Annotated in this window: 55 protein-coding genes and 1 pseudogene (2 of these 56 only partly in view); 30 read left to right on the forward strand and 26 right to left on the reverse strand. The window is 64.4% G+C overall.

Features of this window, described 5'->3' with window-relative positions; genetic code table 11:
• Positions 1-1,027 carry the 5' portion of an ABC transporter permease gene (locus tag FNB15_RS18670; protein ID WP_144258168.1) on the reverse strand. The gene continues 131 nt to the left of window position 1, outside the view, so only the first 1,027 of its 1,158 coding nucleotides appear in the window; its start codon is at positions 1,025-1,027; its stop codon lies off the left edge, out of view.
• A gap of 128 nt (positions 1,028-1,155) precedes the next feature.
• Between FNB15_RS18670 and otnI the strand changes: the two genes are divergently transcribed.
• Positions 1,156-1,962 (forward strand): 2-oxo-tetronate isomerase, encoded by an 807-nt coding sequence (gene otnI / locus FNB15_RS18675; protein ID WP_144258169.1) that lies wholly within the window; start codon positions 1,156-1,158, stop codon positions 1,960-1,962.
• Between the two features lie 5 nt (positions 1,963-1,967).
• Here the strand turns inward: otnI and FNB15_RS18680 are convergent, their stop codons facing one another.
• The 3 genes from FNB15_RS18680 to FNB15_RS18690 form a co-directional block, all read right to left on the reverse strand.
• Positions 1,968-3,266, reverse strand: a complete 1,299-nt coding sequence (locus FNB15_RS18680; RefSeq protein WP_144258170.1) for a TRAP transporter large permease — start codon at positions 3,264-3,266, stop codon at positions 1,968-1,970.
• Positions 3,266-3,796, reverse strand: coding sequence for a TRAP transporter small permease (locus FNB15_RS18685; protein ID WP_144258171.1), 531 nt, complete (start codon positions 3,794-3,796; stop codon positions 3,266-3,268). Before FNB15_RS18685 ends, FNB15_RS18680 begins: the two co-directional genes overlap by 1 nt.
• A gap of 72 nt (positions 3,797-3,868) precedes the next feature.
• Entirely contained in the window at positions 3,869-4,924 is a 1,056-nt protein-coding gene (locus FNB15_RS18690; RefSeq protein ID WP_144258172.1) for a TRAP transporter substrate-binding protein, read from the reverse strand.
• Positions 4,925-5,136: 212 nt separating this feature from the next.
• Here FNB15_RS18690 and FNB15_RS18695 point away from each other — a divergent pair, with 212 nt between their 5' ends.
• Entirely contained in the window at positions 5,137-6,267 is a 1,131-nt protein-coding gene (locus FNB15_RS18695; RefSeq protein ID WP_144258173.1) for a TRAP transporter substrate-binding protein, read from the forward strand.
• An 11-nt stretch (positions 6,268-6,278) separates the two neighbouring features.
• Here the strand turns inward: FNB15_RS18695 and FNB15_RS18700 are convergent, their stop codons facing one another.
• Positions 6,279-7,016: a DUF6969 family protein gene (locus FNB15_RS18700; protein ID WP_144258174.1), complete on the reverse strand. Its 738-nt coding sequence runs from the start codon at positions 7,014-7,016 to the stop codon at positions 6,279-6,281.
• 195 nt (positions 7,017-7,211) lie between these two features.
• Between FNB15_RS18700 and FNB15_RS18705 the strand changes: the two genes are divergently transcribed.
• The 9 genes from FNB15_RS18705 (at position 7,212) to FNB15_RS18745 (ending at position 13,622) form a co-directional block, all read left to right on the forward strand.
• Positions 7,212-7,589 carry a c-type cytochrome gene (locus FNB15_RS18705; RefSeq protein ID WP_144258175.1) on the forward strand — a complete coding sequence of 126 codons (378 nt, stop codon included), beginning with the start codon at positions 7,212-7,214 and terminating at the stop codon, positions 7,587-7,589.
• A gap of 82 nt (positions 7,590-7,671) precedes the next feature.
• Entirely contained in the window at positions 7,672-8,268 is a 597-nt protein-coding gene (locus FNB15_RS18710) for a gamma carbonic anhydrase family protein (protein ID WP_144258176.1), read from the forward strand.
• A 121-nt stretch (positions 8,269-8,389) separates the two neighbouring features.
• The gene (locus tag FNB15_RS18715; RefSeq protein WP_144258177.1) at positions 8,390-8,998 is read left to right on the forward strand and encodes a sigma-70 family RNA polymerase sigma factor; all 609 of its coding nucleotides are present in this window, start codon (positions 8,390-8,392) and stop codon (positions 8,996-8,998) included.
• 4 nt (positions 8,999-9,002) lie between these two features.
• Complete coding sequence (locus FNB15_RS18720; RefSeq protein ID WP_144258178.1) at positions 9,003-9,464, forward strand: hypothetical protein; 462 nt, start codon at positions 9,003-9,005, stop codon at positions 9,462-9,464.
• Between the two features lie 5 nt (positions 9,465-9,469).
• Positions 9,470-9,973 (forward strand): periplasmic heavy metal sensor, encoded by a 504-nt coding sequence (locus tag FNB15_RS18725; protein ID WP_144258179.1) that lies wholly within the window; start codon positions 9,470-9,472, stop codon positions 9,971-9,973.
• A 109-nt stretch (positions 9,974-10,082) separates the two neighbouring features.
• Positions 10,083-11,105 carry a D-erythronate dehydrogenase gene (gene denD, locus FNB15_RS18730; RefSeq protein ID WP_144258180.1) on the forward strand — a complete coding sequence of 341 codons (1,023 nt, stop codon included), beginning with the start codon at positions 10,083-10,085 and terminating at the stop codon, positions 11,103-11,105.
• Positions 11,106-11,228: 123 nt separating this feature from the next.
• Entirely contained in the window at positions 11,229-12,410 is a 1,182-nt protein-coding gene (gene argE, locus FNB15_RS18735) for an acetylornithine deacetylase (RefSeq protein ID WP_144258181.1), read from the forward strand.
• A gap of 142 nt (positions 12,411-12,552) precedes the next feature.
• A complete protein-coding gene (locus FNB15_RS18740) occupies positions 12,553-13,104 on the forward strand; it encodes a PAS domain-containing protein (protein ID WP_144258182.1) in 552 nt (183 codons plus the stop codon).
• 5 nt (positions 13,105-13,109) lie between these two features.
• Positions 13,110-13,622, forward strand: a complete 513-nt coding sequence (locus tag FNB15_RS18745; RefSeq protein WP_144258183.1) for a PAS domain-containing protein — start codon at positions 13,110-13,112, stop codon at positions 13,620-13,622.
• A 1-nt stretch (position 13,623) separates the two neighbouring features.
• On the opposite strand, the gene FNB15_RS18750 is transcribed toward FNB15_RS18745, so the two are convergent.
• Positions 13,624-14,892: a zinc-binding metallopeptidase family protein gene (locus FNB15_RS18750; RefSeq protein ID WP_144258184.1), complete on the reverse strand. Its 1,269-nt coding sequence runs from the start codon at positions 14,890-14,892 to the stop codon at positions 13,624-13,626.
• A 132-nt stretch (positions 14,893-15,024) separates the two neighbouring features.
• Here FNB15_RS18750 and FNB15_RS21180 point away from each other — a divergent pair, with 132 nt between their 5' ends.
• Positions 15,025-15,414: a DUF3606 domain-containing protein gene (locus FNB15_RS21180; protein ID WP_221932681.1), complete on the forward strand. Its 390-nt coding sequence runs from the start codon at positions 15,025-15,027 to the stop codon at positions 15,412-15,414.
• 12 nt (positions 15,415-15,426) lie between these two features.
• Here FNB15_RS21180 and FNB15_RS18760 read toward each other — a convergent pair whose 3' ends face one another.
• Together FNB15_RS18760 and FNB15_RS18765 are read right to left on the reverse strand one after the other, a co-directional pair.
• Positions 15,427-16,746 carry an MATE family efflux transporter gene (locus FNB15_RS18760; protein ID WP_221932682.1) on the reverse strand — a complete coding sequence of 440 codons (1,320 nt, stop codon included), beginning with the start codon at positions 16,744-16,746 and terminating at the stop codon, positions 15,427-15,429.
• A gap of 62 nt (positions 16,747-16,808) precedes the next feature.
• The gene (locus tag FNB15_RS18765; protein ID WP_185973615.1) at positions 16,809-17,426 is read right to left on the reverse strand and encodes a TetR/AcrR family transcriptional regulator; all 618 of its coding nucleotides are present in this window, start codon (positions 17,424-17,426) and stop codon (positions 16,809-16,811) included.
• Positions 17,427-17,565: 139 nt separating this feature from the next.
• Between FNB15_RS18765 and FNB15_RS18770 the strand changes: the two genes are divergently transcribed.
• From FNB15_RS18770 to FNB15_RS18790, 5 genes are all read left to right on the forward strand, one after another.
• Positions 17,566-19,395, forward strand: coding sequence for a monovalent cation:proton antiporter-2 (CPA2) family protein (locus tag FNB15_RS18770; protein WP_144258187.1), 1,830 nt, complete (start codon positions 17,566-17,568; stop codon positions 19,393-19,395).
• Positions 19,396-19,397: 2 nt separating this feature from the next.
• A complete protein-coding gene (locus FNB15_RS18775) occupies positions 19,398-19,676 on the forward strand; it encodes an Rdx family protein (RefSeq protein WP_144258188.1) in 279 nt (92 codons plus the stop codon).
• 20 nt (positions 19,677-19,696) lie between these two features.
• Positions 19,697-20,275 (forward strand): PAS domain-containing protein, encoded by a 579-nt coding sequence (locus FNB15_RS18780; protein WP_144258189.1) that lies wholly within the window; start codon positions 19,697-19,699, stop codon positions 20,273-20,275.
• Positions 20,276-20,468: 193 nt separating this feature from the next.
• The gene (locus FNB15_RS18785) at positions 20,469-20,831 is read left to right on the forward strand and encodes a hypothetical protein (RefSeq protein WP_144258190.1); all 363 of its coding nucleotides are present in this window, start codon (positions 20,469-20,471) and stop codon (positions 20,829-20,831) included.
• Positions 20,832-20,839: 8 nt separating this feature from the next.
• Positions 20,840-21,217 (forward strand): hypothetical protein, encoded by a 378-nt coding sequence (locus FNB15_RS18790; protein WP_144258191.1) that lies wholly within the window; start codon positions 20,840-20,842, stop codon positions 21,215-21,217.
• Between the two features lie 138 nt (positions 21,218-21,355).
• Here the strand turns inward: FNB15_RS18790 and FNB15_RS18795 are convergent, their stop codons facing one another.
• Positions 21,356-21,940 (reverse strand): carboxymuconolactone decarboxylase family protein, encoded by a 585-nt coding sequence (locus FNB15_RS18795; protein WP_144258192.1) that lies wholly within the window; start codon positions 21,938-21,940, stop codon positions 21,356-21,358.
• Between the two features lie 14 nt (positions 21,941-21,954).
• Entirely contained in the window at positions 21,955-23,316 is a 1,362-nt protein-coding gene (locus tag FNB15_RS18800; protein ID WP_144258193.1) for an MFS transporter, read from the reverse strand.
• An 80-nt stretch (positions 23,317-23,396) separates the two neighbouring features.
• Between FNB15_RS18800 and FNB15_RS18805 the strand changes: the two genes are divergently transcribed.
• Complete coding sequence (locus tag FNB15_RS18805; protein WP_144258194.1) at positions 23,397-24,377, forward strand: LysR substrate-binding domain-containing protein; 981 nt, start codon at positions 23,397-23,399, stop codon at positions 24,375-24,377.
• Between the two features lie 94 nt (positions 24,378-24,471).
• Here the strand turns inward: FNB15_RS18805 and FNB15_RS18810 are convergent, their stop codons facing one another.
• Positions 24,472-25,554, reverse strand: coding sequence for an autotransporter outer membrane beta-barrel domain-containing protein (locus tag FNB15_RS18810; RefSeq protein ID WP_144258195.1), 1,083 nt, complete (start codon positions 25,552-25,554; stop codon positions 24,472-24,474).
• A 399-nt stretch (positions 25,555-25,953) separates the two neighbouring features.
• Between FNB15_RS18810 and typA the strand changes: the two genes are divergently transcribed.
• The 3 genes from typA to FNB15_RS18825 all read left to right on the forward strand — a co-directional run bounded on the left by typA (position 25,954) and on the right by FNB15_RS18825 (position 29,178).
• Positions 25,954-27,774, forward strand: coding sequence for a translational GTPase TypA (typA, locus tag FNB15_RS18815; protein WP_144258196.1), 1,821 nt, complete (start codon positions 25,954-25,956; stop codon positions 27,772-27,774).
• A 256-nt stretch (positions 27,775-28,030) separates the two neighbouring features.
• Complete coding sequence (locus FNB15_RS18820) at positions 28,031-28,594, forward strand: response regulator (protein WP_144258197.1); 564 nt, start codon at positions 28,031-28,033, stop codon at positions 28,592-28,594.
• A gap of 8 nt (positions 28,595-28,602) precedes the next feature.
• A complete protein-coding gene (locus tag FNB15_RS18825) occupies positions 28,603-29,178 on the forward strand; it encodes a hypothetical protein (protein ID WP_144258198.1) in 576 nt (191 codons plus the stop codon).
• A gap of 18 nt (positions 29,179-29,196) precedes the next feature.
• Here the strand turns inward: FNB15_RS18825 and FNB15_RS18830 are convergent, their stop codons facing one another.
• The gene (locus FNB15_RS18830) at positions 29,197-29,940 is read right to left on the reverse strand and encodes an SPOR domain-containing protein (protein WP_144258199.1); all 744 of its coding nucleotides are present in this window, start codon (positions 29,938-29,940) and stop codon (positions 29,197-29,199) included.
• Positions 29,941-30,033: 93 nt separating this feature from the next.
• Between FNB15_RS18830 and FNB15_RS18835 the strand changes: the two genes are divergently transcribed.
• On the forward strand, positions 30,034-30,255 hold the full coding sequence (locus tag FNB15_RS18835; RefSeq protein WP_144258200.1) for a biotin/lipoyl-binding carrier protein: 222 nt from the start codon (positions 30,034-30,036) through the stop codon (positions 30,253-30,255).
• Between the two features lie 5 nt (positions 30,256-30,260).
• Here the strand turns inward: FNB15_RS18835 and FNB15_RS18840 are convergent, their stop codons facing one another.
• The 3 genes from FNB15_RS18840 to mtnA all read right to left on the reverse strand — a co-directional run bounded on the left by FNB15_RS18840 (position 30,261) and on the right by mtnA (position 34,079).
• On the reverse strand, positions 30,261-30,824 hold the full coding sequence (locus tag FNB15_RS18840) for a septation protein A (RefSeq protein WP_144258201.1): 564 nt from the start codon (positions 30,822-30,824) through the stop codon (positions 30,261-30,263).
• On the reverse strand, positions 30,821-32,875 hold the full coding sequence (locus tag FNB15_RS18845) for a bifunctional aldolase/short-chain dehydrogenase (protein WP_144258202.1): 2,055 nt from the start codon (positions 32,873-32,875) through the stop codon (positions 30,821-30,823). The genes FNB15_RS18840 and FNB15_RS18845 overlap by 4 nt, the downstream gene beginning before the upstream one ends.
• A 109-nt stretch (positions 32,876-32,984) precedes the next feature.
• Positions 32,985-34,079 carry an S-methyl-5-thioribose-1-phosphate isomerase gene (gene mtnA / locus FNB15_RS18850; protein WP_144258203.1) on the reverse strand — a complete coding sequence of 365 codons (1,095 nt, stop codon included), beginning with the start codon at positions 34,077-34,079 and terminating at the stop codon, positions 32,985-32,987.
• A gap of 109 nt (positions 34,080-34,188) precedes the next feature.
• Between mtnA and FNB15_RS18855 the strand changes: the two genes are divergently transcribed.
• Positions 34,189-35,361, forward strand: coding sequence for an MFS transporter (locus tag FNB15_RS18855; protein WP_144258204.1), 1,173 nt, complete (start codon positions 34,189-34,191; stop codon positions 35,359-35,361).
• Positions 35,358-36,341, forward strand: coding sequence for an NADPH:quinone oxidoreductase family protein (locus tag FNB15_RS18860; protein ID WP_144258205.1), 984 nt, complete (start codon positions 35,358-35,360; stop codon positions 36,339-36,341). Before FNB15_RS18855 ends, FNB15_RS18860 begins: the two co-directional genes overlap by 4 nt.
• 78 nt (positions 36,342-36,419) lie before the next feature.
• Here FNB15_RS18860 and FNB15_RS21415 read toward each other — a convergent pair.
• The 3 genes and pseudogenes from FNB15_RS21415 to FNB15_RS18875 form a co-directional block, all read right to left on the reverse strand.
• A pseudogene (locus FNB15_RS21415) lies at positions 36,420-37,913 on the reverse strand (PAS domain-containing sensor histidine kinase); the annotation flags it as partial.
• Between the two features lie 368 nt (positions 37,914-38,281).
• Positions 38,282-39,412 (reverse strand): type III PLP-dependent enzyme, encoded by a 1,131-nt coding sequence (locus FNB15_RS18870; RefSeq protein WP_144258827.1) that lies wholly within the window; start codon positions 39,410-39,412, stop codon positions 38,282-38,284.
• Positions 39,413-39,928: 516 nt separating this feature from the next.
• On the reverse strand, positions 39,929-40,603 hold the full coding sequence (locus tag FNB15_RS18875) for a FecR domain-containing protein (RefSeq protein ID WP_144258207.1): 675 nt from the start codon (positions 40,601-40,603) through the stop codon (positions 39,929-39,931).
• 413 nt (positions 40,604-41,016) lie between these two features.
• Between FNB15_RS18875 and FNB15_RS18880 the strand changes: the two genes are divergently transcribed.
• The 5 genes from FNB15_RS18880 (at position 41,017) to FNB15_RS18900 (ending at position 46,920) form a co-directional block, all read left to right on the forward strand.
• The gene (locus tag FNB15_RS18880) at positions 41,017-43,074 is read left to right on the forward strand and encodes a TonB-dependent hemoglobin/transferrin/lactoferrin family receptor (protein WP_144258208.1); all 2,058 of its coding nucleotides are present in this window, start codon (positions 41,017-41,019) and stop codon (positions 43,072-43,074) included.
• A 69-nt stretch (positions 43,075-43,143) separates the two neighbouring features.
• Complete coding sequence (locus tag FNB15_RS18885; RefSeq protein WP_144258209.1) at positions 43,144-44,199, forward strand: hemin-degrading factor; 1,056 nt, start codon at positions 43,144-43,146, stop codon at positions 44,197-44,199.
• Positions 44,196-45,089 (forward strand): heme/hemin ABC transporter substrate-binding protein, encoded by an 894-nt coding sequence (locus tag FNB15_RS18890; protein ID WP_144258210.1) that lies wholly within the window; start codon positions 44,196-44,198, stop codon positions 45,087-45,089. The genes FNB15_RS18885 and FNB15_RS18890 overlap by 4 nt, the downstream gene beginning before the upstream one ends.
• On the forward strand, positions 45,086-46,135 hold the full coding sequence (locus FNB15_RS18895) for a FecCD family ABC transporter permease (protein WP_144258211.1): 1,050 nt from the start codon (positions 45,086-45,088) through the stop codon (positions 46,133-46,135). Before FNB15_RS18890 ends, FNB15_RS18895 begins: the two co-directional genes overlap by 4 nt.
• The gene (locus FNB15_RS18900; RefSeq protein ID WP_144258212.1) at positions 46,132-46,920 is read left to right on the forward strand and encodes a heme ABC transporter ATP-binding protein; all 789 of its coding nucleotides are present in this window, start codon (positions 46,132-46,134) and stop codon (positions 46,918-46,920) included. Before FNB15_RS18895 ends, FNB15_RS18900 begins: the two co-directional genes overlap by 4 nt.
• Before the next feature lie 2 nt (positions 46,921-46,922).
• On the opposite strand, the gene upp is transcribed toward FNB15_RS18900, so the two are convergent.
• The 4 genes from upp to FNB15_RS18920 are packed head-to-tail and all read right to left on the reverse strand — an operon-like array spanning position 46,923 to position 51,652.
• Positions 46,923-47,561 carry a uracil phosphoribosyltransferase gene (gene upp, locus FNB15_RS18905; protein ID WP_144258213.1) on the reverse strand — a complete coding sequence of 213 codons (639 nt, stop codon included), beginning with the start codon at positions 47,559-47,561 and terminating at the stop codon, positions 46,923-46,925.
• A gap of 25 nt (positions 47,562-47,586) precedes the next feature.
• On the reverse strand, positions 47,587-48,822 hold the full coding sequence (locus tag FNB15_RS18910) for a URC4/urg3 family protein (protein ID WP_246068729.1): 1,236 nt from the start codon (positions 48,820-48,822) through the stop codon (positions 47,587-47,589).
• A 5-nt stretch (positions 48,823-48,827) separates the two neighbouring features.
• Positions 48,828-50,108, reverse strand: coding sequence for a GTP cyclohydrolase II (locus FNB15_RS18915; RefSeq protein WP_144258214.1), 1,281 nt, complete (start codon positions 50,106-50,108; stop codon positions 48,828-48,830).
• Positions 50,105-51,652: an acyl-CoA carboxylase subunit beta gene (locus FNB15_RS18920; RefSeq protein ID WP_144258215.1), complete on the reverse strand. Its 1,548-nt coding sequence runs from the start codon at positions 51,650-51,652 to the stop codon at positions 50,105-50,107. The genes FNB15_RS18915 and FNB15_RS18920 overlap by 4 nt, the downstream gene beginning before the upstream one ends.
• 207 nt (positions 51,653-51,859) lie before the next feature.
• On the opposite strand from FNB15_RS18920, the gene FNB15_RS18925 reads away from it, so the two are divergent.
• Positions 51,860-52,327, forward strand: a complete 468-nt coding sequence (locus FNB15_RS18925) for a carboxymuconolactone decarboxylase family protein (protein WP_144258216.1) — start codon at positions 51,860-51,862, stop codon at positions 52,325-52,327.
• Between the two features lie 7 nt (positions 52,328-52,334).
• On the opposite strand, the gene FNB15_RS18930 is transcribed toward FNB15_RS18925, so the two are convergent.
• The 4 genes from FNB15_RS18930 to FNB15_RS18945 form a co-directional block, all read right to left on the reverse strand.
• Positions 52,335-52,757 (reverse strand): PaaI family thioesterase, encoded by a 423-nt coding sequence (locus tag FNB15_RS18930; protein WP_221932683.1) that lies wholly within the window; start codon positions 52,755-52,757, stop codon positions 52,335-52,337.
• A complete protein-coding gene (locus tag FNB15_RS18935) occupies positions 52,754-53,347 on the reverse strand; it encodes a TetR/AcrR family transcriptional regulator (RefSeq protein ID WP_144258217.1) in 594 nt (197 codons plus the stop codon). The genes FNB15_RS18930 and FNB15_RS18935 overlap by 4 nt, the downstream gene beginning before the upstream one ends.
• 77 nt (positions 53,348-53,424) lie before the next feature.
• Positions 53,425-54,207, reverse strand: a complete 783-nt coding sequence (locus FNB15_RS18940; protein ID WP_144258218.1) for an SDR family oxidoreductase — start codon at positions 54,205-54,207, stop codon at positions 53,425-53,427.
• A gap of 59 nt (positions 54,208-54,266) precedes the next feature.
• Positions 54,267-55,243, reverse strand: the 3' portion of a protein-coding gene (locus FNB15_RS18945) for a CaiB/BaiF CoA transferase family protein (protein WP_144258219.1). The gene runs 160 nt beyond the window's last position; only the last 977 of its 1,137 coding nucleotides appear in the window; its start codon lies off the right edge, out of view; its stop codon occupies positions 54,267-54,269.

Below are 55,243 nucleotides of genomic sequence, written 5' to 3' on the forward strand. Positions count from 1 at the left end.
CGTAGCAGCCGACCATCGCGATCAGCGCGGCAAAGACCGGCGCCTTGACGAGGCCGACGAAGAAAGTGCGCAACCCCACGGCATCATGCAGGCGATTGAAGAACAGGTCCGGGTTGATGCCGAGCGTGCTCCAGGCCATCAGCGCGCCGCCGACCAGTCCCATGACATCGGCGAAGAAGGTCAGCACCGGCAGGGTCAGCATCAGTGCGAACAGGCGCGGCAGCACCAGCACAACGACGGGATCTAGCCCCAGCGTGCGCATGGCGGCGACCTCCTCGTTCACCTTCATGGTGCCGATCTGGGCGGTGAAGGCGCTGCCTGAGCGGCCGGCAATCAGGATGGCGGTGAGCAGCACCCCAAGTTCACGCAGCACCGAGATCCCGATCAGGTCGACCACGAACAGCTCGGCCCCGAATTTCTGCAGCTGGCTGGCACCCTGATAGGCCATCACCATGCCGATCAGGAAAGACAGCAGCCCGACGATCGGCAGCGCCTTGAGCCCGGTCTCCTCCATATGATGCACCATGGAGGTAAAGCGCATCTGGCCGGGGCGGAAGGCTGTGAGCACCGCTGTCTCGGTCACTTCGCCGATGAATGAGGTAAAACGTCGCGCTTCGCGTGCGAAGAACAGGGTGAGCCAGCCGAGATGTCGCACAAAACCGGCAAAGCCGCCATCGATCCTGGGCCAGACCGTCACCGCCTCGCCGCAACCACGCGCATAGTCGAACAGCGCGCGATGCTCGTGCCGTGGCGCGGGCCATTCGACCGAGAAACCCTGATCCTCAAGCTGGCGATACAGACGGGCGAGCAGCAACGCACCGGCGGTATCAAGCCGCTGCAGACCGCCGGTGTCGAGCCGGGCCAATTGCTGGCCGCCATCGCGCAGATGCTCGTGCAACAGCCCGGCCGTGGCCAGCCCGCCCAGCCGCATGAGCAAGGCGCTGGCATGCGCCAGCGTCCAGTCGCCCGTCAGGCTGAACCGCAGCGTCCGTCCGTCCCGTCCTGCCTGCAGCTTTCCGTCGGCCATATGCCCCGAAAACCCCAAATGAAGAAGCCTTGCCGAACAGTTAGCAGAAATGACAGTCTTGGAAAACCGATGCCCGGTGACAGGTCGGCTATACCGTCCCGCCAGGGACATCATGCGAGGGGGACATCATGCCGCGCTTTGCCGCCAACCTGAGCTTCCTGTTCCAGGACGAGCCCTTCCTCGACCGTTTCGCCGCCGCCGCCGACCAGGGCTTCCAGGCCGTCGAATTCATGTTCCCCTACGACCATTCGGCTGCTGCCGTGGCCTCGGCCGTACGGGCGGCCGGGGTGCAGGTGGTGCTGTTCAACACCCCCGCCGGCGACTGGGCCAAGGGTGAGCGCGGGCTGGCCGCGCTGCCCAGCCGGCGGCAGGATTTCCGCGCCGCCATGGCGCGGACCTTCGAATATGCCGAGGCTTTCAACTGCCCACGCATCCATGTGGTGGCCGGCATGCAGCCTTCAGGTGCGGATCGCCGTGCCATGGAAGCCTGTTTCATGGACAACCTGGCCTGGGCGGCGCAGCAGGCTGCGGGGATGGGTCGCATGCTGATGCTGGAGCCGCTCAACCAGCGCGACAATCCGGGTTTCTTCCTCAGCGATTTCGATTTCGCCGAGAAAGTGATCACCGATATCGGCGCCCCCAACCTGCGCCTGCAGTTCGACGTCTATCATGCGCAGATTACCCATGGTGACATCACCAAACGGATCGAACGGCAGATGCCGTGGATCGGCCATGTGCAGATCGCCAACCCGCCCGACCGCCGCGAACCGGGCAACGGCGAGATCGACTACCGCTATATCCTCGAGACCTTTGACCGGCTGGGCTATGACGGCTGGATCGGCTGCGAATACCGCCCAACCGGCAGCACGGTGGAGAGCCTCGGCTGGATCAGGGACTACGGCGTGGTGCCGCCGAAGAAGCCGACTAATCCATAAGCCAGTTAATCCATAAGACCGGGCAGCCAGAGCGCAATCGCCGGGAAGCCGATCAGCAGGGCGACGCGCACCAGATCCGCCACCACGAAAGGCAGGATGCCGCGGATGACGGTTTCCAGCCTCACATTGCCGACCCCCTGAATGACGAACAGGTTCATGCCGACTGGCGGCACGATCATGCCAATCTCGATAATCGTGACCATGTAAATGCCGAACCAGATCGGATCGATGCCTAACGCCTGCACCAGCGGGAACACGAATGGCAGGGTCAGCAGCATCATCGCCAGGTCATCCATCAGCGCGCCGAGGATGACGTAGAATCCGGTCAGCAGGATCAGGAACAGCACCGGGCTCAGATTGAGGGCCTGAATCTGCTGCACCACGAATTGCGGTGCATTGGTGACTTCGAGGAAGAAATTGAACAGGCCCGCGCCGATCAGGATCAGGAAGATCATCGCACTGGTGGCTGCGGTTTCGCGCAAAGAGTCGCGGAAGCGACCCAGGGTCATCGAGCGGCTGAGCACTGCGAACAGCAAAGCACCGACGGCGCCCACCGAGGCGGCTTCATTCGGCGAGAATACCCCGATGAACATGCCGCCGATCACGATGGCGAACAGCAGGAAGACCGGCCAGACCGTTTTCAGCGTACGGCGGCGCTGCGGCCAGGACATCCGCTCGCCGGCCGGCCCTATGGCGGGATTGAGCCGCGTGGCGACGGCAATCGCCAGCATATAGAGCACGGTGCCCAGTACGCCCGGCAGCAGTGCCGCGACATAGAGCTTGCCGAGCGACTGTTCCGTGAGCAGCGCATAGATCAGCAGGATGATCGACGGCGGAATCAGAATCCCGAGCGTGCCACCGGCCGCTATCGTGGCCGAGGCCAGGCTGTCGGCATAGCCGCGCCGGCGCATTTCGGGCAATGCCACGCGGCACATGGTGGCAGCCGTGGCAATCGCCGAACCGCAGATCGAGCCGAACGCCGCGCAGGCGCCAATAGTGGCGAGCGCCAGTCCACCGCGATAATGGCCGAGGAAAGCATAGGCTGCGTCGTAGAGCTGACGCGAGAGCCCGGCATAGGTGGCGAACACTCCCATCATCACGAACAGCGGCACGGTCGACAGGCTGTAGGGGATCACTGATTCAAACGGCGACGAGCCCATTACATAGGCAAGGCCATCCCAGCCCTGCAGCCACAGAAATCCCACGGCACCAACCACGCCCATCGCCACGGCAACGGGCACCTGCACGAACATCAGCACCAGCACCGCGCCGAAGCCGATCACGCCAAGCCAGGCCGCTGTCATCACAGTACCTCGGCTTTCGGTTCCATCGGCGCAATCACCTCGCGCCCGGTGATGGCGACGGCGAGATGGCGCAGCACGATCAGCAGGATCAGTGCGGTCGTGAAGAACGCGCCGGCCAGCAGCGGGTACCAGAACCAGATCATCGGCAGCCCGATGGTCTGCGATTTATCGCCCATCATGGCCACGGTCTGCGCCTGACCGATGCCGAACCAGCCGATGGCCAGCATCAGCACGCCGCCCAGCAGCGCCGAAAATGCACGGCAGAGCGCGCGGCCGCGCAGCGGCAGCCGCGTGGTAACGATATCGACCGAGACATGGCTGTCGGTCATAAAGCCGTAGGGGATGGTGAGGAAGGCGCAGCCGACGATCATCAGCTGTGTGATATCGACCGTACCCAGAATACCCCGCCCACCGAAATTTCGGATCACTATGTCGAGGCAGGTGAACAGGCCAGCCAACAGCGCACAGAAGGCACCGATCTTGCCGGCCCAGGAGGCGGCCCGTTCCGCGAGGCGATAGAAAACGATCATCGACCGGTCCGCTGCAATAAAAATATCCCGCCGCCCGTCAGGCGGCGGGATCGTTCAGATCAGCACCAGAACTTACTTCTTGGCGCCTTCATACTTGGCGATGCGCTGCTGCATCTCGGCAAAGATGGCACGGGCATCCTTCACGCCCTGGCCTTCCAGATCGGTCAGCAGCTTTTCAGTGGTCGGCTTCAGTGCGTCGCGCCAACGCACGCGTTCCTCGGCGCTCAGCGAACTCATCGCGTTGCCCTTCTTCGAGGCGGCTTCAAGACCCGGTGCATCCCACTGGTTCCACCAGTCGCCGAAACGCTCGGTCAACGCCGCGCCGGTGGTGTCGTCGATCGCCTTCTTCACATCGGCCGGCAGGCTGTCGTACTTCCGCTTGTTCATCACGAAATAGAAGCTGGCGGTGTAGGAGCGTGCATCAAGATGGAATTTCGTCACCTCGAACAGGCGGAACGAGTTGATCGGGTCCCACGGGAAGACCGCGCCATCGATCACGCCGCGCTGCAGATTTTCATAGACCTCGCCCGGCGGCAGGCCGACCGGCGTGGCGCCCAGCTGCTGCAGCATCGCGTTGATCTGCGGGCTGGGCGAGCGGATGCGCAGGCCCTTCAGGTCGTCCATCGTCTTGACCTGCTTGGCGCCGGTATGGATCAGGCCGGCGTTATGCGCATGCAGGCCCAGCACTTTCACCGTGTCGGGAAATTCGCCGGCGAAATGCTTGGGATACATCTCCCACAGCGTGCGGCTGGCGGCATTCGCCGTCTCGACCAGGAACGGGAATTCGATGATGCCCATGCGGTTGAAGCGACCGGCCGGCACACCGCGCAGGCCATGCGCGATATCGACCACGCCGCTGGTCGCCTGCTCGAGCTGGCGCGCCGGATTGCCGAAGGCGCTGCCGGCCGGGAAGACAGTCAGCTTGACCTTGCCATTGGTGCGCTTGGCCAGTTCCTCGCCCCAGGGCACGAACCAGTCGCGATGCATGCCGTGGCCGGCAGGCAGGAAATGGCTCAGCTTCAGCTCGATTTCCTGCGCCGCAACCGGCAATGCTGCGGTTGCGAAGAGCGCGGCGACCAGCGCCGCCGGCGCCGATTTGCCAATCAGGCGGATCAGTTTGGATGACACGATGCGTCCTCCCAGACGATGTTTGTTATGGCATTTTGCCTTGCGGCGCAGGATAGTTGCAGATGTAACTAAGGTCAAGACGACCCGTCCACGGCGAGTTTCCGGGAGCCAAGGTTACCGCCTGAATACATAGACGGCCCATAGGCTTGTGCCTATTGTGACCCGGCAGAAACCGGTGGGTGGGTCCGCCGAGACTATAAAGGATTTTGCAGTTGGCGCGTCTGGTCACAGTGGCCGGCCTGGCTCTGGTATTGGGCATCCTGATCGGCATCGGTGCAGTCTCGCTTGACCGCGCGACGCAGAGCCCGGAAGCGCGCGCCATCAAGGAACCCGACAACGCGCAGAATCAGAATGCTGTGGTCGAGGCGCCGGGTGGCCGCATCACCATCCGCATGGCGAGCGCTGCGCCCACCTCGGCGCCACAGATCGGCACCATGGCTGTCGTCACCGTCGAGAAGCTGCAGGTCGCGTCCGACGGCAATGTCGAGATCAAGCTGTTCGAGCCCAACATGCTGGCGCCGAATGCCGAGCTGTTCGACAAGGTGTCGAACGGCGAGATCGACGCCGTGTGGTCTTCGCCCAACTTCTTCGCGCAGCGTGATTCCGTGCTGTGGCTGTTTTCCACCGTGCCCTTCGGGCCGTCGGCGAGCGAATATCTCGCCTGGCTGGCCTATGGCGGCGGCCAGGAACTGATGGACGCCACCTTCTCGCGCTTCAACATCAAGCCGATCGTCTGCACCGTGCTGCCGCCGGAATCCGGCGGCTGGTTCCGCCGTGAGATCAACACAGTCGAAGACCTCAAGGGCCTGCGCATGCGCTTCATGGGCATCGGTGCCAAGGTGATCAGCCGACTGGGTGTCGAGACCGTGGCGCTGAATGGCGGCGACACCTTCCATGCGCTGCAAAGCGGCAGCATCGATGCGGCCGAATTCTCGCTGCCCTTCGTCGATGTGCGCTACGGCTTCGAGAAAGCCGCCAACCACTATTATTTCCCCGGCTGGCACCAGCAGAGTTCGCTGATCACCATGCTGGTCAACATGAAGGTGTGGGACGGCATGAGCGATGCCCAGCGCGCCATGATCAACAATGTCTGTGGCGACAATATCCGCGACAGCCTGGCCGAAGGCGAAGTGCAGCAGGTGCAGGCACTGCAGGAAATCCGCCAGCGCGGGGTCAAGGTACACACGCTGCCCAAGCCGATCATGGACGCGCTGAAGGCCTCGTGGATCCAGGTAGTGAAGGAAGAAAGCGCCGCTAATCCGGAATTCAAGAAAGTGTGGGAATCCTTCCACACCTTCCGCAAGTCCTACGCCGAATGGCGCGGGCTGGGATACCTGCCTTAAGCAGTCGGCGCCTAAGCCGCCAGTGACCGACGCAGCTGGCGCAGCTGCCGTTCCACCGAAATATCGATCGACGCGGTCACTTCCAGGCTGCGGTCTTCCAGAGCATCGCCGCGCGGATTGGCGCGACCGCGCGCCTCCACCGCATCGTCGCGGCGACGGATCAGATCGATGATCTCGGGCTGGAACAGGCGCAGCAGGCCGTTGAGCCAGCGGTTCACCGGCGAGGACGGCCAGGCATGACGCAGCTCGAAGCGCTCCAGCATGGCGATCACGTCGCGTGCGGCGAACCAGGTTTCATCAGTAACCCAGCGGTTGACGGTGAACAGCCGGATCGGCTGGCCGTAATGATCCATCGCCACACCGATGATATGGGCCAGGGCGTTTTCGCCGCGCGGCCAGTGTTCGCCGATCTTCTGCTTGGGCGAGCAGCGGCCGACACCGGTCTTCACATATTTGGCCGGCTCGAACTGTTCACCCAGGAATTGCGGGCGCTGAAAGACATGAAAGTGACCATGCTCACGGCCGTCGTTGCGATGGGCGTGGTAGTAATATTGCGCACCGGTCTGCGGATCGAACACATCGCCGGCGGGATAATGCTGCTGCTCGAAGAAATCCTCCTCGCCACGCAGCAGTTCAGCCACCAGGTTGCTGCGCCGCGCCGCCAGATCCTGCTGGATCTTCAGCACCTCGCCGCCCGCCGCCGCCATCGCCTGCAGCCGCATCGTCCCCGCATTGGCCATCATATTCATCGGTACTGCTCTCCCGCACTCAACGCGGGGCAGTTAACCAGCCGCTCTGTTAAGCGGTGGTAAATGCGACAAGGCGCCACGCTTCCCAATGCGAGTCGCCGTGCTATTTTTTTCATCGGTGGGATACTAGTCCTGCCCCGAATCGGTGTTTGACACGCCATATACAGAAAACGCCCACTGCCCCAGGAGCCCCAGATGTCGCGAGTCGCTTTATCCGTTTTTGCCCTGCTCGCCCTCAGCTTCACTCTCGGCAGCGCCCAGGCTGCCGGCAACCCGGAGGAAGGCCGCAAGGCTTTCGCCAAATGCCGGGCCTGCCACCAGCTGGATGCCGGCAAGCATGCCGTCGGCCCCTCGCTGAAGGGCGTGTTCGGTCGCAAGGCCGGCACCACCGAAGGTTTCAAATATTCCGATGCGATGAAAAATTCCGGCATCACCTGGAGCGATGACACCATCGCGCAGTATCTCGCCGACCCTAAGAGCTTCATCAAGGGCAACAAGATGGTCTTCCCGGGCATCAAGCGGGAAACCGAGATCGCCGACCTGATCGCCTACCTCAAGGACGCGACCAAGTAACTGTCCAGTCAGGCTGTCACAGCCCCCTCTTCCTCCGTCTCGCCCGGTTGGCTAAGGTCAACGGGCAGAGATGGAGGAAACGATGCCCGTATACGGCCCCGACGTGGTGCTGAACAATCCCGCCTATATCCACGATACGGCGCAGATTTACGGCAAGGTGCGGCTGGAGGAAGGCAGCTCGGTCTGGATCAACGTGGCCGCGCGCGCCGAAAATTACGAGATCGTCATCGGCGCCTACACCAACGTGCAGGATTTCTCGATGCTGCATGTCGGCAGCCAGACCGGCACCTACGTGGGCGCGCACTGCTCGGTCACCCATCACTGCACGATCCACGGCTGCACGATCGGCGACAACTGCCTGATCGGCATCGGCTCGACCATCATGGACGGCTGCGTGATCGGCAACAACTGCATCATCGGCGGCCATACCTTCCTGAAGGAAGGCACCGTAATCCCCGACAATTCTGTGGTGGTCGGCAGTCCCGGCAAGGTGATCAAGACGCAGAACAACTACGTGCGCTGCCGGCTGAATGCCTATCTCTATTACCGCAACGCGCTGGCCTACAAACAGGGCCAGTATCGCGACTGGGATGCTCCGGACATGGCCAAGGCCGTCGGTGCCGAAATCGCGCGCCTGACCGAGGAACTCAAGGCGCTCGAAGCCGCCGGCAAGGCCTGATCCGGCCTCAAGTCCTGCCTCTACCGTTTTTCGGCCTGAATTCCGCCGCTTTTACAGCGCAGGAATCCTGCCATGGTGCCGTGTAGGGTATTGAGATCAACGATGAGCAGGACATCGCCGCATGTTCGCCTCTCTCGCCTTACCCCGGCTGGAAACCATCCCGGCTGACCGCAGCATGAGCGAAATCGACACCGCCCTGATGCACCGGGTCGCCCGCGGCGACCATGCGGCCTATCGCCTGCTGGTCGACAAATACCTGCGTCATGCCGTCACCGTGGCCTATCGCGTGCTGTACAGCCGCGGCGATGCTGAAGAGGTCGCACAGGAGGCCTTCCTGCGCGTCTGGCAACATGCCGCACGCTGGCGCGCCGATGGCGGTGCCAGCTTCAAGACCTGGCTGAACCGCGTGGTCGTCAACCTGTGCATCGACCGCAAACGCAAGCCTGGCATGGCGGCGCTGGACGACCAGGTCGAGATTGCCGACGAGGATCACGCGACACCCTATGACACGCGGCTGGCTGTCGAGACCAGCGACCATGTCGCACTGGCGCTGCAGAAGCTGCCCGAGCGGCAGCGCGCCGCCATCCTGCTCTGCTTCTGGGAAGGTGAGAGCAATATCGATGCCGCCAGGGCGCTGGATATCAGTATCGGCGCGCTGGAATCCCTGCTGATCCGCGCCAAGCGTGCGCTGCGCGACGACCTGCGCACCACGTTCGGGCCAAAGGAGTAAAGCGATGAATCTCGAACGCTTCCTCGACCTGCTCGATGCCTATGGCGCCGATCTCGACCGCTGGCCGCAGAGTGAACAGGCTGCCGCCACCGCGATGCTCACCACCCGCTCCGATGCCCGCGAAGCGCAGCGCCGCGCCGCTGCCGTGGATGCGCATCTGCTGCGCGCTCCTCTGCCCCGGATCGAACCGAGCGATGCGCTGCGCCAGCGCGTGCTGGCCCAGGTGGCCAATCTGCCGCCGGCACTTGCCGCAGCCCCCGCTCCCGACTGGCGCGCCCAGGTGGCCGAAGCGCTCGGGCTGCTGTTCCCGACCGGCCGCCGTGCACCGCAGTTTGCCGCACTGGCGCTCGCACTGGCTATCGGCGTCAGCGCCGGCTTCGCCAATTTCGGTCTGATCGATGCGCAGGAGACCGATCTCGTCACCGTGCAGATTGCATCTGCCACGCCGTTCCTGAGTGAGGACTAAACCCCATGTCCGATACCATTACGCCCGCCCCCGCCAGATCGAAAGTCAACCGCTGGCTCGCCATTGCGCTGATCGTCTCCGTGGCGATCAACCTCGGCTTCGCCGGGTTCGGCGCCGTGCGCTATTTCAAATACCGTGAATTCGCCGAGCGGCGTGGCTGGCAGATTGAGGATCAGGTGGCACGCCGCCTGCCCGACAATGCCCGGCAGGCCTTCCGCCAGGCTTTCGAGGAAGGCCGCAAGGGCGGCAATGTCTCGCATCACCAGATGCGGCGCGACCTGTCGAGCGCGCTGGGTGCCGAGCCATATGACCATAACCGCCTGGCCGCCGTGCTGGACGAACACCGCCGGCGGCTCGACCAGCTGCAGGCCGGCATGCAGGCGGGCATGCTTGCCGCCGCCGATGCCATGACGCCGGAACAGCGCCGGGAATTCGCCGAACGCATGCTGCGCCGCGGTCCCAAGCATATGCGCGGCGAGATGCCGCCGCCTCCGCCGCCCCGGAACTGAATGCCGGCCTAAGATCACCCGAACCATTCACGACCAGCCTGCACCGCTTGTTTCAGCAGTGCAGGCTGTTTAGCGTGGGCGCTCCCGAAAGCTCTTTCTGGGGTCATCCATGCTCAATGTCGTCATTACCGGCGGTGCCGGCTTTATCGGTCAGAAACTGGCTGCGGAATTGCTGCGCCGCGGCAAGCTGACCGGCCCAAGCGGCCAGCCGGAAGAGATCAACCAGATCATCCTGTTCGACGTCGTGAAGGCTGCCGGTCCGCAGGATCCGCGCGTCACCACGCTGGCTGGCGATATCGGCGACCATGCCGAAATATTGAAGCTGATCGGGCACAACACCCATTCCGTATTTCATCTCGCCGCGATTGTATCCTCCGGCGCCGAGGCCGATTTCGAAGGCGGCTATCGCGTTAACCTGGAAGGTACGCGCAATGTGCTGGAAGCCTGCCGCGCCATCACCACGCACACGCCGCGCCTGGTGTTTGCCTCATCGGTGGCGGTTTATGGCGGCGACGACCTGCCCAAGACCGTGACCGACCAGACCGCGCAGCGCCCGACCACCTCCTACGGCGTGCAGAAGCTGAGCGGCGAGTTGCTGATCAACGACTACAGCCGCAAGGGCTTCGTCGATGGCCGCAGCATCCGCCTGCCCACCATCATGGTGCGGCCGGGCAAGCCGAACAAAGCGGCCTCCACCTGGGCCAGCTCGATGATCCGCGAGCCGCTGTCGGGCGTGGATGCCATTTGCCCCGTGCGCCCTGACAGCCCTATGGCCTGCCTGTCGCCGCGTCATACCATCGATGCCTTCATCCGCGCGCATGACCTGCCGGCAGAAAAATTCGGCAAGGATCGTGCGCTGCTGCTCTCTGGCATCCGCGTCACTGCTGGCGAGATGGCCGCCGCTGTGGAGCGCGCCACGCCCGCGCTGCGCGGCGCAAACCGCAAGGTCGGCACCATTCACTGGACGCCTGATACGGCGATCCAGAAGATTGTCGATGGCTGGCCGGGCGCTACATCATCGGAACGCGCCAGGACGATGGGCTTCACTGTCGATGCCAGCATCGACGAGATCGTGCAGTCCTTCATCGCCGACGACCTCGATAACCAGATCAAGAGTTTGCAGTCCAGCTAACCCATGCTGTGTCATGGCCGGACTTGTTCCGGCCATCCACGCCTTACAACCCGATCAAGCAAAGACGTGGATGCCCGGCACAAGGCCGGGCATGACACCGTTTAAAAACGCAAGGTAATCCCCATGACGAAGCCCTCCCCCGAAGCCCTCGCAATGGTCAAGCAGCTGATCGAAATGCCGACGGTCAGCCGCGATTCCAATCTCGACCTGATCCACTGGGTCCGCGATCACCTGAAATCGCTTGGCGTCGATGCCACGCTGGTGCATGACGCTACCGGCAAGAAAGCCAACCTCTACGCCACGCTCGGACCGCAGGACAAACCGGGCATCGTGCTGTCGGGTCATACCGACGTCGTGCCGATCGACGGTCAGGACTGGGATACCGATCCGTTCAAGGTCATCGAGAAGGACGGTAAGCTGTACGGCCGCGGCACGTCGGACATGAAGAGCTTCGTCGCCGTCGCGCTCTCCTACGCGCCGAAATTCCTGGCGCAGAAACTCGAAACTCCGATCCACTATGCCTTCACCTATGATGAGGAAGTTGGCTGCCTCGGCGCCAAGCGGCTGATCGAGGTGCTGCGGGACCTGCCAGTAAAACCCAAAGCCTGCATCGTCGGCGAACCGACCGAGATGCAGGTGATCGCCCAGCACAAGGGCAAGAAAAGCTGGCGCGTCGATGTGCGCGGCTTTGAATGCCATTCCTCGCTGACCCATCAGGGCGCCAATGCGGTGGAAGCCGCCGCCGAACTGATCGCCTTCATCAAGGGGCTCGCGCGCAAGAAGCGCGACAACGGTCCTTTCGACGCTGAATTCGCCCCGCCTTACACCTCGCTGCATACTGGCACGGTGAATGGCGGCACGGCGCTGAACATCGTGCCGAAGGATTGCAGCTTCCTGTGGGAAATCCGCTACCTGCCGCAGGATGACGTGGATGCGCTGTATGCCGAGGTGGTCGCCTACGCCAAGAACAAGCTGGAGCCGGAGTTGAAAGCCGTCGATCCGGCCTGCGGCTTCACCTTCACGCAGATCTCGGAATTCCCCGGCCTCTCCACCGATGATCGTGCTGGCGTGGTCGAACTGGCCAAGGCACTGACCGGTGCGAACCGTGTGCAGAAGGTGGCCTTCGGCACTGAAGCCGGTCTGTTCTCTGAACTCGGCATCCCCACCATCGTCTGCGGCCCGGGTAATATCGAACAGGCGCACAAACCGAACGAGTTCATCGAACTCAGCCAGATTGGTCTGTGCGAGGCCTTCATGGAGCGCCTGCTCCAGCGGGTCAAAACCGGGGGCGCCCTTCCGGCATAATTGCTTGCGATTACAACTATGGCCCTGCCCAATGTCTGGGCAGGGCCATTCGCAATTGCATAGCTGCGTTGTGACGGCGGCTATGGTGCGGCGCAACATTCCCTGTTAGACAGCGCGCCTTCGCTGGAGCAAAGGCGCCGTCATGACCTTCAGTCCCGCACGTCATCTTGTCCCCCTGCTGCGTCCGCCCCAGGCCAACCTGGATGCGGCCCAGGCGGCGCGACACCAGGCGCACTACGGGCTGGTGCGGGATTTCCTCGACTACTACATCAGCATCCACCCCGGCGATGCGCTGCCGACCCGCACGGTCTTTGATCCGACTGCAATTCCGCGCCTGCTGCCGAATCTGGTGCTGGCCGAGGTGGTACACCAGCCCGACATCGCCCGGCCCCGCTTCCGCATCAAGGTGGCTGGCGATGAAGTCGTGCAGGCGATGCGCATGCCGCTGAACGGCCGCTTCCTGGACGAAATCGCCAATACCAACGAGCCAACAGCGCGCTTTCCCATCGAAACCCGGCACAGCGTGGTTGAGAACGGCTGCCTGATCTATCGCCGCGGCCAGCCGCGCATGCGTTTCTCGCTCGATTATGCCGAGGTCGAATACGTTCACTGCCCATTGGCCGAGGACGGCGTTACCGTCGACCACATTGTCTCGATCATCTACTATAAGGCTCTCGAGACCGTCACCGGTTGACCCGCTTGGCTTTGCATCCGAACCTTGCTGCGATTGAAGCCGCGCTGGCCGTCGCCGACAGCCGGGTACTCCGCGACTTCCTGACCTACATGCACGAGATCCATCCGGCTGACCGGCTGCCGGCGCGCGCGGCTTTCGACCCCATGAGGGTGCCGCATCTGCTCAGCCATCTGGTGCTGGTGCAGGTCGAGCGAGAGACGCACGGCATGCGCTTCCTAGTGCGCGTTGCCGGCGAAATGGTGCTGCGTGCGGCGCCAGTGCCGCTGATGAATCGCTATATCGAGACGAGTGTCAACCTGACCCAAAATCCCGGCGACGAAAGCCAGGCGCGCATCGTGAATGTGCGGCAGAAAGTGGCGGAGACCGGCTGCGCGATTTACTTCCACGGCCATGTGAATGTGCCGTTCCGCTTCAACTTCGCGGCCATGGAATATGTGCATTGCCCGTTGGCGGAAGATGGCGTGACGGTGGATCGCGTGCTGTCCGCCTTTTACTATCACGGCGCCCCGGACAACTAGATCAGGACACCGGGTCAAGCGCCAGCTGTGATGCCACGGTCAGCAAGGCCGCGGTCTGTTCCGTCACCTCCTCATCCGGGCCAGCTTGCGGCATTATCTGAGGCTGGTTTGCCAGCAGCATCGGCACGGCTTCAGGCTGTGTGCCCTGCGACAGTACTGGCAAGCCTTCACGCGCCTGACGACAGAGCTGGTGGACGAAACCGAGCTTGCTTATGGCGGCCGGGCTCAGCACGAACGGGTAGAAATCCTGCTGGCCCATGGCACGGTTGAGGCTATTCACCGCAAAGGTCACCGGCAGGAAAGCCTCGATCAACTGCTCGATCGTTTCGCCATGATAAGGATCGAAATCGACGCGCACGCCGAGTTCCTCGCCACGGCTGATGCGCGGCTTGACGCGTAGGCCAAAGGCATTGGCGGTCTCCAGCGTGTCCACGATGTGCATGTAATGCGCCCAGGTCTCGGCGAAATCCTCCCAGGGATGCACGGCGGCATAGGCGCTGACATAGCCATCCTGCCAGCCGGCAGGCGGACCGTTCTCGTAATGCGTCTTCAGGGATTCCCCGTAATCCTGCCGCTCGTCACCGAACAGGTTGCGGAAGGTTGCCATTGTCTCGCTGTTGTCGCCGGCGCGCCGGACCAGCCGTTCCCAATAATAGTGCCCGACCTCATGGCGGAAATGTCCGAGCAGCGTGCGATAGGGTTCATGCATCTGCACACGGATGCGTTCGCGCTCGGCATCGTCGGCCTCCACCAGGTTGATGGTGATCAAGCCGTTGTCATGCCCGGTGATGATGCGGGGCGCTTTCGGGTCGGGCGGATCGGCGAGGAAGTCGAAGGCCAGACCCTCCTCGGGATCCTCGTCGCGGTTTTCATGCGGCAGGTCGAGACGCAGCAGGCCATGGAACAGACGATGTTTGGCGCTCTCGATGCGGCGCCAGTTGGCGACATGATCCGGAACCGAAAGATCCGGCACCGTGCGGTTATGCGCGCAGGCGACGCAATAAGGCTCCGGATCGACCTGTGCGCCGTCGGCTTCCGCCGGCAGCAGCCAGTTGCAGGCATCATGCGCGACGTTGCTGCAGAAGCGGTACTGCTGCTCCGGCGCCGCCAGGGCCTGCCACGCATCGATGCCATCGTTGCGCTGTACCGGTTCCAGGGCGCTGAGCACACCCGATTCCGGCAGAAAACCAAGTCGCCGCCCGCAGCTTTCGCAGGTGGTGTTCTCGAAATACAGTGGCTGGCCGCAGGCCAAGCATTCAAAGAGTTTCATATAAATTGCCTGCCGAGTCTGAATTTTACCCCGTATTCCAGACGATCCGGGCCCTCATTAGTTCCGCATTAATTCCGGAACTTGGCCGCGTGCCAGCTGTTTTCTTAAGGAGCCAGCAAGGAGGCCATTGCCATGACTGCCAGGAAGAGCCCCGAAAAGATCGATCGTCCTCCAAATAAGGAACAGATGACCGAAGCCCGTCGCGACGACCGCGACGATCAGGACAAAGACGACGAACTGGACGAGGCGTTGCGTGACAGCTTCCCCGCCAGCGATCCGGTGGCGATGTCCCAACCCACCGCATCGACGCCGTCGCTGCGCAGCGAGGCTGGCGCGGCATCCGCCAACAAGGCGCGCGAAAAAATCCTGAAGAAGCACAGCCGCGTCAATCTGAGTGACGATGGCGAAGTGGAATACTGGACCGAGCGCCTTGGCGTGTCGGAAAAGGAACTGCGCAAGGCCGTGCGCGAAGCCGGCTTCATCCCCGCCGATGTCGCCGACAAGCTGGGCAAGACGCTTTAGTCCCAGCGGCCTCTAATCCCAGCGGGTTGCCTTCACCAACAGGCCGGTGGCGATGCCATAGACGATCATGGCGCCACCGGCCAAAGCGAACAGGGTCCAGACCGGGGCGGCATTCGTCGCCAGCCACCAGCCGCCGACCGCCACGATCACAAGGCGGATGGTGCCGCCCAGGACGGGGCCAAGCACTTTGCCCGCACCCTGCGAGGCGAAATACAGACACAGCCCGAAGCCGAAGAACGGGAAGCCGAAACCGGCAGCGGTGAGATATTGCCGCGCTGCGGCGATCACCGCGTCATCGCTGGTGAACAGCCTGGACCACAGGTCCGGCGCCACCACCACCACAAGACCAACGATGCCGAGCCCGGCCGCCGCCACGCTGCCTGCGGTCCAGGCCACCTTGCGCGCACGCAGTATATTTTTCGCGCCGACTGCCATGCCGACCATCGGCACGCTGGCGACACCGACCGAGAAGGCAATCGGCACCAGCAGGAATTCGAGCCGCGCGCCGATGCCGTAGCCGGCCAGCGCAATGGTGCCGAACCGCGCCACCAGGCCAGTGAAGATCAGCACGGTCAGCACGGTCTGCAGCGAGGAGAGGCTGGCCAGCCCGCCGACGCGCAGGATGTCGGCAAACATCGTGCGGTCCATATGGAAGCCGGCAAGTCTCAGCCGCAGCCGCGCATCGGGCCGGCACAGATGGATAAAGAGGTAGATGCTGCCGAGTCCGAATGCGATCACCTGACCAAGACCGATACCTACCACGCCAAACGAAGGCACCGGGCCAAAACCAAGCCCCAGCACGCCGCCGATCACGATCTGCAACGCGGCAGCGACCAGCGCCACGACGGACGGCGCGTTCATGTTACCGGTGCCGCGCAGCACCGACGACAGCGTGTTGAACAGCCAGATGCAGAGCGCGCCGCTGAACACCGTATGGGAATAGAGGATGGCGAGATCGAGCGCCCTGCCCTGCCCGCCCAGCAGCCGGTAAATCGCCGGGCCGAGCAGCCAGAAGAAGGCGGAAAAGATCGCCGCCGCGACCACCGCGATGATGATGGCATGCAGCGCCAGCGTATTGGCGCGCGCCAGATCGCCGGCGCCGACCGCACGTGCAATCGCCGACGACACGCCGCCGCCCATCGCACCAGCCGACACCATCTGCATCAGCATGATCATCGGGAAGGTCAACGCCATGGCGGCCAGCGCCTCGACGCCCAGCACGCCGACATAGGCGGTCTCGGCGATCGCCACCAGTGCGATGGCCAGCATCGCCACCGTGGTCGGTGCGCTGAGTTTCAGCAGCGTCGGCAGGATCGGCGCAGTCAGCAGCATTTCCCGCCCAGCCGGTTGCTTTTGCTTCTGGGCCAGGAGCTTCGGGATCGTCGCCTGCCTGTTCATGCCTGCACCATGGTGTCGATGCGGGCCTTGAGTGCCGCGCGCGAGGTTTTCAGGATGCGGTCGGACAGCGGCGGATCGCTGACCGCCCGCGCCAGCGCAACGGCGCCGGCCATCTCCGCCATCAGCGAACTGACGGCATGTTCTTCGGTCCCGGCCGGCAGATGCGCCGACAGCCGGCCGGCAATGCCGCGGATGCCGTCATCGAAGGCCGCGCGCGCCACCGGCTCCAGCCGGGCTATATCCGAAATCAGCGCCGCCATGGCGCAGCCACCGCCGGGATTGTCGCGGTGCTCGCGCGACACATAGCTGTCGATCCAGGTCTTCAGCGCTTCCGGACCGGTCCTGCCACCAACACGCGCGACGAATTTCTGTCGCCCGCCTTCGAACATGCTGCGGATCGCCTCGGCCACCAGTGCATCGCGCGAGGTGAAATGGGCGTAGAAACCGCCATGCGTCAGCCCGGCCTCGCGCATCACTTCGGCGACGCCGATCCGGTCGGGCCCGCGCTCGCGTATGATGCGCGCGGCGGCGGTCAAAATGGCGCGGCGCGTCGCCTCGCCTTTGGTTTCGGATCTGGGGGTTTCTGACCGGATGGCAGTCTTCTGGGTTTTCATCACCGGATCACACCATAAAATATGATGATAGTCATCATATTTTATGGTCGGCCAACCTCCACCTTTCGGGGGTTGCGGCCTCGGCCGGCCCAAGCCAAGGTGCGCGCAGAGCGTGATCCAGATTCGGGTGGAGTAAGACATGGCGGAAAACCACGGAATTGACCTGGTACAGCTGGTCGCCCTGCTCGGTGCCGGCGTGCTGGCCGTTCCCCTGTTCCGCCGGCTCGGCCTCGGTTCGGTGCTGGCCTACTTTGCGGCCGGAATCGCCATCGGGCCTTTCGGTTTGCGCCTGATTTCCGATCCCCAGACCATCCTGCACACCGCCGAGCTCGGCGTGATCATGCTGCTCTTTGTCATCGGCTTGGAGATGCAGCCATCGCGGCTGTGGAACCTGCGCCGCGAAATCTTCGGCCTCGGCGTTGCCCAGGTCGTCACCTGCGGCCTGCTGCTGACCGGCGCGGGCATGCTGGCCGGACTCAGCGCGCCGGTGGCCTTCATCGCCGGCATGGGTTTCGTGCTCTCGTCGACTGCTGTCGTTATGCAGATGCTGGATGAACGCGGCGACACCTCGACGCAGCAGGGTCAGAAGGCCGTCTCGATCCTGCTGCTGGAAGACCTCGCCATCGTGCCGCTGCTCGCCATTGTCGCGGTGATCGCGCCGACCGCCGCGGATGACGGTGAACCGCGCTGGGTCGCCATCGCCATCGCACTGGCCGCCATCGCCGGACTGGTCGCGGCCGGACGCTGGCTGCTCAATCCGATGTTCCGCATCCTGGCGCAGTCACATGCCCGCGAGGTAATGACCGCTGCCGCCTTGCTGGTCGTGCTGGGCGCCGCGCTGCTGATGCAGGTCGGCGGTCTGTCGATGGCGATGGGTGCCTTCCTGGCCGGCGTCCTGCTGTCGGAATCCAGCTTCCGCCACCAGCTCGAAGCTGATATCGAGCCGTTCCGCGGCATCCTGCTCGGCATCTTTTTCATCGCCATCGGCATGTCGCTCGACCTCGCCGTGGTGGCGCAGGACTGGCTGCTGATCGCCGCTGCCGTGGTCGCCTTCACGCTGGTGAAGTCCTTCGGCATATTCGCGATCGCCTGGCTGTCCGGCTCCAGCTGGCGCGAGGCGCTGGATCGCGTCACGCTGTTTGCCCAGGGTGGCGAATTCGCCTTCGTGCTCTATGCGGCGGCACTGGCCGGCGGCATCTTCTCGGCGCATGTCAATGCGATCTTCACTGCCACCGTGATCGTCTCCATGGCGCTGACGCCCATCATCGCCATCCTGGTCCGCCGCGCCATGCCGTCGCCGGCGGCAACCCAGTCGATGGATGGCGTAGAGCCCGCCAGCGCGTTAAGCGGCGATATTCTGATGATCGGCTTCGGCCGTTTCTCGCATATCGCCTGTCAGGGCCTGCTGGCGCGCGGCTTCAACCTGACGATCATCGAGAACGATGTCGAGATGATCCAGGCCGCCAGCACCTTCGGCTTCAAGATCTATTATGGCGAAGGCAGCCGGCTCGACATCCTGCATGCCTCGGGCGCGGCAACCGCCCGCGCCATCATTGTCTGCGTTGACAACACCAATGGCTCCGCCACGCGGATCGCACGCATGGTGCGCCGGGAGTTTCCGCTGGCCCGGCTTTACGTCCGCGCCTATGACCGCGGCCATGCGCTCGACCTGATCCAGGCCGGCGTCGATTACCAGATCCGCGAAACCTTTGAATCAGCCCTGGCGCTCAGCGGCGCCGTGCTGCGCGACCTGGACGTGCCGGACGACGAGGTCACCGAGCTGATGGCCGACGTGCGCCGGCGCGACGAAGAGCGCTTCGAACTCCAGCTCGCCGCCAGCGACGTGACGGCAGGCAACAACCTGATCCTCGGCAACGCGCCGAAGCCGACGCCGCTCACCACGCCGAAGCGGCCGAGCCAGGTGATCGGCGAGGTGCCCGCCACGGCCACTGTTTCTGGTGAGAGCTGACGATGGCGGGCAAGCCGCGCATCGTCATCACCTACTGCACGCAATGCCAGTGGCTGCTGCGCGCGGCCTGGATGGCGCAGGAGCTGCTGTCGACCTTCACCGAGGATTTGGCCGAGGTCGCGCTGGCGCCCGCCACCGGCGGCGTCTTCACCATCGCCTGTGACGGCGAGACGATCTGGGACCGCAAGCAGGCCGGCGGCTTTCCCGACGTGAAGACGCTGAAGCAGCTGGTGCGCGACCGCCTCGATCCCGGCCGCGATCTCGGGCATATTGATCGCTAGACTGAACCGGGCTAGGCCGTATGCAGATTTTCGCCCAACTGCCGCACAGCACTCTCGAGATTACGACCGGGACAATCGCCGGATTGCCCGACGAACGGCTGCGGCATCTGGCGACCTACTGGGTCACGCGCCACAGCGCTGACAGCGTCCCCGCCCGCAGCGCCATCGACCCGCTCGATTTCCCGGCCCTGCTGCCGAATATCATGCTGATCGAGCGCGTGATGGAGAACGGCAGCGACCGCTACCGTTTCCGCCTCGCCGGCACCGATATCGCGCGCTATACCGGCCGCGAGCTGACCGGGTGCTTCCTCGATGACGTGGTGCCGGCCGACTACCATGAGTATGTGCGGCAGATGAACCGCGTGGCGCTGACCCGTCGCCGCCCGGTCTATTCCTCCAGCCTTTATCACGACAAGGGCGATTTCGTGAATGCGATCACCTATCGCCTGATCATGCCGCTGGTGAGCGGCAGCGCGAGGCCTGCCGAACCCGACTTGCTGTTCGTCTGCCAGTTCTGGCAACGCCGCGCGGAGCCCGGCGCGTGGAACGGCGACTGGCGCAGCGTGATGCCGGAGATCAGGGTGATCGAAGACGCGTGAGGCCGGTACCGCCCCGGCAACTCTCGCCGCCCGTCTGTCCCTGCCCGGCAAAAAATACCGGTTAACGCGCATTCACCATATTTCGTCGTAATGTGATTTCGCCGTAATCCGCCGTATTCACGTCTGTCTGGGCCACGGCCACGCATGGCATGTCGATTGCTTCTCCTGTCTGCAAAGGACGAGGAGAGATTCCATGTTAGGTGCGATCAGCGGTTTTAATCCGCTTGCAATGCTGGGCGGTATGGCGGCCAGCAAAGCCATCGATGCCATCGGCGGCATTTTTGCGCCCGATGCACCGCCGGCGCAGACCGGCAAGTTGCAGCAGCTGACTCTCGACAAGGATCAGCAGCAGCAGTTCCTCGACACCACCAAGATTGAAGACGCCAGCAAAATGCGGCTGGCCTGGTTCGACGAGCAGCCAGTGGCCCAGAATGCGGCCGATATGGATGCGCAGCAGCGCAGCCAGCTCGAAGAAACCCTCCGCAAGAAAACGGAAGATCATGTGCGGGCCATGACCGGCAAAACGTCGGGTGGCCTGGTCAACCTTGTTGCCTGAGGAGCGACATGACCTCCGCAATCTCGAGCTATTTCAACAATCCCTATTACGGCATCAACCAGGCCAGCGGCGTAAAGCCGACTGACCACGCCAAGAGCCAGGAAGACGCCGCCAAGCAGGGCGCATCCGGCCTGGGCGCTGCGCCGGAGCTGGGCAAAAACGCGCGCGAGGAATTCCTCGATTACGCCAAACTGTCGGTGCCCGAGCGCATCCGCAAGCAGTTCCTGGAGAGCAAGGGTCTCGACGAGAAGTCGTTGGCCGCGATGTCCGAGGAAGACCGCAAGGCGATCGAAGACGAGTTCCGCGAACTGCTGGAACAGAAATTCAAGGACGAGATCAACAAGAAGGGCGAGCAGACCGGTCTGGTCGCCAACATCCTGGTCTGATCGTCAGTTTCACTGATCGATGGCAGTCCGCCGTCCGGTGCCAGTTCCGACCGCCGCCACATCCCGGTCAGAAGACCCATGTGGCAGCGGTCGAGACTGTGCCTGTGAGATTTTTGTACGCCGTGACAATCCCTGCCCTCAGGCCGGCTTTCCCACCGTCAGTGTCTTTCGCCAGGCCTGATCGTCGTCGAGGAAGGCCGCTTCCGGCCCCGCGCCCACCGCGTCGAAGAACCGCCCGATGAAGCAGCGGAACGCAGCGCAGAGCGCGATGTCAGAGATATTGGCATCCGTGAAGCCCGCCTTGCGCAGGGCATCGATATCGGCCAGCGTCACCTGCGAGGCGTCGCGCGCCACCTTCTCGGCATAAGTCAGCATCGCCACATCGCGCGGCGGCAGACCGGCATTGCGGAAATCGCGCTGCACCGCCAGCACCATCTCCTTACCGCCAAGATCGGCGATCAGCTGCTTGCCATAGACCATGGAGCAGTAGGTCGATTTCACTTCGCGCGCCGCGATCAGTGTGATGATGCGCCAGTCGCGCGGACTGAGCGTGAAGCCGCCACGCATCGTGTTGACGAACTCGGTATAGGACGGCAACAGGTCGTCGCGCGAGGTCAGACATTGCGCTGCCGACATCACGAACCCCAGCTGCGCCTTCTGGGCGGCGTAGATGTCAGCCACCTTGCCGGTGGCCTCGGTCTCATCGATCGTTTTCAGATACATTTGCACCCCTGTTCTCATATCTGGCGCGGCAGGCAGAAAGCCGCCGCCATGGCCCCCAGCAGCGCCGCAAGGGCGGCCGCTGCGAAACCAGGGCCATAGCCCACGCCTGCCGAGATCGCGCCCAGCAATGCAATCCCGATGGCGAAGCCGCTCTGCCGCAACACGGTGGCCAGCGCAGATGCCATGCCTGCACGTTCCGCCGCCGCCTGCGCCACCAGCGCGCCCGAAATCTGCGAATTGCTGAGCCCGGCGCCACTGGCCGCCACCATCATCGCAGCCAGCGCCCAGAACAAGTCTGTTTTCAGAACCGCCGCCGCAGCCAGCGCCGCCATGCCGACGGCCAGCAGCAGCATCCCGCCGGTGAAATTGGCGCGCCAGCCGTAAACCCGGGTCAGGCGCACGCCGAGTGGCGGCAGCGCCAGCATCGGCAGCGTTGCCGCCAGCATCGCGAAGCCAGTCGACCGGATATCCAGATCATGCGTGGCCTGCAGCCAGAGCGGCAGATAGACCAGCATTGCCCAGTAGCCGGCCGAGATGCTGAACAGCAACGCGATAATCCCGAGCGGCGCGCGGCGGGTGAACAGCGCCACGTCCAGCATCGGCTGGCTGCGGCCTCTCTGCTGGAAGGCCAGCAGGACAGCCATCACCGCGCCGAGCGCCACACCGCTCCAGCGCCAGATCGCGCTGCCCTCATGCAGCAGTGCCTGCACCGGCAAGGCGATGGCGAGCGTGAGCAGCGCGACGCCGGTCAGATCAAGCGGCCGGCCGGCGTCATCGCGCGTCTCCGCGATCACGCGACGCACTGCCCATTCGTTGACGGCGCAGATCGGCAGGTTGAGCAGGAATATCCAGCGCCAGCCGAATTCACCCGCAATCAGCCCGCCGAGTGTCGGCCCCAGCGCCATCGCTGCGCCGCCGGTGACGCCGACAATCCCGAAGGCGCGCGCACGCAGGTCAGGCGCGGCCATCGGGTAGCTCAGCGAGGTCGTCGCCAGTGCGCCAGTGATAAAGAGCGCTGACATGGCGCCCTGCGCGGCCCGCGCCAGCCAGAGGCTCGGTCCGTCCCACGCCAGGCCGCAGGCCAGCGAGGCCAATGCGAAGCCGGCATTGCCGAGCAGCAGGATGCGGCGGCGACCGAAACGGTCGGCCAGCGCACCGGCGGCAAACAGCGTACCGGCGAAGGCCAGGCTGTAGGCATCCATCACCCAGGCGGTGGCAGCCAGCGTGAAGCCGAGTTCGCCCCGGATCGCCGGCAGCGCGACGGCCGCGGCCGTGACATCGAACTGGGTGAGACAAACGGCGAGCGCCAGCACCCAGGCCGGCGTCATGGGATGAGCGAGCAGGCCCGTGCGGGCGGCAGAAGCTGTATCGGACATGACCGATGCATAACCGATGCACCGTCCGCGCGCGCGCGACGTCTCTTCACAGCATCATGAATCTAATTCATATTACCCGCATGCGCCCCCTGCCCCCTTTCGATGCCCTGGTCGCCTTCGATGCCGTGCTGCGGCTGGGCAGCATGACGGCGGCGGCGGCGGAGCTGGGCGTGACGCAGAGCGCGGTGAGCCATCGCCTGCGCCGGCTGGAAGCATTCATGGGCACAGATCTGCTGTTGCGCCGCCGCGCCGGTCTGGCGCCGACGCCTGCGGGGACTGCCCTGGCTGAAGGCCTTGGCGATATTTTCGACGGCATGGCGGCGTTGCGCGAGCGCAGCCGCATGGCCGCACATCCGGCGCGACTGCGCGTCGGACTGGGCGCGGCGCTGGCGCAGCACTGGCTGGTGCGCCGCTTGCCCGACTTCAGCCGTCGCCATCCCGGTATCGAGATCGAACTGGTGATCTTCACCACGCGCGCGCAGGCCGAAGCACGCGGCGGCGATCTCGACCTGCGCATCCACTGGGTGAAGCCCGAAGAGGCGCGCAACAGCAGCACGCAGACACTGCTGTTCCGCGAACAGGTCTTCCCGGTCTGCGCACCATCGATCAGCAAAAAACCGTTGCGCGATCCAGCCGGGCTGGCGGAACTGCCGCTGCTCTACAAATCCGCAGAGTCCAGCCAGGGAGAGTCGAAACAGGGCGAAGAATGGGAATGGAGCACGTGGTTCCAGCGGCTAGGCATCAAAGGCCGGCCCAGGCCGCGCCTGCGCTTCGAGGAGATCGGCCTGGCCATCGCGGCCGCGATGGAAGGCGGCGGTGTCGCGCTGGGCCGTTCGCTGCTGGTGCATGATGCGCTGCGCGACGGCCGGCTGGTGCGCCCGCTCGGCGATGGCTGGGCGCTGCCGTCGGCCAAGGTGCATCTGGCGCGCTGGCCGGCGGCGCTGTCGCGGGACCTGCGCTTACGCGCCTTCGTCGACTGGCTGGCGACAGAAACCGCCCGCACCGTCGCCGGCATGTCGGCCGCGGAGCCTACGCGCGAAGCACGGCGCAAGCGCGCCTAGCTCCGCCTGGCATTCTGCTGTGCCCGTAAAAAGCAGAAGGCCGGACCTCTCGGTCCGGCCTTCGCCTGTTTTAGACTTGAAGTCTGCGTTACGCTTAGAAGCGCATGCGCACGCGGCCCGAGATGGTCCAGACGTCGAGGTCGGTGCGACCCAGCGAGTCATAGGTGCCTTCGAGATTGCCGCTGAACGGGCCGGCCGAGAAGAAGTCCACGCCCAGACCGACCTTGCCGCCGGTATCGTCGTCGTTGGTGAAGGTGCCGTTGCCGATGGCGAGCGCATCCGGATGCTCGAAGTCGTATTCGCCGATCAGCTTGAAGTACGGCATCATCGTGCCCATCGCGTAGCCGACCTTACCACCGGCATAGAGGCGACCCAGCTTGATGGTGTTGCTGGCATTCACCTGGCCATTCGACTCGGTGAAGGCATCAGCCTCTTCCTCGAGATACATCACGCCGACCTGCGGCATCATGACGATCTTGCCCGAGGTATAGGTACCGTTCAGCGAGCCATTCAGCATCCAGCGGGTGGCATCATAGCTGCCCGAGACGGTGTTGTTGGTGCGCTTCGCGTCGTAGCTCAGCCAGCTATAGGCGCCGCTCAGGCTGGCGCTCCAACGATTGGTCAGCTGGAAGCCCAGGTAGGGTGCGATACCGAAACCTTCGCTCTGCACATTGCCGCGACCGGTCAGCGTATTGGTATCGACATCGACATTCTCGTAGATGCCACCCACGCCGATGACCAGGCGGTCGCTCAGCTTGTAGTCCAGGCCGAGCACGGTGTTGATCGCAGTGCCATCCGCGGCAGCGCCGACCTGGCCGTTGTCGATCGTGCTGTAGGCGCCCTGCAGCCAGACGCCGAACGGCTTGTCCGCCGCGCCGGCGTTGCGGCCGGTATCGCGCGAATTCAGGTAGGTAGTCTGGTTCGGCGCGCGATTGCCGCTGTCAGTCAGACTGAAAGTGCTGCCGCTCGGAGAGAAACCACCAATGCCACCGCTCAGGGCGCCGCCGATGGCGCCGCTGATCAGGCTGGCGGTCTGCGCCGAGGCGATCGGCGCGGCGATCGCGGTCACGACCTGGGCCGAGCCCGAACCCGAATTGCTGACGTCGCTGGCTGCAAAGGCAGAGCCCGACACCATCATCCCAAGGCCCATCAGGCCTAGTGCAACCTTGCGCAGCATGAATATCCCCCAATGACGCCTCCCCCTTGGGGAGTACGAATCACAATATCGCCTTGTTTATAGGGGGAAACCTGCGCCCTGAGCAAGAACAGACGGTTTACATTTCAGGTTATGCACAACCCTGATGATGCTTTCGGGATGCCTTGTGGCAAGCCCGCAACAGTTACCGTTACGGCACTACTGCCCGGCAAGACCGACAATCTCGGATTATACTATTGATAATACTGAAATAACTGAAAATTTCGCCTGCCTGGACACGCAGTCATCGCAGCGCAATAAATCTGTCCTTGTAACAATCCATCCCGGGCCGTATATACCCGCCCAACCCTAGCCGAAACCTAAAGGAATCGCGCCCGGCCGCCTGACCCCAGGATGGACCGGGCCTTTTGTGTAAGCCGCATGGACATCCGCAATATCGCCATCATCGCCCACGTCGATCATGGCAAGACCACCCTCGTCGACGCCCTGCTGCGCCAGTCCGGCTCGTTCCGCGAGAACCAGCAGGTCGCCGAGCGCGTCATGGACAGCAACGACCTGGAGCGCGAGCGCGGCATCACCATTCTCGCCAAATGCACCTCGGTCGAGTGGCACGGCACCCGCGTCAATATCGTCGACACCCCCGGCCACGCCGATTTCGGCGGTGAAGTCGAACGCATCCTGAGCATGGTGGATGGCGTGGTGCTTCTGGTGGATGCCGCCGAAGGCCCGCTGCCGCAGACCAAGTTCGTGCTGGGCAAGGCGCTCGGCCTCGGCATGCGACCCATCGTCGTGATCAACAAGGTCGATCGTCAGGACGCCCGTCCGGTGGAAGTCCATTCCGAAGTCTTCGACCTGTTCGCCGCGTTGGATGCCAGCGAAGACCAGCTCGACTTCCCCTGCATGTTCGCCTCGGGCCGCAGCGGCTGGGCCGATGACAGCCTGGAGGGTCCGCGCAAGGACCTCGCCCCGCTGTTCGACCTCATCGTGCGCCATGTGCCGGCGCCGACGGTGGAACTCGACAAGCCGTTCCGCATGCTGGTCACCACGCTGGAAGCCGATAACTTCCTCGGCCGCATCCTCACCGGCCGCATCTATTCGGGTAAGCTGAAGGTCAACACGCCGATCCATTCGCTGCGCGCCGATGGCAGCGAGATCGAAGTTGGTCGTGTCACCAAGCTGCTGGCCTTCCGCGGCATCGAGCGCGTGCCGGTGGAAGAAGCCGATGCCGGCGACATCGTCGCCATCGCCGGCCTGACCACCACCACCGTGGCCGACACCATCTGCGAACCCGCCGTCACCGAGCCGGTGCCGGCCAATCCGATCGACCCGCCGACGCTGGCCATGACCTTCTCGGTCAACAACTCGCCCTTCGCCGGCAAGGAAGGCAGCAAGGTGCAGAGCCGCGTGATCCGCGACCGCCTGCTGCGTGAGTCCGAGGGCAACGTTGCCATCCACATCCGCGAGACCGAAGAGAAGGACGCCTTCCAGGTCGCCGGCCGTGGCGAACTGCAGCTCGGCGTGCTGGTCGAAGTGATGCGCCGCGAAGGTTTTGAACTCTCGATCAGCCGCCCGCGCGTACTGTTCCAGAAGGACGAGAACGGCGACCTGCTCGAGCCGATCGAGGAAGTGCATGTCGACGTCGACGACGCCTATACCGGCGTGGTCGTGGAAAAGATGTCCTTACGCAAGGCCGAGCTGCGCGACATGCGCCCGTCCGGTGGCGGCAAGACCCGCATCACCTTCCATGCCCCGTCGCGCGGCCTGATCGGCTATCACGGCGAATTCCTGACCGACACACGCGGCACCGGCATCATGAACAAGCTGTTCCATGGTTACGGCCCGCATCGCGGCGTCATCCCGGGCCGCCGCAACGGCGTGCTGATCGCCAACGGCACCGGCGAAACCGTGGCCTATGCGCTGTGGTACATCGAGGAGCGCGGCGCCCTGTTCGTCGATCCGGGCACGCCGGTCTATGAAGGCATGATCATCGGCGAGAACAGCCGCGACAACGACCTCGAAGTCAATCCGATGAAGGCCAAGCAGCTGACCAACATGCGCGCGTCGGGCAAGGACGAGGCCGTGCGCCTCACCCCGCCGCGCAAGATGACGCTGGAACAGGCGATCAGCTATATCGGCGACGACGAGCTGGTGGAGGTGACGCCGAAGAGCGTGCGCATCCGCAAGAAGCTGCTCGATCCGAACGACCGCAAGCGCGCGTCGCGCGCTGCAGACGCCGCCTGAAAATCTGACCAACTCTTCTGTGGATAAGGCCGGGCAATGCCCGGCCTTTTCTTGTGTAGCCGGCGGGTAAAATAGTCCGTAAACGGTTGATCTGCCGTTACTTTCGGCCAAGCCGCGCTTTGCATATTAACGTTTATTACAAATCACTAAATACAACTTAAGCCAGATATTCTCTTGAGAAGTGTTTTCGACTTTGGGAGTATACGACCAGAAATAGCCCGCCCAACGGTGCACCGCCCCTCCCCAGGAGCAGCCGATGACAAAACCGGCCCTGAACCTGCAAAGCCTCCGCTTCCTCGTCGCGGACGGCAACAGCTACTTCCAGAGCATCCTGTACGGCATCCTGCATGCCCTCGGCGCGCAGCACATCGCTGTTACCGGTAACGGTGACGAGGCGCTGGCTCACAGCCGCGCCGGCGTGACCGACCTGCTGATCTGTGACTGGAATCTGCCGCAGCTCGATGGCTTCGACCTCGTCCGGCGTATCCGCGAAGACAATCACAATCCCAACCGCCATACGCCGGTGATCGTGCTGACCAGCCATGCGCGGGCGCAGAATGTCGAGCGGGCGCGCGACTGCGGCGCCAACCTGGTGCTGGCCAAACCGATCTCGCCGAAGATGATCTACGACCGCCTGCTCTGGATCGCGGAAGATCCGCGTCCCTTCGTGCTGACACGGAGCTATATCGGGCCGGACCGCCGCTTCAAGGAAGGCCCGCCGCTGGGCGATGCGGATCGTCGTGTCGCAGGCGCGTCGGCGGCCGCACCTCCGGCGCAGATTCGTGTCGCGCCAGTGCGCGCGCCGGCGCTGACGCATTGAGCACGACAATGAGTAACGACGTGAAAACCGGCGAAACTGACACCACTGCGGCGTCACCGCCAACCGAAGTGCAGATTCTCAGGATCAAGTCGCGCTTCGCCATGCTGGCGCTGCGCGAGGGCGGCAAGCCGGCTGCCGTAGCGCTGAAGGCTGCCGAGGCCTTCCTGCAGGGCGAGCGCAGCCGCTATCACGGCTGGGTCAGCGATGCGCTGCAGCAGCTCGACCGGATGCTCGATGAACTTCCAGGCAGCATTCCTGAAGCGCTGCAGTCGGCCTATGGCCTGGCGATGCAGGTCCGCGACCTCGGTGGCACGTTCAATGCCCCGCTGGTCACCGAAGCCGCCGACAGCATGTGCGAGTTGCTGTATCGCCTGCATGCCGCGGGGCTCTATAACGCGCAGGCCATCGCCACGCATCAGTCTGTGCTGCGGCTGGTCTGTGCGGCCGACCAGGGCCATGCCACGCCCGCCGGAATGCTGGAAATGCTGGCCGGGTTGAAGCAGATCGTGGCGAAATTCCCGCGCCCGCAGCCGCCGGCCAAACTCAAGCCGGCCGCGGAAGCCGCAGCGGCCCAGCCGCACTAAGACCGGCGCGCTGGGGCCTTATTCTTTCACGCTCGCGCAGTAACGCGTGGACGAGCGGATTTTCGCGCAGGCCGCATCGGCATCCTTGCGTTCGGCAAAGCCGACCAGCACCAGCCGCGCGAATGAACCGCGGGCGGAAGTATCGACCCACTCGACCAGCGGATCGTATTGGCCGTAGAGCGACGGATTGCCCCGCAGCAGTTCCTGCCATTCGTTGATCGCTGCAGACTCCGTGCGGTGCGAAGCGAGATGCGCACGCCAGCCTGCCGTCGCGGCAGCACCCGCATCCTGCATGTTGCCGGCCATGACTGCCGCTGATGGCACATAACCGGCCGGCAATGCCGGCGCGCTGGCGACCACGACGGGAGCGGCGGCCGGCGTCGCAGAATTCGTGGCGGTTGCCGCTGTGCGCCCTGCCGCTGTGCGTGGCATCGGTGCGGAGGGCTTGGCGGCGGGTGACGGCGCTTTTGCGGCGGCAACGCGGTCGGCTGCTTCGGCCTCGGCTGCCAGCTTTTCGGGATCCTGGTAATTGACCGGCGCGGTGTTGCCCTGGTTGCGCGCCTGGGTGCTGGCGGCGCGCTGCGCGGCCCAGTTGGCCTGCGACACCGAACCGGGCGGCGGCATCGCCACTTCCTCGCGCGGCGGATCGACCGGATACATGCCGAGGTTTTTCTGCAGCTCGTAGGAGCCCTGCTTGAAATCCTCGCAGCCGGCCAGCAGGCCAGTGGCAAGCAACAGCGCAATGACGTTACGGCAAGTCATGGACATTCCTTCTGAAGGCCCGTTCGGCCCCCATTTTAGGCTTATGCAGGATGCCCGGCCAAGGTAGAAACATGGTTAAGACGAGGAGGAATCATGCCCAGTATCGACATCAAGGCCGAAGTGACCGGCAAAGTCTGGAAGCTGGAGGCCGCCATCGGCGCCAGTCTGGCCGCCGGCGACACCGTGATGATCCTTGAATCGATGAAGATGGAGATTCCGGTCGAGGCGCCCAAGGCGGGCAGGCTGGCGGCCGTGACCGTCGCCGAGGGCGACAGCGTCAAGGAAGGCCAGGTTCTGGCCAGGCTCGAGGTCTAAGCCGTTCAGTCCTGCTCCGGCCCGGTCCAGTGCCGGCGGATCAGCGGCAGCTGCGCGACCGAGAACAGCACGGTCAGGCCGATCAGACCGAAGACCTTGAAGCCGACCCAGAACTCCTCGCTCTGCGTGCGCCAGACCGCCTCGTTGAGCACCGCCAGCAGGATGAAGAACAGCCCCCAGCGCAAGGAGAGCGCACGCCAGCCGGCCTCGCTCACCGTGATCGACTTGCCGAGCACTTTCTGTAGCGGAAGTTTGCCGACGACAAGTCCACCAAGCAGGATCGCGGCGAAGATCGCATTCACGATAGTCGGTTTCATCTTGATGAAGCTGTCATCCTGCAACCACAGAGTCAGCCCGCCGAAGATGCCGACGCCGGCTGCTGCGATGACCGCCAGCCACGGCAGGCGTCGCAGGAGCAGCCACGACAACACCAGGCCCACAACGGTGGCCACCAGCAATGCCGCCGTCGCCGGCATCAGGCCCTTGCCGAGATAGACCACGAAGAACAGCGCCAGCGGCCCGTATTCGGTGGCGGGCTGCAGCCAGCGCGGTGCGGTGCGTTCGGTCACCGCAGAGCCGCCGCGATATTGCCGCCATCCACCGTGGCCACCGCTGCGGTCGTCTTGGCGGCGACGGCCAGCTGTACGAAGGCCTGCGCCACATCGGCGGCCTTCACTTCACGGGCAAGAAGATTCCCCGACATGTAATCCTTCTCGGACACGCCGCGCGCCTTGGAGCGCTTGGCCACCATCTCGTCGGTCAGCAGGCCGGAGCGGATGCGGTCGGCATTCACGGCTGATGACCGGATACCCTGCGCGCCGTAATCCAGCGCATACTGGCGCGACAGGAACAGCGTCGCGGCTTTCGGCAAACCATACGGGCCGAAATCGAGGCCCGGATTGACTGCCTGCTTGGACGCGTTGAACAGCAGGCAGCCGCCGGTTGTCTGCGCCAGCATGATCTTCACGGCCGCTTGCGCCACCGCCTGGTGGCTGAAGAAGTTCAGCTCGAAGGACTTGCGCAGCAATTCGTCGGAGACATCGCCGATCTTGCCGCCCCAGGCATTGCCGGCATTGGAGACGACGATATCGACGCCGCCGAAATGCTGCGCGACTTTCGCGAAAGCCGCCTGCACCGCCTTCGGGTCGGTGACATCGCAGGCCACGCCGATGCCGCCGAGCTTCTTGGCAATTTCAGTGGCCTTGGCGCCATCGAGATCGAAGACCGCAACTTCGGCGCCCTCAGCCGCCATCGCCTTGGCGGTAGCCGCGCCAATCGCGCCCGCACCACCGGTGACAACCACGACCTGACGCGACAGCGGCTTCTCGCCGCCCTTGCCCAGCTTGGCCTGTTCCAGCGACCAGTATTCGACATCGAAAATGTCGCGTTCCTTGATACTCGTGAACCGCCCGATGGCTTCGGCTTTAGTGATGATGCTGACCGCCATCTCGGCCACATCACCGGCGATCACGGCATCCTTGCGGGTCTTGCCGACGCCGACCAGACCAAGGCCCGGGATCAGCAGCGCGCGCGGCATCGGATCGAGCATGATCTTCTTCGGCACCGCCTTGGCATTGTGGCGCTCGAAGTAGGCCGTGTATTTCTTGATATAGGCATCGACCACCTTCTTCGCCTCGGCCTTGAAGGCGTCGAGCTTGCCGGCTTCGGCGGCCGGCAGCACCAGCGGCCAGGGCTTGGTGCGGATCACGTGATCCGGCGTCACCGTGCCGGCCTGGCTGTAACGCATCACATCCTTGCCGCGCGCAAAGGCCTGGATCTCGGCGCTGTCGCGCAGGTTGAAGACCCAGCGCGTAACAGCGCCGTCATCGTTGCCCGGAATGCTGAGCAGGCCGCGCAGGATCGGCAGCACATCTTCGGCAGCGGCCAGCTTCTTGGGCAGTGCACGCGCCGGCGTGAATACCGTCTTTTTGCCCTTGGCCAGATGACGCTCGGCCTTCGAGACGAATTCGATCATCAGGTCGTAGGCCTCCTTCGCCGTCTCGGCGAAGGTGAAGATGCCGTGCTTGAGCAGGATCAGGCCCTGACACTCCGGGTTGGCCTTGAACGCCGCCGCCGCCTTCTTGGCGAGGCCGAAGCCGGGCATCTCGTAGTCCACCAGCGCAACGCGATTTCCATAAAGCTTCTTGCAGATGGCATCACCGTCGGGCTGATCGGTGATCGCCAGCACCGCCGAGGCATGGGTGTGGTCGATGAACTTGTGCGGCAGGAATGCGTGGAACAGCGTTTCGACCGACGGATTGGGAGACGTGCTATCCAGCAGGTTGCAGCGCTGGATGTTGACCATGTCTTCGTCGGTCAGCTGCTTCAGGGCAATCAGCTCCTGCAACGGCGCCAGGCGCACCGCGGGCAGACCCGGCGGTTCGATCACCGCCATGTCCCAGCCAGACCCCTTGACGCAGAGCACATCCACCGGCTTGCCGAGCGGATCTGGCATCGAGGTCTTCACCGAGGTATTGCCGCCGCCATGCTGCACCAGGTCGGGCACGCCGCCGAGCAGGCGGGTCGTGTAGGTGCGCAAAGCCAGATCCCGGTTCACGCCCTGCTTGGCGTAATGGGCAATCGCCGCCTTGGCGTCGCGGTCGGACCAGAGATTCTTCATGGGGCAGTTCCTAACTTCCAACGTCAAAATTTAACTCGTCATTCCCGCGCAAGCGGGAATCCGGCAACCGAAAGACTGGGCTCCCGCTTTCGCGGCAGCGACGGACTGACTACGCAAACTCGGGGTACAGTTTCGTCAAACCAGCTTCCGACGCCGCGCAGACGCCGCGTTCGGTGATCAGGCCGGTGACCAGACGCGCCGGCGTGACGTCGAAGCCGAAATTGGCGGCCTTGCTGCCTTCCGGCGTGATGGTCACCGGCACGATCTCGCCGTCTGAGGTCCGGCCGCTCATCACGGTGACCTCTTCCTGCGCGCGCTCCTCGATGGGAATTTCCTTCACGCCGTCGCGGATGGTCCAGTCGATGGTGGAATGCGGCAGCGCCACGTAGAAGGGCACGCCATTGTCATGCGCGGCCAGCGCCTTCAGATACGTGCCGATCTTGTTGCAGACATCGCCTTCGCGCGTGGTTCGGTCGGTGCCGACGATGCACATATCGACGCTGCCATGCTGCATCAGGTGGCCCCCGGCATTGTCGACGATCACGGTATGCGGCACGCCATGGCTGTTCAGTTCCCAGGCGGTGAGCGATGCGCCCTGGTTACGCGGCCGCGTCTCGTCGACCCAGACATGCACGGGGATGCCGGCGTCATGCGCCTTGTAGATCGGCGCAATCGCGGTGCCCCAATCCACCGTGGCGAGCCAGCCGGCGTTGCAGTGGGTCAGGATATTGATCGTGCGCTTGCGCCCGGCCTTTTCATACAGCGCGTCGATGATCTTCAGGCCGTGGTCGCCGATCGAGGAGCAGGTTGCCACATCGTCATCGGCGATCTCGGCCGCGACCTGATAGGCAATCGCGGCGCGGCTGGACGTCGGCTGGTTGTGCAGCGCGTTGCGCACGCGATCCAGTGCCCATTTCAGGTTGATCGCCGTCGGCCGCGTCTCGTTGATGACCGTGTGGGCCTTTTCCAGCATCGCATCCGAGGGATCGGCTCGCATCGCCAGCGCCAGACCATAGGCGCCGGTGGCGCCGATCAGCGGGGCGCCGCGCACGATCATCGCCTTGATCGCATGCGCCGCCTCTTCCCACGAGGTCAGGTTCGTGGTCACAAAGGCATGCGGCAGCTTGGTCTGGTCGATGATGCCGACCGACCAGCCGTCGCCGTTGACCCAGATCGTGCGGTAAGCTACGCCCTTAACCTTCATGTCCCGCCCTGCAAATGGCCCGAAAATCGCGCGGAAAGTAGCGGACCCGGCCCTGTGGGGCAATGCCGGATGCCGGCCAAAAGCCGCCTTGTCACACAGGTTTCGCTGAATGTTGCCAGTCCTGCTGCTGACTGTCGTGATCGACCTGATCGGCTTCGGGCTGATCCTGCCGTTGCTGCCGTTTTATGCCACCAGTTTCGGCGCATCTCCGGTCACCATCGCCTTTTTGGCGGCCGTGTTCTCCATTGCACAGTTCCTGTCCGCCACACCGCTGGGCGGCCTTTCCGACCGCCTGGGACGCCGCCCGGTTTTCCTCTGCTGCATGGTGCTCACCGTGATCGGCTATGTCTGGCTGGCCTCAGCCGACAGCCTGCTCGGCATTTTCCTCGCGCGCACCGTGGCCGGCATCGGCAGCGGCAAGATTTCGATTGCCCGCGCCATCATCGCCGACAGCACGCCGCCCGAGCAGCGCGCCCGCGGCATGGGCCTGATCGGCGGCGCTTTCGGTATCGGCATGATCCTGGGTCCGCTGATCGGCGGCCTGCTGATCGGCCCCGATCCGCTGCAGCCGAACTATGCCCTGCCCGCCATGGCCGCCGCCGCCACGTCGGGCATCGCGCTCGTGCTGGCGTTCTTCACCGTGCGTGAAACCCGGCCGGGCGCGGCGCAACCACTGACCGGCCTGAGGTTATGGCGCAACCCCTTCGCACCGCTGTCGCAGCTCAACCGCGTGGTGCTGGCGCTGATCGCGATCAACTTCAGCATCAACTTCGTGTTTTCCCAGGTCGAAGTGCTGTTCCCGCTGTTCTCCGCCGCGCGGCTCGACTGGCATGCCTATGAAGTCGGCATCGCCTTCACTTTCATCGGCACCATCGTGCTCTGCATGCAGGGCTTCCTGATCGGGCCACTGACCCGGCTGTTCGGCGAGCGCAAGCTGCTGACCATGGGCATGATCAACCTCGCCGCCGGCACGGCGATGGCACACTGGATCGTCTCCACGCCGATGATGGGCCTGTCGATCATTCTCACCGCCTCCGGCGTGGCGATGATCGGCCCCACCATCAACAGCCTGGCCTCGCGCAGCGCTGAAGTCACACAGCAGGGCATTGCGCTCGGCACCATGGAATCGCTGGCGGCTCTGGGCCGCACCTTCGGACCACTCTGGGGCGGCTGGCTGTTCGACCGCATCGGCATCAACGTGCCCTACTGGATCGGTGGCGCCCTCCTGATCGTCACGCTGGCGCTGGGCTGGCGTTCAATCAATCCGAAGGATCCATCATGACTGGCAGCTACCGCGCCATGCTGGTCCGCTGCCTCGGGTCGCCTGACGTGCTGGAGCTGGCGGACCTGCCGCGCCAACCGCTGCGCTCTGGTGAAGTGCGCCTCTCCGTGCGCGCCGCCGGCGTCAACTTCCCGGATCTTCTGCAGGTGGCCGGCGAGTACCAGCACAAGCCGCCGCTGCCATTCGTGCCGGGCTTCGAGGCCGCCGGCGAGATTATCGAGACCGCTGCTGACGTGACTGGCTGGAACACCGGCGACGCCGTGCTTCTGCGCGGCACCGGCTGTTACGCCGAAGAACTTGTCGCGCCCGTCAATGCCCTGTTGCCCAAACCGGCGGACTGGAGTTGGGCCGAGGCCGCCGCCTTTCCCGTCTGCGCCAGCACGGCCTGGATCGCGCTGCTGTGGCGCGGACGGCTGCAGGCCGGCGAGACGCTGCTGGTGCTGGGTGCCGGTGGCGGGACCGGCCTGGCGGCCATCACGCTGGGCGTACAGAGCGGCACACAGGTGATCGCGGTGGCGTCATCAGCGGAAAAGCGCGCGGCGGCACAGAAAGCCGGCGCGACGCTTTGCATCGATCCTGCCGTGGAAGGCTGGGAAAAGACCGTGCAGGCCGATGTGGTCTTCGATCCTGTCGGCGGCGAGATGTTCGGCACCGCCTGGCGCGCGCTCAAACCCGGCGGACGCTGGCTGGTGGTCGGCTTTGCCGGCGGGGCCATTCCACGGCCGTCGGCCAATCGCCTGCTGCTGAAGGAAGCCGAACTGATCGGCGTGCGGGCCGGCGAACAGGCGCGCCGGGTGCCCGCTGCCGCCAAAGCGATGGATCAGGGACTGAGAGACTGGTTAGTCGGCCCGTCTTCAATCAGCGGCGAGCGAGGTCGGCCGCTGATCGCCGGCGTCTACCGGCTGGAGGAAGCTGCCGCTGCCCTGCGCCAGCTCGCTGATCGCAAAGCCACCGGCAAACTGGTTCTGCAGCCCCGCTAAAGGTCCCGGACGATGGCGTTCGGGCGGCAGGGTGACGCTCACCGTGGTGCCCTCGCCCAGCCGGCTTTCGATGAACAGCTCGCCGCCATGCAACTCAACCAGGCTGCGCGACAGCGACAGGCCCAGACCGGTGCCTTCGTGGCTGCGCGACAGCGCATTGGCCACCTGGCTGAACGGCTGCTGCACGCGTTCAATGTCTTCCTCGGCGATGCCGATGCCGGTATCGGTGACGGCGATTTCCAGCCGGCCATCGGCCAGGATTTCGCAGCGCAGTTCCACGCTGCCGCCCTGCGGCGTGAACTTGACCGCATTGCTGACCAGATTGATCCAGACCTGACGCAGGCGGCGCATATCGCCCCATAACGCTGGCGCCGGATCGGGTACCTTCCGGGTCATGGTGATGCGGCTGCTGGCGGCGCGCTCGCGCACCAGCAGCAGGGCCGCCTCCAGGCTTTCGTTCAGATCGACCCATTCCTCGTCCAGCGACATCTTGCCGGATTCGACCTTGGCCATATCGAGGATGTCGTTGATCAGCGCCAGCAGATGCTCGCCGCTCAGCACGATGTCGCGGCAGTATTCGCGGTACTTGGCGTTGCCGAGCGGGCCCATCATCTCGTCCATCAGCACCTGGCTGAAGCCGAGGATGGCATTGAGCGGCGTGCGCAGTTCGTGGCTCATATTGGCGAGGAAGTCGGACTTGGCGCGGTTGGCGTCTTCGGCCTGTTCCTTGGCCAGCATCAGTTGCTGCTCGTTGCGGCGCTGCAGGCTGACATCGCGGAACATGCCCTCGATCATCACCAGGTTGCCGGTCTCGTCGGTGACGCGGCGCAGCGTCTTGGAGACCCAGACGGAGTTGCCGTCGCGCCGGCGCATCTCAGAACGGAAGTCGCGCGCCAGACCGTGGCGTTCGAGATGCTTGAGCAGTTCCTTGCGGCGCTCGGGGTTCACGTAAAGCTGATCGCCGGCGCGAGTGACAGTGGCGAGCATTTCTTCCGGTGACGAAAACCCGAAGATGGCAGCGCCGGCGCGATTGATCGCCAGCACGCGGCCTTCGGGCGTCACCTGGATAATGCCTTCATGCACGTTGTCGAAAATCTGTCGGTACTTGGCTTCGGCCTGGCGCAGGCGGATCTGGGCGCGCTTGCGTACGGTGATGTCGGTGAAGACCGAGACATAGCCGATGCTGCCATCCGTGCTGGGCAGCCGGCGCCAGTCGAAATTCAGCCAGGTGCCGTCGGTCAGACGCACCTCCTGCTTGCGGTCGGCGCGGGTCGAAGCATCGATATAGGCGTTGATCCAGGCCGAGGCCTCTTCGGCGCGGATGGTCAGCACACCGCGCGACACCAGCAGGCCGAGGAATTCCTTCGCCGGCAGGCCCGGCCGCAGCAGGTCGGCGGGCAGGCCGAACAGATCCGGCAGGCGACGATTGAACTGCACCAGATTGGGGCCGGCGTCCCAGACGGCAAAGCCCTCGCCCATCGTGTCGAGGGCTGCATGCAGCAGGTGATTTTCAGTAACGGCGGCTTCGGGGGTCTCTTCCACGGCGTCGCGATGACGCGCCAGCGCCGCCATGAACCTGTCCTCGCCGAATGGCGGCTGTGTCACCGCTCTCCCCCTGTTCGCGCAGCCCGTTGGCCCGGCCGGTGCGGCAAGCTTGCATCCCAACGGCACTGCAACCGCTGCATCCCACCAAGCTCCCGACCTGTTAAGCCGATTCTTATCTTTATACGCGTTTTTCGAGCGCAAAATTTGTCACACAGGCGGAGCGCTGCCGCAACAGAAAAGCGGCAATTTCACTGGCGGTAATGGGATTTAGATAAGCTGCAGTAGGGTCTGGAGCGTGCGTTATGCGCACTCAGGTAGCAAAAACCAAGAAAAAAGGCCGGCTGCTCGCGCAACCGGCCCTTTCGAACCCAGCAAATCCGTCTGAAACGGCGTGCTTAGATGCAGTAGCTCTTCAGCGGCGGGAAGCCGTTGAAGCCGACCGACGAATAGGTCGTCGTGTAGGCGCCGGTGGACAGGATCTGGATCTTGTCGCCGACTTCCAGCGCCAGCGGCATCTGGTATTCAGCTTTCTCGTACAGGATGTCGGCGCTGTCGCAGCTCGGACCGGCGAGCGACACGCGGCCGGTCGGGCCACCGTCGCGCGGGGTCAGGATGCGGTACTTGATCGCCTCGTCCATGGTCTCGGCCAGACCGGAGAACTTGCCGATGTCGAGGTAGACCCAGCGACGGTCGTCGTCGTAGTCCTTCTCGGAGATCAGCACGACCTCAGCCTGGATCACGCCGGCATCGCCCACCAGACCACGGCCCGGCTCGATGATCATCTCGGGGATCTTGTTGCCGAAATGCTTGGTCATCGCGTCGCTGATCGCCTGGGCATAGGCTTCCAGCATCGGGATGTCGGTGCGATACCGCGCCGGGAAACCGCCGCCGAGATTGACCATGCGCAGGTCGACATCGGCCTGCTGCAGCACGCTGAACATCTGCGAGACCTGGGCAACCGCCTTGTCCCACTGGTTCAGGTCGGTCTGCTGTGAGCCGACATGGAAGGAAATGCCATAGGGGTCCAGACCCAGCTCGCGCGCCTTGACCAGAAGGTCGGCGGCCATGCGGGGAGCGCAGCCGAATTTCTTCGACAGCGGCCATTCGGCGCCTTCGCATTCCATCAGCACGCGGCAAAAAACCTGCGAGCCCGGCGCCAGTTCGGCCAGCTTCTGCAGTTCGCAGAGCGAGTCGAAAGCGTACAGGCGCACGCCCTGCTCGAAAGCCCAGGCGATGTCGCGCTTCTTTTTGATGGTGTTGCCGAAGGAGATGCGGTCGGTGCTGACGCCCTGGTCCATGCACTGCTGGATCTCGTTGGCCGAGGCCGTGTCGAAACTCGAGCCGAGCGTGCGCAGGCGGCGCAGGATTTCCGGGGCCGGGTTCGCCTTGATGGCGTAGTAGACCTTGGCCAGCGGCAGCAGGCGGCGCAGTTCGCGGTAGTTCTGCTCGACGACGTCGACATCGACGACCACGAACGGCTCGGTGTCCTTCGCCTCGGCGAGGAAACGCTGGAGCTTCGGGGTCAGTTGACCCTGCTCAATACGGGACTTTGCGGCGGAACGTCGCAGACGGGTATTGGTGCGGCCAGCGGCTGCAAGCATCGAAACCTCCCTCTCGGACCGGCTTTAAACCGGCACAGCTCAAGCGCTGTGCGACCAAAAAGGACGCGTTCGTCGTTGCATAACCTGCCAGGGGCCATCGGCACGTGCGGGTGCGTCGTTGAAAGCGGTATTTACATCATCGCGCCCCCATTGCAATAGGAAATTCCCCCCGCCCAAAAATTTTTTGCCGGCACCGTGTTCTGCACGTCACAGCACCGCCGCGGCGATGCTGCAGCCGAGTACGAAGAAAGCCGCATCAATTGCGGCTTTCTCTCATCTCTCCACCCGTGCCCGGCGTCGCGTGGCGACGCCGGCAGCGGCAGATAAAAATTTGATAAGCGGTGCCGGAAGCGGGCCGCAGCGGGCTTTGTGACGTCGCGAAGGGTGGCAGCCGCTCGGATCGCGCGGCCGAGTCTGTCGCCGCCGCTGCGCGTCAGCGCCCTATAATCTGGGCGCGCCCAGATTGGCGCGCAGGGCAATCTGGCTGGTGAGGCCGACGAAATCCTGCAGGCGATGCGGCGGCAACTGTGTCGGCTGGCTCGGCGCGGCGTAGCCGGTCAGCCGGGTGAAGTCGCCGATCTTGTCCAGCCGCACACTGCCACCCGCAGGGGCGGCGACGTCGACACGGCCGACGCTGAGCAGCGCCACCTCGGCACAATCGGGCAGGATACGACCGCCCACGGTGGCGGCCTTCACCGTCACGGTGCCGCCCGGCAGCACAACATAGACATTGCCGGGATTGGCGGAATCGAGGTGGAAGCTGCCGCGTTCGACCCGCAGCACCACCCGGTCGGCGGCAAACTCGTCCACAGTGATGGCGCTGTTCGGGCCGATGATGACGGTGGTGCGGTCGTCAAGGGTGAACTTCAGCCCCGAGCCGGGGCCGCTGACCAGCCGGTTGCCCAGCACGATGGGCAGGCCACGGCGACTCTCCTGCCCCACCACCCGCGGCGCGGCGCGCACGGCGGCGATCGCCGTGGCGGCGGTCGGGCTGCCATTCAGGTCGGAGGCAGCATGCGCCTTCCCGACCCAGACCGAGGCGGCGATGCCGGCAGCAGCGGCAACGGTGAGAGTGAGAGAAACGCGTAAAACGCGGCGAAGAAGCATGGCAGCCATGACACGGCACCTCGGGTTGTCGGAATGCGCCGACTATGTCGCGTTACCGCCCGGAATGCTGTGATGGTGGATACGAGTTGGTCTGTGGCGCAGCCTGCCGTTGACCTCCCAATCGCCGCTCCCGTCTCTGGCCGCAACAATAGGCTCCGGGCAACGCCTCCCCCGGCCCCGGATAGGTTTCGAACCGATGGGGGCCTTCCCGGGCCAGTCCGAACCATTAAGCCCGGTATTCTGCGCTGAATTTGCCAGAAACAATTCTTTGCTATTGATAATGAGTCGTAGTTGCAAAACTTGGCCGTTGGAATTATGACACCTCCATAGCTGGCGCCGGCGATGCCCCACGTCCGACACCCAGCTCGCATCAACAGTTTGCCGAGCCGGCCATTACCGCCGGCCAGATATGGGGAAGTACCGTGACTGCATCCGAATCCCGCTCTTTCCGCACCCTGCCGTTCAGCGGTCTGGCGATTGCTTCCGTCCTGCTCGGCACGACGGCCCTGCAGTCGGCTCAGGCACAACAGGTGGCGGATATGATGCTGTCACCGATCACGGTGACAGCAACCAAGACCGCCCATAGCGCGGATGAGGTTCCCGCCAATGTGACGGTGATCGACAGCAGCGATATCGAAAGCCGCGGCGCCTCCAAGATGGAAGACATCTTCCGTGGCATGCCCGGCGTGGAGATGCAGGGCGGTCCGCGCCGGACCGGTCAGGACATCAATATCCGCGGCTTCGGCGGCCAGCGCGTGGTCACTACGCTGGACGGCGCGCGCCAGAATTTCGACGCCGGCCACAAGGGCCGCTTCTTCCTCGATCCCGAACTGCTGCGCCAGGTGGAAGTGGTGCGTGGCAGCAACTCCGCCCTGCACGGCTCCGGTGCCATCGGCGGCGTGGTGTCGATGGAAACCAAGGACGCCTCGGACTTCCTGGATAGCGGCGAGACCGTCGGCTTCCGCACCAAGTATGGCTACAGCTCGGTGCAGCGTGAGAATTACTACAGCGCCGGCGCCTTCGGCCGCATCCAGGACAAGGTCGACCTTGTCGCCAACTTCTCGTTCCGCGACAGCGGAACCCTGCAGCAGGGCGGCGGACGGGAGCTGGACTACTCGGCAGCCGACATGCACGACACCTTCTTCAAGGCAACGATCCGTCCGGACGAATTCAACAAGCTGTCAGCCAGCCTGATCAAGTTCAATGAGGATACGCAGGCGCCGACCAACCTGGACGCCGTGCCGACCGCCACCAGCAACCCCGTCGTCAACCGCTATACGACCATGACGACATGGGCCGGCACTTATGCTTACGCCAACCCGGACGTGCCGCTGATCAATCCGACCATCCGGGCATACAACAACCAGCTCGATGTGCGTGAAGACCGCGTGATCCCAGCGACCCCGGCCCGCCTGGACGAGTCATCGCTCACAACCTGGGGCTTCGACGCCTACAATACCTCCCGCTTTGTTATGGGCAGCGTGAACCACGCCGTCACAGTCGGCACAGACTACTTCAACGACGATCAGCTCGGCCTGCGCAACGGCGGCGTCCGTTCCACCTTCCCCAGCGCCGGCGGCGAAGTGACCGGCTATTACCTGCAGGATGAGATCACGCTGCTGCCCGGCCTGACTGTGTCGCCAGCGGTACGCTATGACACCTACAAACGCGAATCCTCCGCCATTCCGGATTTCGAGGAAAGCGCAGTGTCGCCGAAGATCGGCGCCACCTGGCAGGCGCTGAACTGGCTGGGCTTCTACGGATCCTACGGCAAGGCCTTCCGCGCACCATCGATGACCGAGGCCTTTGTCGCCGGCCAGCATTTCTTCGGCAACAACTTTGTCTCCAATCCGAACCTGCGGCCGGAAAAGACCCTGACCACGGAAGGCGGCGTGCGCCTGAAGTTCGACAACGTGGCGATGGCGGGCGACAAGCTGCGCCTCAACACCACTTACTTCCACACGAAGGCCGACGATCTGATCGAACTGATCGTCGGGGCGACGACATCGACCTATACCAACATCAACGATGCGACGATCCAGGGCGTGGAATCGGAGCTGATGTATGACACCAACCGGGCCTTCACCAGCATCGGCCTGTCACGCATCCGCGGCGAGAACAACAACACCAACCGGCCTGTCGACTCCATTCCTGCCGACAAGGTGATGGCGACCATCGGAGGCAAGCTGCCCGAATATGGCCTGCGTTTTGGCTATAAGGCCGAACTCGTCGCCGAACAGAATCGTGTCAGTGGCACCAACAATGCCGCCGGCGTCGAGGCCACTGTTGTGCGCACCAACGGCTACACCGTGCATGGCGTGTTCATGACCTGGTTCCCGATGCAGGACTGGCTCGATGGCTTCCGTGTCGACGCCGGTGTCGAGAACATGTTCGACAAGACCTATCGCCGCCATTTGAGCAACCTCTATGAGGAAGGCCGCGATTACCGCATCTCCGTCAGCTACACCAAAGGCTTCTGATTTCGGCCGGCCGGCAGTCCCCTCTGCCGGCCGGTTTTTTCGTTCCACTGCTTGAATGAGGTGACCGTGATGACCAGCCAATCGAATTCCCTTACCGCACGTTGGGCCGAACTGCGTGCCGCCGAACCCAACCTGCGTATCCGCGACGCCGCGCTGAAACTGGGCGTTTCCGAAGCCGAACTGCTTGCCACCCGACTGGGCAGCGGAGTCACTCGTCTGCGCGGCCCATGGTCCGAAATCATTAGCGCCGTGAGCAAGGTCGGCGAAGTGATGGCGCTGACGCGCAATGACTCCATCGTACATGAGCGCCATGGCGTCTATGGCGAATTGTCAGTCGAGGGCAACGGCCATGTCGGGCTGATCCTCGGCGAGGATATCGATCTGCGCATCTTCTTCGGCCCCTGGGCGCATGGCTTTGCCGTCAGCGAAGATACCAAGGCCGGCCCGCGCAGCAGCCTGCAGTTCTTCGATGGTGCCGGGCGCGCCGTGCACAAGATTTACGCCACCGAGAAAACCAACACAGCAGCCTTCCAGGCCATTGCCGAAGTCTTCCGCGCAACCGAGCAGTCGGCCGACCTGGCGATCGTCCCGGCCAAGCCAAAAGCCGCCCCCGCGCCTGACAGCGACATCGACACCGCATCGCTGCGTGCCGCTTGGGCTGCGCTGCAGGACACGCACGACTTCTTCCCGCTGCTGCGCAAGCACAAGGTGGCGCGCGAGCAGGCCTTCCGCCTCGCCGGCCGCGAATTTGCCGAACCGGTCTCGAACGACAGCGCCCGTCGCATGCTGGAGGCCGCCGCGGCCAGCGAACTGCCGATCATGGTCTTCGTCGGCAATCCGGGCATGATCCAGATTCATACCGGCACCGTGAAACGCCTGGTGCCGACCGGTCCGTGGTTCAACGTGCTCGATCCGATGTTCAATTTGCATCTGCGCGAGGACGCGATCGTGTCGAGCTGGCTGGTGCGCAAGCCCAGCGTGGATGGCACCGTCACCTCGCTGGAACTGTTCGACAAGGATGGCGAGCTGATCGTCTCCTTCTTTGGCAAGCGCAAGCCGGGCAATCCGGAGCTGGCTGAATGGCGCGCGCTGGCTGAATCCCTGGTGACCAAGGCTGCAGCATGATGACGCGACTGTCCCGTCGCCGGCTGCTCGCCACGGCATTCGCCGCGGCGGCCACCCTGCCGCATGCCGCCTTTGCCAACACGCCGCGGCGGATCGTCGTGGCGGGTGGCGCATTGACCGAGATCGTCGTCGCGCTCGGCGCAGGCGACCAACTGGTGGGCGTCGACCAGACCAGCCTGCATCCGGCGACGGTGCGCAGCCTGCCGCAGATCGGCTACCTGCGCACGCTGGGTGCCGAAGGGATCCTGTCGCTGTCGCCTGACCTGATCATCCTCTCCGACCAGGCCGGCCCACCGACGACGATGGCGCAACTGCGCGGTACCAAGGTGCCGATGCTGGTGGTGCCCGAGAGCTATATCGAACCGGCGGTGCCGAAAAAGATCCTGGCCATCGCCGATGCCGTCGGCCGCCAGCCCGAAGGCAAGGCCCTGGCCGCCACCGTCGAGGCCGACCTGCAGGCGGTGCAGCGTATGGTGGCCCCGCTGCGGCGGCCACGCGTGTTGTTCGTGCTGAGCACCAGCAATGGCGCCGTCCTCGCGGGCGGCCGGGAGACCGCCTCCGATGCCATGCTGCGGCTGGCTGGCGCGCAAAATGTCGTCACCGATTACAAGAGTTTCAAACCGCTGAACGCCGAGGCGGCGCTGGCTGCCGATCCCGATGCCATCCTGCTGCCCGATCATTCCTTCGAGGCGCTGGGCGGCAAAGACGGCATCACCAAACTGCCGGCGCTGGCACAAACCACCGCCGGTCGCGCCGGCCGCATTTACACCATGGACACGCTCTACATGCTGGGCCTGGGACCGCGCATCGCCCATGCGGCGCGCGACCTGGCGGCGATATTGCATCCCGGCAGCACACTGCCCGCCCTGCCGGCGCGCGCCTGGCTATGAACACGATCGAGGCTGCGGCCGGCACGCCGCTGCGTCTGCGCTTTCCGCTGTTGCTGGGCCTGGCTGTCGCCCTGCTGGTGGCCGCGATGATCGCCGGCCTGGGTCTCGGCGCGGTCAGGCTGTCACCCGGCGAGGTGATCGCCACGCTGTTCGGCCAGGCTGTGGAAAGCCGCCACGAAACCATCATCCTCTATTTGCGCCTGCCACGCGTGCTGCTGGCCGGTCTGGTCGGCGCGGCGCTCGGCGTCTCGGGCGGCGTGATGCAGGGCCTGTTCCGCAACCCGCTGGCCGATCCCAGCCTGATCGGCGTCTCGGCCGGCGCCACTGTCGCGGCTGCCAGCGTGATCGTACTGACCGGCTGGATCTTCCCGCCCAGCTGGCAGCCGGTGCTGCTGCCGCTCGGCGCCTTCGGCGGCGGCCTGCTGGTGATCGCGATGATCTACCGCGTTGCGCTGGTCAACGGCACCACCGTCGTGCCGATGCTGCTGCTGGCCGGCATTGCCTTCAATGCCATTGCACTTTCCCTCACCGGGTTCCTTGTCTTCATCGCCAACGACGCCCAGCTGCGCGACATCTCCTTCTGGACCTTCGGCAGTGTCGGCGGCGCGCGCTGGCAGACCGTGCTGATGGTGGCGCCCTGCGCGCTGGCACCCTTCTTCGCCCTGCCCTGGTTTGCCCGCTCGCTGGATGCGCTTAACCTCGGTGAACGCGAGGCGGGCCATCTCGGCTTTCGCGTCGAATGGGTCAAGCGGCTGGCCTGTCTGTGCACGGCGCTGGCGGTCGGTGGCGCCGTGGCGGTCAGCGGCACGGTGGGTTTCGTCGGCCTGCTGGTGCCGCATGTGGTGCGTATGATCGCTGGACCGATGCATGGCAGGCTGCTGCCGCTCTCCGCCATCCTGGGCGCAGCATTGCTGATCGGTGCCGACCTGGTGGCACGAACCATCGTCGCCCCGGCCGAACTGCCGCTCGGCCTGCTGACCTGCCTGATCGGCGCGCCGGTCTTCCTCAGTCTGCTTTGGCGGGCGCGGGCGGGGTTCAGCGCATGAGCCTGCTGGTCGAAGCCCTTGGGATTGAACGCCGCGGTCGCCGGTTGCTGGATGGCGTATCGCTTGACCTGCAGCAGGGCGAACTGCTCGCCATCGTCGGACCCAATGGCGCCGGCAAGACCACGTTGCTGTCGGCGATGGCCGGCGATCTCGCACCGGATGCGGGCTCGGTGAAACTGGACGGCCGCATGCTGGCGCAATGGACGCCGCTGGCTCTGGCCCGCCGCCGCGCCGTGATGCCCCAGGCCTCACGGCTTGGCTTCTCGCTGGCGGTCCGCGCCGTGGTGACGCTGGGCCGGGCACCCTATCGCGACCGCGCCGATGCAGCCGCAGATGCTCATGCCGTCGACCGCGCATTGAAAGCGGCCGATATCCTGCATCTGGCCCAGCGCGCCTATGACACGCTGTCAGGCGGCGAGCAGCAGCGCGTGCAACTGGCCCGCGTGATCGCCCAGCTCGATCTTGATACTGATGGGGCCGCGCCGATCCTGCTGCTGGACGAACCAACCGCCAGCCTCGATCTGGCGCATGCCTACGGCGTGCTGCAACTGGCCCACCGGATGTCCCGTCATGGTGTGGCCATCGCCGCCGTACTCCATGACCTCAGCCTCGCCTACCGCTACAGCGACCGCGTGCTGGTGCTGAAGGACGGCCGTACGGAAGCGCTGGGCGATCCCCGCAGCGTGCTGAATGTCGACCTGGTGCGACGCGTGTTCAGCGTTGAATCGCAGGTGGTGGACGACTGCCTGATGATCCGCGGGCCAGCGCTGCCCGCGGTCGCATAAGCCTACTTGGTGCCGTAAATCCGGTCGCCGGCATCGCCCAGGCCCGGGCGGATATAACCGTGCTCGTCCAGCTGGCGGTCGACCGAGCAGGTGTAGACCATCACGTCGGGATGGGCTTCCTGCATCACGCGCAGTCCCTCGGGCACCGTCAGCAGGCAGACGAACTTGATCTGCACCGCACCGGCTTCCTTCAGTCGCGTCACGGCGGCGGCGGCGGAATGGCCGGTCGCCAGCATCGGATCGACCACGATCACCAGACGCTGCGCCACGTCGTCGGGCAGCTTGAGGTAATACTCCACCGGCACCAGCGTCTCGGGGTCGCGATAGAGGCCGACATGGCCGACGCGGGCCGAAGGCACCAGATCGAGCATGCCGTCCAGGATGCCGTTGCCGGCACGCAGGATCGAGACAAAGCAGAGCTTCTTGCCCGCCAGCAGCGGCGCCTTCATATGCTCCAGCGGCGTCTCGATATCCACCTTCTCCAGCGGCAGGTCGCGGGTGACCTCATAGCAGAGCAGCAGGCTGACCTCGCGCACCAGACGGCGGAATTCGGCGGTCGAGACCTCCTTGCGGCGCAGCAGGCTCAACTTGTGCTGCACCAGCGGATGCTGAACCACGGTGGCATTGGGAAACGCGTTCATCGGTGACTCTCCCCCGGGAATGAAATCAGAAAACCGTGCCGTCGCTGGCGATGATCAGCGGCGGGCCGCCGTCAGCAGGGCGCTTCTCCCTGGCGATGCGGCGGCCGGCCGCCCAGGTGCCGCCTTCCAGGATGCGGGCCAGCGGCATCTCGGCCGCCGTCTTGCCCAGCCGTTCGCGCACCGGATCGGCGATATGGTCGAGCAGCGCCAGCGTCAGCGCGCGCCATTCCACCACGGCCTCGTCTTCGACCGGGACGGGGTATTTCTTCAGCGCATCGTGGCGCACGACGAGCACACCCAGGTCGATGAACAGGCCGCCATTACGGTATTCCGGCAGACCCGTGAGGTCATCCAGCCCGGTCACGGTGATGCCGGCATCCTCGAAGATTTCGACCAGCGAATAGGTCAGCCACTGCGACAGCTTGTGAAACGGAATCAGACCCGAGGTCAGGTCGTCGCTCATCAGGCCGCGATGGCGCCAGACATCGCCCAGATTGACGCCCGCCAGCGTAATGCGCGACGGCCAGATCGGGCCGAGGCCTTCCAGCACGGCCGCGAGAATGGCGGTGGCCGGCAGCTTGCCATCCTTCACGGCACTGCTGAGCAGGTAATCGTACAGGCCGCCGATGCGGGCATCGCTGCCGAACAGATCAGGCCGGCTTTTCAATGCCTGGCCGAGATTGCGCATCAGCGCCGCGCGGCCGTCCACGCCGACCAGCGGATTGCCGTCCGACACCTGGAAGGCATGCGCAATGGCATTGGGCGCCAGCGGAATCAGACCGGCGGCATCGGCACGCAGCGGTTTCGACTTGTCACCCGAGAACAGTCCCGCCTTGAAGGCATGCAGGCTGGCCACCGCCAGACCTTCCGAGCGCGTGACCGTGCGGCCCTCTTCATCGTATTTCCACTGCGGCCCGGAACCGGCATCCAGCAGTACGCTGGTGACGCAGAGATCGAAGCGGATGCGGGCGATCTCGTTCTTGTCCGCGTTCAGCGTCTTGGCAAGCTGCCCCCAGCGGTCGATGCCGCCGGCCGCGAAATGCCGCCAGCGCGCGTGATAGGGAATCTGCAGCGTGGGATAATTCTGCCGGATCGTCTCGGCGACATAGTCGGCGGCCGCCGGCACCGCCGAGAGATGCAGTTCAAAATTCGGCATCGCGTGACGCTCCGCCAGACTGAACATGGCATGGCAGCGTTCGCGGATCGCCTTGGTGGTGCGCAGCCAGGCAACCGCCTGGGCCGGATCGTGCAGATTACTCACGCATCTTACTCCTCGAGACCACGGCCCTTGGCCTTCTTCAACTCATCCTGGTCCGGCACCTTGTCGGTGAAATAGCCGGCTGCCTTCTTGGCATCCATCTCAACCCGCGCATCGGCCGGGATCAACTCGTCGGGGATCGGCACCCGCTCGACCACCTGGATGCCGCTGGCCACGATAGGCTCGAACTTCATGTTGCTCATCGATACCAGCCGGTCGATGCGGCTGATGCCGAGCCAATGCAGGATGTCGGGCATCAGCTCCTGGAAGCGCATGTCCTGCACACCGGCGACGCATTCGGTGCGCTGGAAATAGGTCTCGGCGCGATCACCCATCTCCTGCCGCTTGCGCGCGTTGTAGACCAGGAATTTGGTCACTTCGCCCAGCGCGCGGCCTTCCTTGCGGTTATAGACGATCACGCCGACGCCGCCCTGCTGGGCTTCCTCGATGCAGACTTCGATGCCATGGGCCAGATATGGCCGGCAGGTGCAGATATCCGAGCCGAACACATCCGAGCCGTTGCACTCATCATGGATTCGGCAGGCGATCCTGGTTGCCGGCTTGCCCAGCTTGGTGATGTCGCCGAACAGGTAGACTGTCATGCCGCCGATGGGCGGCAGGAAAACCTTGAGGTCGCCGCGCGTCACCAGTTCGGGGAACATGCCGCCGGTCTGCTCGAACAGGCCGCGCCGCAGCTCGGTCTCGCTGATGTTGAACCGCTTGGCCACGCCAGGCAAATACCAGACCGGCTCAATGGCCACCTTGGTCACCTTCACATCGCCATTGGCCGCGAGGATATTGCCATCCGGCTTGAGCCGGCCGGCGCGCACGGCATCGTGCAGCTCGGGCATGTTGATATGCGCCTTGGTCACCGCGATGGTGGGGCGGATATCCCAGCCAGCATTGATCTGCTTGGCAAAGACCTGGCTGGTGATATGGCCCCAGGGATCAATGGAAACGATCTTTTCCGGATCGGCCCATTGCGGGAACGGGCCCAGCGGTTCGGCCGGCGCGGTGTTGGTCAGGTCCGGCTTGTGTTCGGCCTTGAGCTGCCCGGCGGCGATGGCAAGGGCACGGTAGAGAGAATAGGCGCCCGAATGCGTGCCGATCGCATTCTTGCCGCCGGGATTTTTCAGCGTGGCGACCACCGGCCCGCGCTGCGCCGGATCGGCCGCGCCCCATTCGAGCGGCAGCGGCTTGGCGCCGACATTGCTGCTCGGATGCGAGGTGAGGACGATGGACTTCGGCGTCGGCTTCTTCTCGTTCGGAATGTTCGGGATGTCACTCATGGTCTGTACCCAAAGCTAGGAGGGCCCGCCGTGCGCAACGGCGCGGCGAGGTTGGCGAATTCACACAGCAGCGGACGAGTGTCGCGCGGGTCGATGATCTCCTCGACCAGGAAGGCTTCTGCCGTGCGGAATGGCGAGCGCACCTGGTTCAGGCGCGCCTCGATCTCTTTCAGCAGCGCGGCGCGGTCGTCGGCCTTGTCGAGATCGGCGCGATAGGCCGCCTCGATGCCGCCTTCCAGCGGCAGGCTGCCCCAGTCGCCTGAGGGCCATGCATAACGGTAGCGCAGCCGCGTGTGATTGGAATGCCCCGCACCCGCCACACCGAAAGCCTTGCGCATGATGATCGAGCACCAGGGCACGGTGGCCTGGTAGACTGCCGTGAGCGCACGGGCACCATGACGGATCGTGCCGCTCTGCTCAGCCTCAGGCCCGATCAGGAAGCCCGGAATGTCGACGAAATGCACCACCGGCAGGTGGAAGGTCTCGGCCAGATCGACAAAGCGCGTGATCTTGTGCGCCGCATCGGCGGTCCAGCCGCCGCCATAGTGATACGGATCGCTGGCGAGAATGGCGACCGGCCAGCCATCCAGCCGCGCCAGACCGGTGATCACCGAGCGGCCATACAGCCGGCCCATTTCCATGAAGCTGCCGGCATCCACCGTCATCTCGACGATCTCGCGCGTCTTGTACACGCGGCGGCGATCACGCGGCACGATGGAGAGCAGCTTTTCCTCGCGACGATTGGGGTCGTCTTGCGGCACGATACGCTGCGGCAGGTCGTAGACCGAGGGCGGCAGGTAGGACAGGAAACGCCGTGCCGCGGCGAAAGCCTCTTCCTCGCTGGCGACCGCCAGATCGATGGCGCCGGCGCGCTCATGGATCTCGGTGCCGCCGAGTTCCTCCTTGGTCATCTCCACGCCGGTGCGCGCCACCACCGGCGGACCGGCGATAAACATCTGCGAGATGCCTTCGACCATCACCGAGAAATGGCTGCTGACCGTGCGGGCAGCACCCAGCCCGGCGACAGACCCCAGCGCCAATGCCACGACCGGCACGGTGGAGAGATTCGCCACGACATGTTCCCAGCCGGGCATCAGCGGCACATATGTCCGCCCTTCCATCTCCAGCGACTTGACCGAGCCGCCGCCCCCGGTGCCATCGACCAGCCGCACCATCGGGATGCGCAACTCGCGCGCCATCTGTTCGGCATGCACCTGCTTCTGCCAGATCGCGGCATCTGCCGCGCCACCGCGTACCGTAAAATCGTCGCCGCCGACCACCATCGGGCGGCCATCGATCTTGCCGCGGCCAAAGACGAAATTGGTCGGGCTGAACTCTTCCAGGCTGCCATCGGTGCCGTAGCGCGCCCGGCCGGCGATGGCGCCGACCTCGTGGAATGAACCGGAATCGAGCAGGCACGCGATGCGCTCGCGCACCGTCAGCTTGCCACCGTCATGCTGGCGTTTGATCTTGTCAGGGCCGCCCATCTGGCGGGCCATGTCTTCACGTCGCCGTAGTTCGGCGATCTCGGCTTCCCAGCTCATAAAACAGGCCTCGTTGGCACTGGAAAGCGATGGAGTGTAACGCCGCCCCGGGCGGTCCACAACGGCCCGGATAGCCCTCGGCTCCGCCCGTCGCCAAACCTTAACGCGTCATCCTTAACGCGGGGGCAGCCCGGATTTTTCACCCCCCGCTGTCACAGCCGGCCGCCCCGCCCCGTCTATGCAGCGAAACCCTCACAGGAGAGACCCATGCACCCCCGACTGAACGACCATATCAAGCTGGCCCCCGAAGGCGTGAAGGCGATGATGGCCCTGGAAACCAGCATCGCGAAAAGCGGCCTGGAAGAGAGCCTGCGCCATCTGGTGAAGCTGCGCGCCTCGCAGATCAACGGCTGCGCCTTCTGCATCCACATGCACACCACCGACGCCCGCAAGCATGGCGACAGCGAAATGCGGCTGTATATGCTGAATGCCTGGCGCGAGAGCCCGCTCTACAGCGACCGCGAACGCGCGGCCCTGGCCTGGACCGAGGCGCTGACCCTGGTGGCGCAGACCGGCGCGCCGGATGCCGATTACGAGCTGGTGAAGGCGCAGTTCTCGGAGGCCGAACAGGTGCAGCTCACCCTGCTGATCGGTGCGATCAATGTCTGGAACCGGCTGCAGGTCGGCTTCCGCGCCGCCCATCCGGTCAGCGAGAAGGACAAGGCGGCGGCCTGATCGCCGCCTAAACCCGGGCGATCGTCGCCAGTGCCGTGGCGACGATCTTCTCGGTGCCGTCTTTCACGGCATAGACATCGGCGCGCGTCACCACCTGACGCCCGCCGGCCTTGATCACTTCGCCCACTGCCGTCAGTTCTTCGCCAATGGCCGGCGCCAGCAGGTTGAGCTTGTATTCCGAGGTGACGACGTCACCCACCACCGAAGCGGCCGCCCAGGCACAGACCGTGTCGGCCATGTAGCCAACGATGGCGCCATGCGCGAAGCCGTGATGCTGCGTCATCTCCTTGCGGATCGCAGCCGAGATCTTCACCCGGCCGGGATCGAAATCGAGCAGCTTCGTCCCCACCCAGTTGGTGAAGGGGCTGATGGCGATGGCCTGTTCCATCATCTCGCGGGTGAGTTGCACCTTCGGAACGGTTCCGGTCATACGAGGGCTTTCTGCAGGAGTTTTCCGATGCGGCGCAGCGGCTCGGCGGAATGCTGGGTGCGCGCCAGGATGATGGCGCCTTCCAGCGAGGCGATGGCCCACAGCGCGAGATCACTGGCGTCTTTCGCAGACTTGCCGTCGCGACGCAGCTTGTCGGCCAGCGCATCGACGGCTGACTGGTAGCCGCGCTGGCAGGCGAGCCGCAGCGGCTCACTGAAGGCACCGGTCTCGACCGCCACGATGGTGAGCGGTGAGCCGTCGCGAAACGCGGACTCTTCCAGCCAGATAGCGAACTGTACCGACAATGCCTGCACGGCATCGGCGGCCGAGCCGGTACGTTCAATCGCCTCGTCCAGCGTGTGGCTGAAACATTCGGCCGACCAGTCGACAGCGGCCTCCGCCAGTTGCTCCTTGCCCTTCGGGAAGAAGTAATAAAGCGAACCCTTCGGCGCGCCGCTTTTCTCGACGATCTCGTTCAGCCCGGTGGCGGCATAGCCGCGCCGCGACATCAGCTTCGCCGTCATGGCCACGAAACGCTCGCGGGTCGTGGCCGGCGTCTTCGCCGGCAGCAGGGTCGCGGTCTTGCTCATGCGTTGATTATATAGACTGGTCTATTTAATACAAGACCAAAGAAAAGGGCGGTTACCCGCCCTTCCCACTTCTGAACTCAGAAACTGCCCGGATAGTTGCCGCCATCCAGCAGCACATTCTGGCCGGTGAAATAGGCCGCCTGCACCGAGCAGAGGAAGGCGCAGACCTGGCCGAATTCTTCCGCCGTGCCGAAACGGCCGGTCGGAATCGTGCCGGCCTGTTTGACGATCTCGGCTTCCAGCTCGTCGCCCTGCTTCTTGCTGGCGGCGCCGATGGTCTGCTTCAGGCGGTCGGTCAGGAAACGGCCCGGCAGCAGGTTGTTGATGGTGATGCCGTCCTTCGCCACCTGGCGCGACATGCCGGCCATGAAACCATGCAGGCCCGAGCGTGCGCCGTTGGAGAGGCCGAGCACCGGGATCGGCGCCTTCACGGCACTGGAGGTGATGTTGACGATGCGGCCGAACCTGCGCGCCGCCATCTTGTCGACCACGGCCTTGGCCAGCAGGATCGGCGTGATCATGTTGCCATCCACCGCCTTGATCCAGTGCTCGCGATCCCAGTCGCGGAAATCGCCCGGCGGCGGTCCGCCCGCATTGTTGACCAGGATGTCGATCTCGCCCGCCGCGGCCAGCGCCTCGCTGCGCCCGGCTTCGGTGGTGATGTCGCCGGCGACCGTCTTCACCGTCACACCAGGTGCGACCTCGCGGATTTTTTTCGCGGCGGCTTCCAGCGTCTCGACAGTGCGCGCCGTGATGGTGACATGCACGCCCTCTTTCGCCAGCGCCATCGCGCAGCCCAGGCCCAAGCCCTTGCTCGCGGCGCAGACCAGCGCGTTACGACCCTTGATACCGAAATCCATCACGCTCTCCTTTTAAAACCAGCGCTCAACACATAGCGCCATCAGGCAGTCGGTTCCAGCTATTCGGCTGCCGCCGGCTTTCTCGCAACGCCCCAGTCGGCCAGCGCCTGCTCGCCGCCCTCGCCGCGCGTGGGTGGTTTGCGGGCGATGCCACCCGGCGTGCGCGAGAAGCGCGGCGCGGGCGCCGGCTGCACGACGCCATCGGGCGCCGTGAAAGTGTCGCGCGCCGCCATATGCGGATGCTGCGGTGCCTCATCGAGGCCCAGCACCGGCGCGAAGCAGATATCGCTGCCTTCCATGATGGCGCACCACTCGTCGCGCGTCTTCGTCCTGAAGGCCGCAGCGATAGCGGAGCGCAATGACGGCCAGCGCTTGCGGTCATGCTGCTTCGGCAGGATCGCGGCATCGAGGCCGAGTTTCTCGATCAGTTCGGCATAGAACTTGCCCTCGATCGAGCCGATGGCGACATGCCCGCCATCGCGGCAGTCGTAGGTGTCGTACCATGGCGCGCCGCTGTCGAGCATGTTGGCGCCGCGCGTGTCGCTCCACAGGCCCGCGCCCTTCAGGCCGTAGAACAGCGTCATCAGCGAGGCCGCGCCATCCACCATGGCCGCATCGATCACCTGGCCTTTGCCGGACTGCTGGCGCTCGAACAGTGCGGCGAGAATGCCCATGGCGAGATACAGCGAGCCGCCGCCGAAGTCGCCGACCAGATTGAGCGGCGGTACCGGTTTGCCATCCCTGCTACCAATCGCATGCAACGCGCCGGTCAACGCGATGTAATTGATGTCATGCCCGGCGGCCATCGCCATCGGGCCGTCCTGGCCCCAGCCGGTCATGCGGCCGTAGACCAATTTCGGATTCTTCGCCAGTGCCGCATCGGGCCCGAGACCCAACCGCTCCATCACACCGGGACGGAAGCCCTCGATCAGCACATCGGCCTTGCCGATCAGATCGAGCACCAGTGCGATGGCCTGCGGATCCTTCAGATCGAGCGCCAGCGAGCGTTTGCCACGACCGAGCAGTTCGTATTTCG

It is taken from the genome of Ferrovibrio terrae (assembly GCF_007197755.1).
GTDB lineage: Bacteria > Pseudomonadota > Alphaproteobacteria > Ferrovibrionales > Ferrovibrionaceae > Ferrovibrio > Ferrovibrio terrae.

Excerpts from the sequence above, each read along its gene's own strand:
- otnI (WP_144258169.1), top strand. The coding sequence starts at position 1,156 with ATGCCGCGCTTTGCCGCCAACCTGAGCTTCCTGTTCCAGGACGAGCCC.
- FNB15_RS18680 (WP_144258170.1), bottom strand. The coding sequence starts at position 3,266 with ATGACAGCGGCCTGGCTTGGCGTGATCGGCTTCGGCGCGGTGCTGGTG.
- FNB15_RS18685 (WP_144258171.1), bottom strand. The coding sequence starts at position 3,796 with ATGATCGTTTTCTATCGCCTCGCGGAACGGGCCGCCTCCTGGGCCGGC.
- FNB15_RS18700 (WP_144258174.1), bottom strand. The coding sequence starts at position 7,016 with ATGAATATGATGGCCAATGCGGGGACGATGCGGCTGCAGGCGATGGCG.
- FNB15_RS18705 (WP_144258175.1), top strand. The coding sequence starts at position 7,212 with ATGTCGCGAGTCGCTTTATCCGTTTTTGCCCTGCTCGCCCTCAGCTTC.
- FNB15_RS18710 (WP_144258176.1), top strand. The coding sequence starts at position 7,672 with ATGCCCGTATACGGCCCCGACGTGGTGCTGAACAATCCCGCCTATATC.
- FNB15_RS18715 (WP_144258177.1), top strand. The coding sequence starts at position 8,390 with ATGTTCGCCTCTCTCGCCTTACCCCGGCTGGAAACCATCCCGGCTGAC.
- FNB15_RS18720 (WP_144258178.1), top strand. The coding sequence starts at position 9,003 with ATGAATCTCGAACGCTTCCTCGACCTGCTCGATGCCTATGGCGCCGAT.
- FNB15_RS18725 (WP_144258179.1), top strand. The coding sequence starts at position 9,470 with ATGTCCGATACCATTACGCCCGCCCCCGCCAGATCGAAAGTCAACCGC.
- denD (WP_144258180.1), top strand. The coding sequence starts at position 10,083 with ATGCTCAATGTCGTCATTACCGGCGGTGCCGGCTTTATCGGTCAGAAA.
- argE (WP_144258181.1), top strand. The coding sequence starts at position 11,229 with ATGACGAAGCCCTCCCCCGAAGCCCTCGCAATGGTCAAGCAGCTGATC.
- FNB15_RS18740 (WP_144258182.1), top strand. The coding sequence starts at position 12,553 with ATGACCTTCAGTCCCGCACGTCATCTTGTCCCCCTGCTGCGTCCGCCC.
- FNB15_RS18750 (WP_144258184.1), bottom strand. The coding sequence starts at position 14,892 with ATGAAACTCTTTGAATGCTTGGCCTGCGGCCAGCCACTGTATTTCGAG.
- FNB15_RS21180 (WP_221932681.1), top strand. The coding sequence starts at position 15,025 with ATGACTGCCAGGAAGAGCCCCGAAAAGATCGATCGTCCTCCAAATAAG.
- FNB15_RS18760 (WP_221932682.1), bottom strand. The coding sequence starts at position 16,746 with ATGCTGCTGACTGCGCCGATCCTGCCGACGCTGCTGAAACTCAGCGCA.
- FNB15_RS18765 (WP_185973615.1), bottom strand. The coding sequence starts at position 17,426 with ATGAAAACCCAGAAGACTGCCATCCGGTCAGAAACCCCCAGATCCGAA.
- FNB15_RS18770 (WP_144258187.1), top strand. The coding sequence starts at position 17,566 with ATGGCGGAAAACCACGGAATTGACCTGGTACAGCTGGTCGCCCTGCTC.
- FNB15_RS18775 (WP_144258188.1), top strand. The coding sequence starts at position 19,398 with ATGGCGGGCAAGCCGCGCATCGTCATCACCTACTGCACGCAATGCCAG.
- FNB15_RS18780 (WP_144258189.1), top strand. The coding sequence starts at position 19,697 with ATGCAGATTTTCGCCCAACTGCCGCACAGCACTCTCGAGATTACGACC.
- FNB15_RS18785 (WP_144258190.1), top strand. The coding sequence starts at position 20,469 with ATGTTAGGTGCGATCAGCGGTTTTAATCCGCTTGCAATGCTGGGCGGT.
- FNB15_RS18790 (WP_144258191.1), top strand. The coding sequence starts at position 20,840 with ATGACCTCCGCAATCTCGAGCTATTTCAACAATCCCTATTACGGCATC.
- FNB15_RS18795 (WP_144258192.1), bottom strand. The coding sequence starts at position 21,940 with ATGTATCTGAAAACGATCGATGAGACCGAGGCCACCGGCAAGGTGGCT.
- FNB15_RS18800 (WP_144258193.1), bottom strand. The coding sequence starts at position 23,316 with ATGTCCGATACAGCTTCTGCCGCCCGCACGGGCCTGCTCGCTCATCCC.
- FNB15_RS18805 (WP_144258194.1), top strand. The coding sequence starts at position 23,397 with ATGCGCCCCCTGCCCCCTTTCGATGCCCTGGTCGCCTTCGATGCCGTG.
- FNB15_RS18810 (WP_144258195.1), bottom strand. The coding sequence starts at position 25,554 with ATGCTGCGCAAGGTTGCACTAGGCCTGATGGGCCTTGGGATGATGGTG.
- typA (WP_144258196.1), top strand. The coding sequence starts at position 25,954 with ATGGACATCCGCAATATCGCCATCATCGCCCACGTCGATCATGGCAAG.
- FNB15_RS18820 (WP_144258197.1), top strand. The coding sequence starts at position 28,031 with ATGACAAAACCGGCCCTGAACCTGCAAAGCCTCCGCTTCCTCGTCGCG.
- FNB15_RS18825 (WP_144258198.1), top strand. The coding sequence starts at position 28,603 with ATGAGTAACGACGTGAAAACCGGCGAAACTGACACCACTGCGGCGTCA.
- FNB15_RS18830 (WP_144258199.1), bottom strand. The coding sequence starts at position 29,940 with ATGACTTGCCGTAACGTCATTGCGCTGTTGCTTGCCACTGGCCTGCTG.
- FNB15_RS18835 (WP_144258200.1), top strand. The coding sequence starts at position 30,034 with ATGCCCAGTATCGACATCAAGGCCGAAGTGACCGGCAAAGTCTGGAAG.
- FNB15_RS18845 (WP_144258202.1), bottom strand. The coding sequence starts at position 32,875 with ATGAAGAATCTCTGGTCCGACCGCGACGCCAAGGCGGCGATTGCCCAT.
- mtnA (WP_144258203.1), bottom strand. The coding sequence starts at position 34,079 with ATGAAGGTTAAGGGCGTAGCTTACCGCACGATCTGGGTCAACGGCGAC.
- FNB15_RS18855 (WP_144258204.1), top strand. The coding sequence starts at position 34,189 with ATGTTGCCAGTCCTGCTGCTGACTGTCGTGATCGACCTGATCGGCTTC.
- FNB15_RS18860 (WP_144258205.1), top strand. The coding sequence starts at position 35,358 with ATGACTGGCAGCTACCGCGCCATGCTGGTCCGCTGCCTCGGGTCGCCT.
- FNB15_RS18875 (WP_144258207.1), bottom strand. The coding sequence starts at position 40,603 with ATGGCTGCCATGCTTCTTCGCCGCGTTTTACGCGTTTCTCTCACTCTC.
- FNB15_RS18885 (WP_144258209.1), top strand. The coding sequence starts at position 43,144 with ATGACCAGCCAATCGAATTCCCTTACCGCACGTTGGGCCGAACTGCGT.
- FNB15_RS18890 (WP_144258210.1), top strand. The coding sequence starts at position 44,196 with ATGATGACGCGACTGTCCCGTCGCCGGCTGCTCGCCACGGCATTCGCC.
- FNB15_RS18895 (WP_144258211.1), top strand. The coding sequence starts at position 45,086 with ATGAACACGATCGAGGCTGCGGCCGGCACGCCGCTGCGTCTGCGCTTT.
- FNB15_RS18900 (WP_144258212.1), top strand. The coding sequence starts at position 46,132 with ATGAGCCTGCTGGTCGAAGCCCTTGGGATTGAACGCCGCGGTCGCCGG.
- upp (WP_144258213.1), bottom strand. The coding sequence starts at position 47,561 with ATGAACGCGTTTCCCAATGCCACCGTGGTTCAGCATCCGCTGGTGCAG.
- FNB15_RS18915 (WP_144258214.1), bottom strand. The coding sequence starts at position 50,108 with ATGAGTGACATCCCGAACATTCCGAACGAGAAGAAGCCGACGCCGAAG.
- FNB15_RS18920 (WP_144258215.1), bottom strand. The coding sequence starts at position 51,652 with ATGAGCTGGGAAGCCGAGATCGCCGAACTACGGCGACGTGAAGACATG.
- FNB15_RS18925 (WP_144258216.1), top strand. The coding sequence starts at position 51,860 with ATGCACCCCCGACTGAACGACCATATCAAGCTGGCCCCCGAAGGCGTG.
- FNB15_RS18930 (WP_221932683.1), bottom strand. The coding sequence starts at position 52,757 with ATGACCGGAACCGTTCCGAAGGTGCAACTCACCCGCGAGATGATGGAA.
- FNB15_RS18935 (WP_144258217.1), bottom strand. The coding sequence starts at position 53,347 with ATGAGCAAGACCGCGACCCTGCTGCCGGCGAAGACGCCGGCCACGACC.
- FNB15_RS18940 (WP_144258218.1), bottom strand. The coding sequence starts at position 54,207 with ATGGATTTCGGTATCAAGGGTCGTAACGCGCTGGTCTGCGCCGCGAGC.